Here is a 57,671-nt window from a genome sequence, read left to right as displayed (position 1 = left end):
TTTTAGTCGATCTATTCTTTTAATAAACCTATCCTCATTAAATATTTTCAGCTCTTCGATATAGCCTATGGTGTTATTTACTGTATCTTTCATAAAATCTTTTTTGATCTCTATGATCTGGTCTCTAGTGTTTTCTGCATGGATCTTATCGATATCTTCAATTTGGTTTATGAATATCGATGCAAAGGCGAGTGAAAATAAAATAAAAATGGCCAAGGCAATGCCCAGGTATTTCTTTCTTACCTGGTCCATAAGCCTGAAGGTTTGAAACATATTTTTAAACATTCTTACTGAATCTCCTGCAATGATATCTAATACATCGATTTTATCAGATATTTGATATAAATGAAACTTAAATACCACCAAATTCATTAATAATTTTAAGTATTAAAGCAACCAAATTTCGAAATACTATTTTATGCTGATTACCCCTGATTTTATTACAGCTTTCCTTATAAGTGGATCATACATCCCTGGGGACTTAATATTTTTGAGTAAGATGTTGAGTTTTATTTTCCAGGCTCTCCTGGAATACCTTTCAGCACACCCGGTAAATCCCTCAGCGATACTCTCATACGCCAGTTCTGCAGTTCTTAGGGCATAGCTTATACCCTCTGCCGAGCTCGGGCTTATGGCGCCTGCAGCTTCACCTATTAGCAATACCCCATCCCTTCCAAATATAGTCTCTCCCGGATTTGAAGGCCTGTTGATCAGTGTTCCCTCTGACTTTATTTTCTTTCCCAGGTCAAATCCCTTTGATCTCATCTTGTCCTTGAGTATCAAAAACCTTTCCTTTGGCTTGTCTTTAATTGCCAGAGCGGATCCTATGAGAAGTTTTCCTTCCTTAGGTATTATCCAGGAATAGAAATCGGTTACTTCTTTGTCAAAAATTGCTGTGTAATAAGGCATTTCGAAGTCAGCCTCGTACCAATCCTGTATGGCTGCGTATTTTTTTATTTTTGCCAAAGCACCAAATATTCTTGATCGTATTATAGACGCAGCTCCATCGGCACCCACTATAATCCTTGCCCTTATCTTTTCCTCCCCTGTCACTGAAGAACATATCAACTCATATCCATTATCAACTCTATGGATATCTCTGACCAGTGTGCCAAGCTTTATATCACATACTACGGACGCTCTCCTTAATAGCCATTTGTCAAACTCTTTCCTGTCAATATTCAAATAAAATCTTTGATACATGTTCTCGAGACCATTGTCGAAATCTATAGCCCTGACTGCAAACAATTGTGGTCCTACGAATATACTTTGTGGTACCACGAGCCCCGAGCTTGCTATAATCCTTTGGGCATCAGGTGCCAGCAAGCCTCCGCAGCATTTCCCTTCCCTGAATTGAATGCTGTTTTCTTCAGCCTCTCTTCTGTCTATGAGTGCAACCTTATATTTGTTCCCAATAAGCGAAGCAAGCGACGATCCCGCCGGACCTGCTCCAACTATCGCAATGTCATACATATCCAACACCTCTTGCATTTTTCCTATCAAATTTGATAATAGCACTATATTTATTGTTTATCAATAAATATTTATCTTTATTATCTTTAAAGCATTAAAAAACAGCGCCATCTGAATATCAAACAGCGCTGCTTAAGTATCTATACTTATTTATCGAGCTGGAGATTCATCCTTTCCTTGACTACTGCCTGTGCAGCTGCCAACCTGGCTATTGGAACTCTGTATGGCGAGCAGGATACATAATCCAGTCCTATCCTGTGACAGAATTCAACTGAGCTTGGTTCTCCCCCATGCTCACCACAAATCCCCAATTTGATGTCCGGTCTGGTCTTCCTTCCTAAATCAACTGCTATCTCCATCATTTTACCGATACCTCTTTGATCAAGGACCTCAAATGGGCTCTTGGCAAATATTCCCTTGTCAACATAGGCATTCAGGAACTTGCCTGAGTCATCTCTTGAGAAGCCAAAGCCCATCTGGGTAAGGTCATTGGTTCCAAAGCTGAAGAATTCGGCTTCCTTAGCTATATCATCCGCTGTTATGGCTGCTCTTGGGACCTCTATCATTGTTCCGATCATATACTCAATGGAGTCACTTCTTTCCCTGAAGACATCCTCTATCTCTGCGATGACCTCTTTCTTGACATATGTCAGCTCATCTGCATCACCAATCAGCGGGATCATTATTTCCGGTACTATCTCCACTCCATCATTGACCTTGTAGTCCAGTGCTGCCTCGATTATCGCCCTTGTCTGCATCCTGTAGATCTCAGGATAGGTTACGGCCAACCTGCACCCTCTGTGGCCAAGCATTGGATTTACCTCCTCAAGGGACTCAACAGTATCCTTGAGGTCTTCGGCAGCTATACCCATTGATTTTGCAAGCTCCTCGATATCCTTGGCATTACTTGGCAGAAATTCATGCAACGGAGGATCCAGCAGTCTAATTGTTACAGGTCTTTCCTCCATTATCTTATAGATTTCATAGAAATCCTTTCTTTGAAGCGGCAGCAGCTCTTCCAGGGCCTTTTTCCTTTGAGTTTCTGAATTCGATACGATCATTCTTCTGACAGCGGGTATCCTTGCCTCGTCAAAGAACATATGCTCTGTACGGCAAAGGCCTATACCCTCAGCACCAAACTTAACAGCTTGTGCTGAATCCTTAGGAGTGTCGGCATTTGTCCTTACCTTTAGTCTTCTCACCTCATCCACCCAGGACATGAATTCTCCAAAATGACCTGAAAGCTCCGGCTCAACCTTGGGTATATCGCCCAGATAGACTGTACCGATGCTTCCGTCAAGAGATATATAGTCTCCCTCCTTGAGAGTTATGGATCCGGATTTCATTGTTTTCTGAAGCTCATCAACTCTTACCTCACTGCAGCCAGCTACACAGCACTTGCCCATTCCCCTAGCTACTACAGCAGCGTGAGATGTCATGCCGCCTCTCGCTGTCAGGATTCCCTCGGCCATTATCATGCCTTCTATGTCCTCCGGTGAAGTCTCCTGCCTTACAAGAATTGCTTTTTCTCCCCTACCCTTTGCTTCCACAACGTCCTTTGCGTGGAAGTAAATCTTTCCTGAAGCAGCTCCTGGAGATGCAGGCAGACCCTTTGCAAGGACCTCGGACTCAGCAAGCTTTTTAGTGTCAAAAGCTGGGTGAAGAAGCTGATTAAGCTGATTCGGCTCTATCCTTAGTATAGCTTCATCCTTTGATATTTTACCTTCATTGACAAGATCAACTGCTATATTTATAGCTGCTTGAGTTGTTCTTTTTCCAGTTCTTGTCTGAAGCATGAACAGCTTGCCCTTTTCTATAGTAAACTCAATATCCTGCATATCTCTGTAATGTGACTCAAGGATATTGGTAACCTTTCTGAATTCTTCAAATACCTCAGGCATTACCTCTTCAAGCTCTGAGATAGATTTAGGTGTTCTGATTCCTGCTACAACATCCTCTCCCTGAGCATTCATAAGGAATTCGCCATATATTTTATTTTCGCCGTTTGCCGGATTCCTCGTAAAAGCAACTCCCGTACCTGAGGTGTCACCCATATTTCCGTACACCATCGATTGGACGTTTACGGCTGTACCGAGATTCCCAGGTATGTCATGAAGCTTTCTGTATATTACGGCCCTCGGATTGTTCCAGGAGGAGAAAACTGCCTCAATAGCCAACTGGAGCTGCTTCATTGGATCCTGTGGAAATTCAGTGCCCATGTCCTCATAGTATACATCCTTAAAACGCCTTACCAGTTCCTTGAGATCTTCAGCCTCCAGCTCAGTATCAAGATGAACTCCTTTGTCTTCCTTCATTTTCTCCATAACTTCATCAAATTTTCTCTTAGGGATCCCCATGGCTATATCAGAGAACATCTGGATGAATCTTCTGTAGCTGTCATATGCAAATCTTTCGTTTCCTGTAGAGGAAATAAGACCCTTTACTGCATCGTCATTAAGTCCCAGGTTAAGTATGGTGTCCATCATACCAGGCATTGAGAAAACTGCGCCGGACCTTACCGATACGAGAAGTGGATTGGATTGGTCAGAAAATCTCTTGCCGAGAGTTTTTTCAACCTCCGCAAGATTTAAGTATATCTCCTCCAATAATTCGGGCCACAGCTTTTGCCCTTCATCATAAAATCTGTTGCAAGCCTCTGTTGTTATTGTGAATCCTGGAGGCACCGGAAGTCCTATATTAGTCATCTCTGCAAGGTTGGAACCTTTACCTCCCAGGAGGGACTTCATCTCCTTGGAGCCTTCTTTGAAGCTGTAAACATACTTTTTCCCCATGTCATTACCCCCTAAATGTTTTTCAACCATCGATTTGTCTGCGGTCTCCGATATGAAAAATTATAGCACAGAAATATATTGTATGTCACATTAAAAATATAGCATGTACTATATTCCATGCTGCATTAAATCTATTGCTGTTATATTACCCTGCTTTTGCGGTATCAACACCTTACTATGGCAATTTTTAACCATTCCATAAAATTGTTGCAAAAAAAACTGCCTGGTTAGGCAGTTCTATATCAAAACATTTATTATTCCATAGCTTAAGCTAGTTATTATAACTGTAGCTATGATATTTCCCACCAATATGGAAGGAAATGCCCACTTCAGCCTCATATCAAGAAGAGCTGCAGCCAGGCTTCCACTCCAGACTCCGGTCCCGGGCAATGGTATTGCAACGAATATCAAAAGTCCCCAGGCACCATATTTTTGTATCCTGTGGCCGTTATTATTTATCGATTTATCAGTAAGATGAGAAACCAATTTCTTAAAGGCCTTTGTTTTTCTAAGGTAATTGAATATCGGTCTTATGGTAAGCAGTATAAACGGTACGGGAAGCATGCTCCCAGCCAGACTGACAATAGCAGCATGAAGCGGCGACATCCCAAGGGATACTCCAAGGGGTATAGCTCCTCTAACCTCCACAATAGGCATAGCTGCAGTCAAAAATACAGTCATTTCAACATTTAAAATATCAATTAGGCTCTTTGCCATCCCCAGCATTAGTCTTTCTCCAATCGATTTGATACAATACAAAGTCTCGTATCAGTATATTCAACATAATGTTCGATGTCAAATAGCTGGCTCATATTACCAATTTCATATTATATTAATCTCCTAAATGTGTCTATCAGACATTTTTATATTGACATTCCAAATGACAAAGACTGCGAATCACTTCGCAGTCTTAATAAATTTATATTTTACTCCAGTTGGGCTCTCTCTTTTCCAGAAACGCTTTGACCCCTTCAATAGCTTCATCTGTTGTGCATAGGGAAGCAAAATGATAATTTGTTAATTCCAATGCATCCTCAAATTTCATATCCTCCATCTGGTAAAAGGACCTCTTGCCAAACTGCATCGCCCTGGGACTTTTAGCGGCAAGCTTCTCAGCGAATTTCATCGTCTCTTCTTCCAGTTTATCAGCCGGTACTACCTTGTTTATCAAACCAATCCTTAGAGCTTCCTCAGCATCTATGAGATCACCGGTCATAATAAGCTCAAGAGTTTTCTTTCTTCCAAGGCTTTTATAGAGAGGAACAGCCGGGCCCATACAGAAAAGTCCCACATTGATAGCAGTCGCTCCAAACTTTGAATTATCTGATGCTATCGCCAGGTCACATGCCGCCACCAGACCAATCCCGTTTGCGACTGCAATTTTATGTACGGATGCAATAACTGGCTTTTTCATCCTTGCTATTGTTGTATTCATCTCCTCCATAAGCCTGACCCATTGGAGGTACTCGTCCATCGATTTTCCATCCACGAAATTCACATCTATCCCAGTGCAAAAATTCCTTCCACTGGCATTTATTACAATAACATTTACTTCGTTATCGTCATCCATCGACCGAAGAGCATCGTTCAATTCCCTGGCCATTGCAGGATCAAAGGTATTGTTTGCCTCTGGTCTGTTTAGCGTTATAATGCCCACCTTTCCCTTTTTACTATAGATTATTGTTTCCCAGCTCATTTTAGCCTCCTTTATTTATCAGGTTATTAAATTTATCGCCAATATTTATTTGTTCTAATCAAAGAATCTTGTTACAATCTTATTGTGAGGTGATCGTATGAGTGAAAAGACAAATGCAGCAAGATTGCTTGATATCGCAGGCATAGATTATAAGCTTTCATCCTATAACACAGATGACGGAGCTATTGACGGAAAATCGGTCGCAAAAAAGCTCGGTTTGTCAGAGGATGAAATCTTTAAAACACTTGTTGCTACAGGTACATCCTCTTCTGCTTATGTATTCGTAATACCTGTCTCAGGTGAATTAGATCTTAAAAAAGCCGCTAAGGCATCAGGTGAAAAGTATATAGAGATGCTTCCCTTAAAAGACCTTTCCAACGTAACAGGATATGTGAAGGGCGGGTGCTCCCCGCTTGGAATGAAGAAACACTTCCCTACATTTTTCGATGAAACCCTTATACTTTTAGATTCGGTGGTTTTTAACGCTGGCAGGGTCGGCTATCAGCTCCACGTTCCTGTTACGGAATTGGCCAAGGTACTTGACTATAAGCTTGCTGACCTTGTTACTGGTTGACATTATCTAACAAGTATTGAAGCTATAATGAATACGATCCCAAGTGCTGCAAAAATAAGCATAAGCCTCCACCTTGGATCAACATCGTACTTGTTGAATTTGCTCATCTTCTACCTCCACGACTATTATTATACTATTGATTATTATAGCATAACGATTATAAATAAGTGTAAAAAAAAGACGCCCGATGGTTTTATCACCCAGGCGTCAAAGCTTTTAGGGAATATGTATCGCTCTCCCAAATACACTTTCCGCTGCTTCATGTATTGCTTCACCAACTGTTGGGTGAGCATAAATAGTAGTTATCAGCTCCTGAACTGTAGCCTCAAGCCTCATTGCTACAGCTCCTGAGGCGATCAGCTCAGTTGCACTGTTGCCAGCAATGTGGATCCCCAACACTTCACCTGTATTCTCATCTGCTATGATTTTTACCATCCCTCTGACATTCCCAGTGATCACTGATTTCCCATTACCATACATCGGGAATTTGCCTACTTTTATCTTGTAGCCTTTCATTACTGCATCTCGTTCAGTCAGCCCCACAGAAGCAAGCTCAGGGTTTGTATATACGCAGTAGGGAATCGTTCTGAAATCCATCGCCATTCTTTCTCCCATAATTAATTCTGCGGCCATCAGTCCGGATGCTGAAGCGACATGTGCAAGCTGAACCCCGCCAGTACAATCTCCAATTGCATAAATATTATCAACGTCCGTTTTAAATAGTCTATCCACTTGGATAGCTCCTCTATCAACCTTGACTCCGATTTCCTCGAGTCCTAAGCCGTCTCCCGAAGGCTTCCTTCCTGTAGCCATAATAACCTTTTCAGCTATAACCTGAAATGGATCATCTCCCAACTGCGCAGTTACCTGGAGTTCTTTGCCCGATCGATCAATTCTAAGAACCTTAGCTGACTTATATACCTTAACTCCTTTGGTGAGCAATGCTTCCTCAAGGCTGTTTACTATCTCCTGATCCATATTCGCAACAAGTTCAGGAAGCATCTCAATAATAGTTATTTGAGTTCCTAAATTTGAGTAAATATTTGCAAACTCTACCCCTATTACCCCACCGCCAATAATACAAATGCTTTCAGGAATTTCCTCCAGGCTCATTGCTTCTCTACTTGTTATCACTCCCTCCAAATCATGACCGGGTACAGGAATGATTATGGATTTCGATCCAGTTGCAACTATTGCCTTATCAAAAGATATACTTCTTTTCCCGCCTGCAGTTAGTGAAACCTCGATAGTTTTAGTAGATGTAAATTTTGCATAACCTCTCACAACCTCTACATTCATGGTTCTGAGAATATTTTTCACTCCTTCAACAAGCTGTGTAGCAACAAGTTCTTTTCTTGTCAATAGATTTCTCCAGTTTACCTTAAGATCATTGATCTCAAGTCCCAGGTCTTCAGCCTCATTCCTTAATTGATGGTAAATCTCTGTGGAGTGAAGAAGTACTTTCGTTGGTATGCAGCCGGTATTTAAACAGGTTCCTCCGATGTATTCCTTTTCGATCAAAACTACCTCAGCACCCATCTGAGCAGCTTTTATTGCTGCGACATAACCACCTGGGCCGCCTCCGATTATTGCAATCTTCATTCTATCCCTCCTCGTCTAAAGCAGAATTCTCAGTGGATGCTCCAGAGATTCCTTTAGCTTTGCAAGGAATATGGCTGCAACTGCACCGTCAACTGTCCTGTGGTCAGCAGTCAGTGACAATTTCATTATCGGTCTAATGCAAACACAGCCATCAACAACAATTGGGGTATCAATGATCGCATTAACTCCAAGAATTGCTGATTCAGGCTGATTTATTATTGGTGTGAAGCTTTCTATACCAAACATTCCAATGTTTGTTATTGTGAAGGTGCCTCCTTCTATCTCATCTGTCGTCAGTTGATTTGTCTTTGCCCTGAAGGACAAGTCTTTGATTTCTCCGGATATCTCTTCAAGCGACTTAACGTGAGCATTTTTTATGACAGGAACTAAAAGACCATCCTCTAAAGCAACAGCAATCCCCATATTCACATAATTTCGCATAACTATATCTTCCCCATCCAGGGAGCAGTTGAGATATGGGTGCTCAAGCAGCAGCAGCGAAGTTATTTTAGCAATGAGGTCAGTATAGGTTACATTCCTTTCACCCTTTAGCTCCTCCCGTAATGCTTTGAGGTTTGTCATATCAATGGAAATGGTAAAGTTTACAGTTGGTGCTATCAACGAGCTCTCACTCATCCTCTTAGCTATGATTTTTCTCATAGTGGTCATAGGCATCCTGCTATCCTCTGGATGAGCCATCGAATAATATTTAGCTTGTTTTTCTGCTCTTATAACATCGTCCTTCATGATCCTCGAACCACTTGAGATGCCCGATATATCCACTCCCAGCTTTTCAGCTGCAATGTAAGCAGCAGGGCTCGCCTTTACTTTTCTTTTGTTTTCAATTGCATTTTTTACGTCGTCAAGAACTATCCTGCCTTGAGGACCTGTTCCATCGATCGATGCTATATCTATCCCTTCGTCCTCGGCAAGCTTTTTAGCCACTGGAGAAATTTTCACTTTCTCAGCTTTCTCGATTCTTTTGTCCTGCTCAATCATTTTTCCTGGCTCCAGTGTTTTATCCTCTGATTTGATACCGTAACCCTCAGTTACATCAGCCAATAAAGATGAAATATCCTCATCTGAACTACCCATTATACCAACTGGTGTCATGATTGGAACAATAGCGCCTGCTTTCACTAATATCTTTCTAAGTATCCCATCCTCTGTTGCTTCAGCATCATTGGTTATCTTGTCAGTCTCAATACTGAACAATTTATCCCCTGACTTTATTGAGTCCCCTTCTTCCTTATACCACTTGACAAGCTTTCCTTCCTTCATGGTAAGCCCTAACTTGGGCATGACTATTTTTTTTGCCATTTTACCTCCTCCTCTGGTGTTACCGATTAAAGAATCCATTTAATTGGGCAGATTCTATTGTTTTCTTTATATTGACCCTGTATGGTCCATCTCTGGTTATCTTAAATTCAAAAACATCTCCCTTTTTGAATGGAAGCTCCCTCTCGCCATCAAGAGCCATTATTCCCTTGTAGTCCATAGGCATAGAGAAAATCTCACCAAGTGGGTGGATCAATGGCTCATCAACGCGTATTTTCTTCATTGTGCCGGCTGCAATTGGAGCCACCAACTGAAATTCTCCAGCATTTACATTGATAGATGCTCCAAAATCATCATCCTCACCGATGATTTTCTTTACTCCCACAATGGTCGAGAAACCGATTGATGCAGGGTTAGCTCTGGATACTATGACCCTTTGGATATCTTCGGGATCCCAAATTGCTCTTGATCCTATGTAGGTCTGCTTCGATATAACACAGTCTACCAAGGCAATATCCAGCATCCTTCCATCCTTGTATATCTCTATTCTCTTGTCCCTCCGACAGGACTGTCCCAGATTACTCGTTCTTGTTGACACTGCCGCAGCAGCAATACCTACAACTGTTCCCTCAAGCATTTCAGGGTAAACATTGTTCGTCCCCGTAGAGATGCTTATCAGTGGAGTAGTGGTGATTGATTTGGCTACTGCTCTGCTGGTGCCATCACCTCCAAGTGCAATAATACATTGCACCTTATTTTCCTCCATAAGCCTGGCAGCTAAAATTGTATCCTCAACACTTCCTTTGACTATCATATCAAGTATTTCGACTGATATTTTAAGCTCCTTTGAACTCTTAAGGGCTTCGGATGCTTTGTACCCTATCAGGAATGTATCCGGCATGATCACGACACTCTTAACTCCTGCCCCCTGAGCAGCCAGAATTATTCTTTTAACGATATTGATCTTCTCATTATTGTCAACTACAGTAGCATGGGAGACAAGCCGCCTGATGTCTTTTCCCGATGCAGGATTAGCTATAATACCGATTGTACTCATCTTTTCACCCCTTGGGAGGAGGCAACAATTGTTGCCTCCATTTAGAATAGCTTTTTAACAGCCTTTACAATGTCATCTGCATCTGGAACATAGTACTTCTCAAGTACAGGCGAGAAAGGAACAGGAGTATCCATAGCACATACTCTGAGTACGGGTGCATCGAGATAATCAAAGCCTTCCTCTGCAATTATTGCCGATATCTCTCCAGCAAAACTTCCTCTTTTGTTTTCCTCTGTCACAATCACAATCTTATTCGTCTTCTCCAGTGATTTCAGAATGCCTTTCTTGTCAAGTGGGAAGAGTGTTCTTGGATCAAATACCTCAGCCTCAATACCCTCAGCTGAAAGCTTTTCGGCCGCTGCAAGAGCCTCATGAACCATCTTTCCGGTTGCGACTATGGTTACGTCACTTCCCTCTCTCTTGACGTCCCCTATCCCAAACTTTATTGGAGCCATATTCTCGTCCACTTCACCTTTAGCACCATAAAGCACCTTATGCTCAAGGAATATTACCGGATTATCGTCATCTATTGATTGAAGCAACAAACCATAGGCATCTGAAGGTGTTGAAGGATATACGACCTTTAGTCCCGGAATATGTGCCAACCAAGCTTCCAGAGACTGGGAGTGCTGAGCTGCTGCACTTATTCCAGCACCTAATGGCAATCTCACTACCATTGGCAGGTTGATCTTACCACCAAACATATATCTCATCTTTGCTGCCTGATTGACCAGTTGATCCGCTCCTACAGTTGCAAAATCTATGAACATAAGCTCAGCAATAGGTCTTAACCCAGTAGCTGCTGCTCCTACTGCAGTTCCAATTATTACGCCCTCTGAGATTGGAGTATCCATTACTCTCTCTTCTCCAAATTCGTCGAACATACCAGCTGAAACCCCAAAGCAGCCCCCAAATGCTCCAACGTCTTCGCCAAAAAGAATTACGTTCTTATCCTCTCTCATTCGCTTATTCATAGCCTCTCTGATGGCTTCCATCATACTCATGGTTTTCATCTATCTTACCTCCTCTACGATATCAGTATAAATATCCTGAACGATGGACTCTAAAGAAGGCACAGGGCTATCTTCTGCAAATTTAACTGCTGCTGCAATTTCCTTGAGGATTTCTTCATCTATTTTCTTAAGCTCTTCCTCTGTGACTATTTCATTATCCAATAAATAAGCTACAGCTTTTGGTAGAGGATCCTTCGCCATCCACTCCTGGACCTCATCTGATGGTCTGTAGGTTGTCGGATCGCCCTCAAAGTGGCCTTTATGCCTGTAGGTTTTACATTCGATCAGAGTAGGACCTTGACCGCTTCTTGCCCTGGCTACTGCTTCAGTAGCTGCTTCGTATACGGCAAATATATCATTACCATCTACCACTACTCCAGGGATATTGTAGGCTACCGCTCTATCAGCCACATCCTGAATAGCCTGATGTCTGGCTTGGGACATTGAAATCCCGTAAAGGTTGTTCTCGCAAACGAATACCACTGGAAGCTTCCATATGCTTGCAAGGTTTATCGATTCGTGGAATGTACCCTGGTTTGTTGAGCCATCACCAAAGAAACATGCACAAACCTGACCGGACTTTCTATATTTAGCGCTTAACCCTGCACCTACTGAAATATTTTGTCCAGCTCCTACAATCCCGTTTGCACCCAGAATCCCTTTTGTTGCATCAGCGATGTGCATTGAACCGCCCTTGCCTTTACAGTATCCTGTTTCTTTCCCAAAGAGCTCAGCCATCATGTACTTGGTTTCTCCACCCTTAGCAATTATATGCCCATGTCCTCTATGAGTGCTGGTGATGTAATCATCTTCATTCAAGCTTGAGCAAACTCCCGTCGCAACAGCCTCCTCTCCGAGATACAGGTGAACGAACCCAGGTATTATGCCTTCTGCAAATAACCTGCTTGCATTTGTTTCGAATTCTCTGATTCTCTTCATAACCTTGTACATCTCAACTATCTTTTCATTTGTCAGATCCAAGAAAATCCCTCCTTAAAGTATAAATACTTCGACACAAGCCAGGGCTGCTTCTATTGTATTATCATTATCTCCTAAAGCTGGTATATACAACCCTGGTATAGTCAAACCGCCTTTTACTGCCTCGACCTTGACACTGCCTATTGGCAGCTGCTCCTTTATCTTCCTATCATCCACCTCCTCCGGTCTTGAAACGGCGACTGTAACCTCGATCTCAACCGACGTATTCAAATCCTTGATTCCCAAAACTTCCTCCAGCCCACACAAGCATGATCTCGATACTGCATCCTTTACTGCTTTGGCTGCAGCCTTTGAGATGTCTTGTCCGTGTAAGTCCATGCCCATACCAAACTCGATAATAAATCTTTTTCTGGACTCTCCTTCCATATCTCTATGTATTCCCCCTCTCTTTTCTTTACGGTAACTACTGATATACTAAGCAATTATCATGCCAACCGATCTATTTGTGTATTATCAGCATTTATCAACGCTGCTAAGATTTTAAAAAAAATAAAATTCCCGATTATGGGAATTTTATTTTCCCAATTACGGGAATTTTCCTATGAACGATATTTTCTTGGTTCAATACTATACTCTTTTATTTTTCTGTATAGCGCAGATTTACTTACACCAAGTATGCTGCTGGCCTCAATCACCTGACCTCCAGTATGCTCAAGAACCTTCTCAATAGCTGTTTTCTCATGGTTCCTTATAGTCATATCGTTGGAAATGATAAAATCGGAATAATATATATCAGCCTGCTTCTTCTCAGCAGTTTCATTGATCAAATCACCCTCGGTAAGGTGAAATGCCCTTTCCACTATATTTTGGAGTTCTCTGACGTTTCCTTTCCAGTTATGCTCCATCAACCCATTTATGAACTCAAGTGAAAAATACTTCCTTGTTCCACTAACCATGTTTAATCGCTTTAAGAAGTATTCTGCTAATAGTTCAATATCCTCTATTCTATCTCTCAACGGTGGGATATTGACTTTAAACACATTGAGCCTGTAGTACAGATCCTCTCTGAAATTACGGTTTCTTACCTCCTCAAAAAGATTCCTGTTGGTGGCGACAATGACTCTAACATCGAGCTTCATCGGAATCTTTCCACCAATTCTGGTTATAGTGTAATCATCAAGAACTCTTAAAAGCTTGGCTTGAACGTCAAGAGGAAGCTCTCCAATTTCATCCATAAATAATGTTCCACCGTTAGCCAGCTCAAATTTTCCGATCTTACCTTCTTTTACAGCGCCAGTAAAAGCTCCCCTCTCATATCCAAACAGCTCGCTTTCAACCAGGTCTCTCGGCAGTGAAGCACAATTTATAGCAACGAAAGGGCCGTCATTCCTATTGCTTGAATTATGTATTGCATGAGCAAAAAGCTCTTTCCCTGTTCCGCTCTCTCCCTCTATGAGAACACATCCCCTGGTCTTGGCAAACTTGTACGCTTCTTTTATTGACGACTTCATTATAGGATTCTTGGTAAGGATACTGTCAAAAGTATACGTAGCCTTGTTCCCTGCAACAACATTTGCTGTTTTGTGAAGCTCCTTCATTTCCCTGAACATTACTATCATTCCTGTAAAGCTATCATGTATATTCATGGGTGCTATCCTTATGTTGCAAGGAATGCTCTTGCCTTTAATATAAAAGTTCCAATCCAATCTTCTCCGGTAATGATCGGGACTTAGGAAAATCTTATCCCCCAAAATTGTTCTGATATCCTTGGAATCCAGATCACCTCTGGAAATTCCCAGTATTTTTTCGCCTGTTTTATTTACCCTCGTTATATTGTAATCACCGTCTATTATCATGACCCCATCCCAAATCGACTCGATAGTCGTATCAATTAGCGCATATGACCTCCAAAGCGACAGTTGATTCTGAATGGAGTATGCAGCAGAAACGACGATACCTAATGTATGCTTATGAGCTCCATTGGAGTACCCTGACATGTCAAGAACTCCGATAAGTTTACCTTCAGAGTCGTGTATTGGCGCAGCTGAGCAAGTCCATGTGTGATGGCTTTTACAATAGTGCTCAGCTCCAATAGTTTGAATTGGTTTATCTTCAGCAATACAAGTACCGATTGCATTAGTGCCTACATACTCTTCAGACCATAAAGATCCTGTGCTGAACCTCAGCTTTTCTGCTTCAAGCTTGATTCCTTCTTCGCCAATGATATGCAGTATCAAGCCACTGCTGTCAGTTAATACCAGAACGAATTCAGTACCAAGTACTATGCTGTTTAAATTGTCCATTATTGGTTTTGCTATCTCCAGAAGCTCTCTGTTTTTTCTCAATGCTGCATTTAGAACTTCATCGGATACCTTAGTTCCATCTCCACCGTAAGGATCCACTCCATGGTCACGGCATCTTCGCCATGATCTTAATATAATAGGGTTAATATCACTGGGCTCAACATTGTTTTGGACAAAGTTTAGCCATGCATTTTCAAATTTCTCCATTAATATTTCGTTCAAGAGAACACGCCCCTTTTCATAACGGATACCACCATATATAAGGCTCAGCACCGTCAACCACTCCCAGAAGTATTTCATCTCTGACTTCGCTGAAGTAATGCTCAAGAGCTTTTCTGACAGCCGGGATCTCTATCCTTTCAACTGCCTGAGACCTTTCTATCCAATGTAAGGTCCCCTCATCACTATCGGTTACTTCTGTCAATGATGTTCTGCCAAAAAATATATGGTTTATGACTATTTCCTTACCCACATGATTATAAATGATGTACTTAAGGTCGAGGGTCTCGATGGTGTATCTGTCCAGCCCGGTTTCTTCTCTTATTTCTCTATAGATAGCGGTATAAGGATCATTTATCTCCTCAGGCTCGATGTGACCTCCAACACCAAACCACTTCCCAGGTCCTATCGCTTTGTGATCCCCTCTCTTTAGCATAAGCACCTTGTCTTCATTAAGCAAAAAAGCAGTAACAATGTTCCTGAACCTATGCACAATGATCACCTCAGATAGTAATTATTCCTCTAATACAATTCTGGTCTCCTATGCTTAAGGAGCGGCAGTTGATTCCGAACTTTTCTTATATGGTCCCTGTCAAGCTCACAATAGAGGATGCCTTCCTCAGAGCCGAGTTGATCAACTATATCTCCCCACGGACTTGTGACGATAGAATGTCCATAGGCTGTATAGGGACCTGAGAAATCTCTGGCTGGTGAGCAAAGCAGCATATAAAGCTGATTATCAAGAGCCCTTACCCTTGCTGAAATATGCCAATGTGCCGGTCCTGTGGTCATATTGAATGCAGCAGGCACCAAAATAGCCTCCGCACCCTCCAGTGCAAGTTTTCTTGAAAACTCCGGGAACCTTATATCATAGCAGATCATAAGCCCAATCCTCATGTCCTCTATAGCAAAAATAGTTGACCACTCGCCTGGTGTAAGTGTGTCGGACTCCTTAAATGTTATACCGCCCTCCACATCTACATCGAATAGATGGGCTTTCCTATGCTTGGCTATAAGCTTTCCTTCATCCGAGTAAACATACGCAGTATTATAAAGCTTATCTCCTTCTCTCTCAGGCACCGAGCCTCCGGCTATGTATATCTTAAGCTCTTTTGAGAGCTCCTCCATCCATCGATTGCTCCTTCCGGGATACTCCTCTGCATAAACGGGGAACCTGGAATTGTCATAAGGTGTATTGAACATCTCTGGAAGCAATACCAGCCTGACTCCATTTGATGCTGCCTCGCGTATCATTTTCTCTGCCACTTTAAGATTTTCTTCTTTGTCATCCACTACTTTTAACTGGATCAGTGCTGTTTTAAGTGTTTTCAATTTGATCATCAACTCCTATATAAAAGTACTTTCAACTATAAAATAAGCTGCCAAACCTCCTGGGCGATTTTGTTAACAAACTCTCTTCTACTCTGATTATACCAATTTTGGAACAACTTTACCCTGTTTGTGAAAATAATCATCAATCAGCTCAAAGTTCTGTTCATAGTTAAGATGGGTATATATTTTGCGGAAGGCAGGTGTTATTTATGGACCCATTTATGGGCGAGGCCATATCAGAGGCAAGGCTTGGAGTTGAGAATAGAGATGGTGGTCCATTTGGTGCGGTGATAGTATGTAACGGTGCCATTGTTGGAAGAGGCCACAATAAGGTCATTGGAACGAATGATCCTACTGCTCATGCAGAAATCAATGCAATACGTGAAGCCTGCAAAAATCTCGGGAAATTTGATCTGTCCGACTGCAGTCTGTATACCACATGCGAACCATGCCCAATGTGCTATGCGGCCATCCATTGGGCTCGAATAACTGACGTCTATTACGGCTGTGATAGATATGATGCCGCACACATTGGATTCGATGATAAGATACTCTATGATATACTGCCTCGTCAGGATGATTTAGCATCTGTAAAGCTTACTCAATTGGAAAGGGATTCCTGCCTTGAGGTCTTTAAGCTTTACGAAATGGATGAAAAAAGAACATTATACTGAGAAAGGATACTGGCTGTTTACCGGTATCCTTTTTTTTATATTGTATCCCGGCTATTGAGTTTTCTTAGCAGCTCAGCCTCATCCAAACCATACATTTTGCAAAATTCCTCAATTGTATCGAACAGATGACTACACATAACACATTTACCGATCAAATCGTCATATGGCTTGAAAATTACTTCCTTTTCAGGATGATCTGCAACGATATCCAATATCTTATCTGTTTTAGTAAACATCTATGCCTCCACTAACTCTTCTTGCAAATCTCTATAAAGCCTTCAAAAAACCTTAAGTATTTTGCATCAGTCTGGATCATCATCTCAGGATGCCACTGGACTGCTGCAAGAAACCTTTCGCCTTCCAGTTCAAATCCCTCTACCAGCCCATCCTTTGCATGCAATGTCGGGATCAAACCTTTTCCCAGGTCCTTAGCAGCCTGGTGGTGAAGACTATTGGTACCGATCTCGCCATCAAATATTCCGTGCATCCAGGAGCCTTCCTTTACCTTCAGGATATGCGCAGGATAGTATTTAGGGAAAATTCCAAGACTATGATTCATCCCCTCAGGTCTTTGAGTTTTCATGTCCTGATATAAAGTACCGCCAAAGGCTATATTGATCAGCTGGAATCCCCTGCAAATGCCAAGAACCGGTATAGAAGTTTCTCTGATGACCCGATTCAAAAGCTCAAACTCAAATCCGTCTCTCAGTGTATCGATAGTGCCAAGCCCGAATATTGGTTCCTCACCATAAAGGGCTGGATCTATATCTGCTCCGCCAGTAAATACTATTCCGTCCAGACCCTTTACCAGTTCCCAGATGGTATCCACGCTGTCTGTAATAGGTAGTATCACTGGTGCTCCTCCGGCTCTCTCAACAGCTCTTATATAATCTGATGCTATCAGCTGCCAGTCCTGAGTTTTCGCGCCTATGCCTTCATTTACCCCAAGCGTGTCTGTTGTTGTGTAGTTTAATGTTATACCTATTACCGGTCTCATTTTAATCTCCTCCCAATTATGTTTAATCATTGTCATTGTACCCGCTCTGATCCTTTCTAACCCTATCCTGTCATGAAATATTCCAGTTGTGGTAAAATGGGTATCTATGGCAAATAAAACCTTCGGAGATATATATGAGTACAGCTTGTAAAAAGAACACAGCATTCTTTTTAATAGGCCAGATGGTATCGCTCTTTGGATCTGGCCTTGTTCAGTATGCCATAATGTGACACATCACCCTGGAAACTCAATCAGGGGTCATAAAAAGCTAAGAGCTAAGAAAATGAAAAAAGAACATTGAACAATAAAAAATAGTAGGTAGCAGTTAGTTGTTAGCAAAAGAAAATACCCTCCATTTTCGTTCATTCAGATATAAAATGTCTTAAAATGAGCGTTTATGGAGGATATTTTTTGCTAATCACTATTCACTATTCGTTATTCACTGCGACCAAAGGTCGCCTCAACCGCTTCTTTTATCTGCTCCAACGCCTGCTTCAGCTGATATCTTGGGTGAGCAGCATTCATTCTCATATACCCGTCGAGACTTCTGCAGAAATCCTTTCCATTATTCAAACCAACCTTAGCCTTTTTGACAAAAAACTCATTCAGCTCCTTTGAATCCATCCCCAGTTCTCTGCAATCCAGCCACATCAGATATGTAGCCTGAGGAAGTGTCATCTTTATCTGCGGGATCTCCCTGTCGAGATATTCCTTGACAAACCTCATGTTTTCACCGACATACTCCAGCATTTGGTCCAGCCACTCATCTCCATGTCTCCAGGCTGCCTCCATGGCGACAAGACTGAAGCAGTTGTTTCTATGGATATCAAGACCACTCCAGAATCCGTCGAATCTCTTCTTCCAATCCGCCCTGTGGAATACGATAGAACATGCCTGCAGACCTGCGAGGTTAAAGGTTTTTGTAGCTGCAAAGCAGATGATAGTATTTTTCTTCAGCTCCTCAGACAATGTTCCAAAGGCTGTGTACTTATTCCCATAAAGTTCAAGGTCTCCGTGTATCTCATCAGATATTACAGGAACATTATACTTCAGGCAAAGCTCTCCCATTTTTACAAGTTCTTCCTTGGTCCATATTCTTCCTATTGGATTATGGGGATTGCATAGAATAAACAGCTTTACTCCGGATTTCAGCTTCTCCTCGAAATCCACAAAGTCGATAACATGCCAGCCATCCTTTTCCAGAAGCTTGTTTTCAACTACTTCTCTTCCTTCCCATACCTCGACCACGTTGTAAAACTCAGGGTAAACAGGGGTCTGTATTAAGACCTTTTCCCCTGGCTGAACAAATTCCCTTACCAGCTCAGCCATTGCAGGAACAATACCTACTGCAAAGCTCATCGTATCAGGATCCAACTTCCATCCGTGTCTTCTTAGTTGGAACTCTGAAGCCGCCTCCTTATAGCTCAGTGGTTTTGAAACATATCCAAATATACCATGCTCTGCTCGCTTGATCATAGCGTCTATGATTGGCTGAGCGGTTCTGAAGTCCATGTCTGCTATCCACAACGGAATAACATCATCTGTACCAAATTTCTTCATTCTCTCGTCGTATTTTACTGAATTAAAATCTCTTCTGTCTATCACTTCGTCAAAATTATACTTCACTCTAATCCCTCCCATAATTCCCTCATGTCCTCATCCAATACCTGACCTTCTGCCACCATGCAGGTAGGCCCGGTCAAATAGATCGAATAACTGTCATCTCTCTTTTCAAGCTCAATAAATAGAGTCCCCCCGGGCTTCTCGATTCTCACCCTGTCTTCTTTGATTATTCCCTTTAATCTCACTGCCAGAGCAATGGATCCTGCACCTGTTCCGCAGGCAAGTGTAAAATCCTCTACTCCTCGCTCGAAGGTTATTGCTTTTAATCCATCTTGACCATCCAACTGGCAGAAATTTATGTTTGCGCCCTTCGGAAATGAGCTGTGGTTTCTCAGAACCCTTCCAAGCTGTCGCAGCTCGTCTTGATCCATGTCTGACATACCCTCAAGGTATACAACTGCGTGAGGAAGCCCTGGATTCCCCAACTCAATATAGGAGCATTTATAACTGCTCCCTCCGATCTCGATATCATGATCGAGCTGGATATAGGTTGGGTCGTTAAGCTTGACCTTGTACTTCCTTTTATCTACTCTCCAGCCTGTAACCATTCCGGCTGTTGTTTCTATTTTTTGTACAGCCCCCGATAAACCCTTCTCAAATCCATATCTGGCAATGCATCTTGCGCCGTTTCCACACATTTCGCCTATCGTGCCGTCAGAATTAAAAAAGTGCATCCTGAAATCTCCGTCACCTTGAGCTTTGTCGATTATCATCATCCCGTCGGCACCTATGGACATCCTTCTTTGACAAAGGGCTTTTGCAACACTTGGAAACAGTTCTTCAGGTATTTTTTCCACTAAATTGTTTATGATGATGAAATCATTACCTGCACCGTGCATCTTAGTAAATAGCATATGATCCTCCTTACCTCATTGACTCAGGTATCAACTCATTTTTTATCATGTCATCATAGCTTTGACGTTTGACCATAAGCTCAGTTCTTCCATCCTTTACAAGTACAACTGCAGGTATAGGGTTCTTGTTGTAGTTGCTGGCCATAGAATAACCGTAGGCTCCTGTAGTAAAAACAGCCAGTACATCTCCTCGTTCCGCTTTTTGCAGGGCTACATCTCTCATAAGGACATCCCCTGACTCACAGCATTTCCCGCAAACAGTGACGATATCATTAGCCTCAACAGATGCCTTGTTGGCGATTATCCCTCTGTACTTGGCCTGATATAGAGCAGGTCTAATATTGTCAGGCATACCTCCATTTACTGCGACATATTTCCTGATCCCTTCGATTTCCTTTATATTGCCCACGGTATAAAGCGTCATCCCTGCTTCTCCCACAAGGCTTCTGCCTGGTTCAATGACAACTTCTGGTCGTATTCGCCCTTTATCCTTGAAATACTCTTCTATTCTCTCCATCATTGGCTCGAGGAAATAGCTGAAAGGCTTTCTGACCTCGGTTGTATACCTTATCCCAAAGCCTCCGCCAAGGTTGACCTCTTCAACTTCAAAACCGAATTTGTCCTTTGTTTTTTCTATTAGCTCCAAAAGTATTTCAACTGCCTGTAAATGTGAAGAATTATCGAACAGCTGGGAACCAAGATGAAAATGATATCCCTTGAAGTCCACAACCTCTGATTTAATTGCTGCATCAACAGCTGGCATAAGAATATGATCATCCAAAGGCATACCGAACTGTGAATCCTTCTTGCCAGTTACTATGTAATCATGTGAATCACTCCTGACCCCAGGGGTGATTCTGTATAGTATACTGATTTCCTTGCTTTTTTCCTTGCATATATCTTCTATCAGTGAAAGCTCCTCAATCCCGTCTACTATGATCCTTCCTATTCCATATTCAATAGCCATCTCAAGCTCATGGATCTGTTTGTTATTGCCATTGAATTCAATCCTCTCAGGTGGAAATCCAGCTTTTATAGCTGTATACAGCTCTCCGCCTGATACCACATCGATGCATAGACCTTCTCTTTCCATTAGTCTGAATATGCCCATCACACCAAAGGCTTTTGCAGCGTATGCAATTCTTGTCCTTTCATATTTGTCTGTAAAGCATTCCTTCATCTCATTGATCTTGTTTAGGATGTCAGTTTCTGAATAAACGTATAAGGGTGTCCCGAATTTCTCTGCCAGTTCAATCGTATTGCAGCCGTCGTAGTACAGAACCCCTTCTTTTACCTGCTCGATCATTTTTATACCTCCCTTTAATGTGATGCTGCGGTTATTCCTCTCGATTAAAGTATACACTTTGTAGAATAGTCTGGCAATTAACAACCTCAAATTAAGCGAGAAGCGTTAGAGGAAAGCTACAAGGGGAAAGGAGTCAGGCGATAAGCGTTATTCGATAGGCGGCAGCAGGGGCAGACGACCCTGCTGCCTATAATTGTCATCCTGAGCATTAGCGAAGGATCTTAGCTCTTGGCTCTAAACTCTTAGCTGTCTTTAATCTTTTTCTACCTTTTCTGATTGATACTTTATTTCTGAATTTCGCCACTATGTATCTTGATATATTCCAAACGTCCATTTTTACTTGTTGAATGAAAAATATGGATCCTATCTACCAAAGACTTTGGCATAGCCTGTGACATATTGCTCTCGATTTCCTTAATATCTGAAGATAGCCTTACCTTTCTCCCCAGTGTTATATGAGGGATATAGGGTCGTTCTTCGACCTTAAAGCCTGCAGCCATAAGAGTTTTATGAAGCTTATCCCAAAGCAATTGGAGCTCCTGGCTTTCCTCGATTCCGATCCACAATATATCCCCCTCTCGTCTTTTAAATGTGCCTAATCCGAATGGTCTTATGTAGAAAGGCTCAAACTTAATGCTTTTCATAAGCTCCTGAAGCTCAGTTAATCTCCCCGGTTCAACCTCTCCCAGGAATTCTACAGTTAAGTGTATGAGATCTGGTCTTACAAACCTTCCCTTATCGGCTATAACTTCAAGCTTTCTTATTGTGGATTCAATAAGCTTAATAGTTTCATCACTAAAATCGATACCTATAAAAAGCCTCATAGTAACCTCCGTTGATTATATTTACACTGATGTAATATACCCTATCCATTACGAATTGCCACTTTTGAACCACTCCATAAGAAAAATGTTATCCAGTCTATGATCATGGTGGTATACTATAGTAATAAAGAGGCATCTCGAAGGTTATTCAAATGACACGATAAAAATCTTGAAAGGGCGACTTTAAAAAATGAACACTTTGGTCCTGTCAGTATTGTTTTTTCTTTCCATCATATATCTTGAAACTGTTTTAAGACTATTTACATCAACTTTAAGTCATTCAAACGGCTTTTTGTACACTTCATTATTTGGCTCAGTTTTTGCAATATTCCTCGGAATATTGACATCACTGTCGGGGAGTGAGTTTGTTGCCGCAGCGCTATTGTTCATTTTGGGATTCCTCTATGCATCCCAGCTGGTCTACTATAAGATATTCAGAACCTTTTATATTGTCTATTCTGCAGGTCATGCCGGCAAGGTAATGGAATTTGCCAGGGAAGCGATTTATATGATACTGGAGAATATCCGTCTCATACTTCTAATGTTCCTTCCATTTGCTTTGTATATTACTATTGGAAAATCATTGGAGATAAAAGCCTTTGATTCTGGTCAAATAGTTATTCTGCTTGCATTTGCTGCTGTATTACACATTCTTGGCATAGTCGCAGTAAATCAGGGCAGCAGGAACGTGAACTCAGCATATAACCTATACTACAATATTCATCACCCTGAGATGTCAGTCAATAATCTAGGTCTTTTGACCTATATGAGGCTGGACCTTAAGAGGTCATTGCTGGGTTGGGAACCAAAGGAGCTTGGGAGCGGGAAAGCAATAGTTGTTATATCTAAAAATAATCCTGGTGACACTTCTGGATCAACTGAGGAGAAATCAGTAAAGGCGAAACCAAATACTATGGAAATCGACTTTGTCCATCTGGCACAGAATGAGAGGGATCCGCAGCTTAAAAAGCTTCATTCCTACTTCAGCACAATTGAACCGACTACAAAAAATCAATTCACAGGAATGTTCGAGGGTTATAATCTAATATTCATAACCGCTGAAGGGTTTTCTTACCTGGGCATCGATCCTGTGGTAACTCCTACACTTTATAAGATGTACAATGGGGGCTTCAGATTTGAAAACTTCTACACAGCACTTTGGGGAGTGAGTACCTCAGATGGAGAATACGTTGCAACTACCGGTCTCATTCCAAAGAGCGGCGTTTGGAGCTACATGCGATCCAAGGACAACCTGTTGCCCTTTACCATGGGTAATCAGCTGAAAAGACTTGGATATATTACAAAGGCATACCATAACCACTCCTATGACTATTATGACCGACATCTTTCACACCCAAATGCAGGTTATGAGTATAAGGGCTTGGGTAACGGGTTAAACGTAACAAAGACCTGGCCTGAATCCGATCTTGAAATGATGGAGCTTACTCTTCCAGAATACATCGGGAATCAGCCATTCCATGCCTATTATATGACTGTCAGCGGACATATGAGGTATACCTTCAAAGGCAATTTTATTGCTAATAAGAACAAGAAAGTAGTTAAAAATCTTTCATATCCAGATGGAGCAAAAGCTTACCTTGCAACACAGGTGGAGCTGGACAGGGCACTTGAGTATCTTTTGACAGAGCTGGAAAGGGCTGGACTGGCAGAAAAGACTCTTTTTGCGCTTAGTGCAGATCACTACCCTTATGCGCTTGAAAAAAGACAGCTTGATGCTCTTGCAGGTCATGAAATAGAAGAGACCTTTGAGCTCTATAAAAATGCTTTTCTTCTCTATGCTCCTGGGATGAAGCCTATAAGGATAGAAAAACCTGGTTCAAGCCTTGATATTCTTCCGACTATTTCAAATCTTATGGGGCTTGACTATGATTCACGACTCTTGATGGGCAGGGATCTTTTATCTGATTCCAAACCCCTTGTGATACTCTATGACAGGAGCTTTATTACAGACAAGGGAATATTTAACTCCAAATATTCCAAGTTTGAAGCCTTAGGTGAGTTTGCAGATGAAAGCCCCGAAACTAAGGAGGAATACCGAAGAGAGATCTCAGCTATTATTGAGGAGAAATTCTACTACTCAGCTAAGATCCTGGAGCTCGATTACTATAGAAAAATAATGGAGCAATGATCTTTACACGCATTATGAATATCTGGTCAATATTTATTGGGGGAGGCTGGTCAAATGAAAAAGGTGGTTATACAGGTCAATTACGTTGTAAAAGAGGACAAACTCGAGGAATTTATTCAGCTGTTAAGAAAGAATTCGGAAAACAGCCTGGCAGAGCCTGGGTGCTTGAATTATGAGGCAGCCGTAAATGGGAACAGGGTATTCCTGTATGAGAAGTACACAAGCATGGAGGCCTTTGAATATCACAAGTCGACGCCTCATTTCGCATTCTTCGGACCTGCAATTGCAGATCTTCTTGAAAGCAAGGAAATTATGATTTTCGAAGCAATTTGACCTTAAAAAGCTCAGGGATTTCTTCCTGAGCTTTTTTTATCCTCTTATTTAGGAATTCTTTGCCAGCTTAACATTTCTATAATAAATAGCAAGATCCGTTGCTACCATAAGAAGGTTCAGAATATACAGGTACATAATGATGTCGTTGCTATAAAGCAACTTATTGATTATGCCTGAAATATACCCGATAATTACTACTATCAGAAAATAAGGGCTTTTCCCTGCGACTGATCTTGATTTATAGGATTTTATTATCGAAAATGGCCATGCAGCCCCAAAGCAGAGCAGCATAATAGCCTCAAATATGCTCATTCTATCATTTCCTTCCTGTTATTTGTTTACTACGTTTATTGGAGAACCTTCAAGATATCTTTTCAGGTTTTCAAGAGCCAGATCCATAAGTCTGGTCCTGGCCTCCTTTGGAGCCCATGAAATATGCGGAGTGATTATACAATTCCTGGCTTGAAGCAATGGATTATCGGACTTTATCGGCTCGGATGAAACAACATCAAGGGCTGCTCCGGCAACCTTACCGCTATTTAGAGCATCCCTCAAGTCCTCCTCAACGATCAGCTGTCCCCTTGAATTATTAATAATCATGACTCCATCCTTCATTTTGGCTATTGTGTCCTTATTTATTATTCCTTGGGTGGATTCTGTAAGAGGGCAGTGAAGGCTTATCACATCAGACTCTCTAAGCAGTTCCTCGAGGTTTCCATATCGCATCATATCATCCTCAAGTGAAGGATCCGGTGAGTTTGCCATAGCAATAACCTTCATTCCAAGGGCCTTAGTTATTCCTCCCACTGTCCTTCCAATCCTTCCGTAGCCTATGATCCCCATTGTCTTACCCGCCAATTCGACCAACGGATATTTCCAGAATGACCAATCAGGGTTCGACTCCCATTCTCCATTGGCAACTGCATCACTATGAGACCCTACATGATGACAAAGCTCCAATAAAAGCGCGATTGCCATCTGTGCTACCGCATTTGTTCCATAAGTGGGAATATTTGTTACAGTGATCCCCTTTTCTCTTGCAGCTTCAACATCCACTATATTAAAGCCTGTAGCCAGAACTCCAACATACTTCAAATAAGGCATATGATCCATCATATCCCTGTTGAGCAGGGTCTTGTTTAGAAGTATAGCATCTGCATCCCTGCCTCTGTCGATTACGAGCTCACTATTTGAAAGATCATAGGCAGTCCTGTCATAAACCTTGAGATCACCAAGTTTTTCAAATCCTTCCCAGGAAAGGTCCCCGGGATTCAACGTATATCCGTCAAGAACCACTATTTTCATATAAATCCCTCCAGTGCATATCGATATGAACTATTACCTTCAGTGGCTCTGAGCTCTCTTAAAGGCTTCAAAATACGAGTCGCTGTCCATTATCCTGTCTCTGCTTAGTATCAGCTCCTTGCCTAAAGAAATACATAGCCTTTCTGCCATGGCACGCTCTCCTTCGTCCTTGATTGTGGTTATATCCTTAACCTTGGCAGCTCCGATAGTCCTTCGTATCAGCTCCAGCCCTGCGATACCTGTAGAATCCTTAAGCACTTCCTCAAGATACCACTCTCTGACATTTTCGTCCTCAGCAAAAGGCTCCCTGGCATTCACCTTTAGCTTAAGCAAGAATCCCAGCCTGAAGCTTTCAATAAACTCCCTGATAGTGTCCTGAACCCAATATATGAAAATCTCTTTGTTTTCATCGCCTGAGCGGTCTACTGTTGCCCTTATCAGCGGAAAGAACAGATTAGCTATTATATTCCCGACATCGTAGCCCATAGGTCCAAAGAAAGCAAACTCAGGGTCTATTACCTTTACAGACCCTTCCTTTATGAATATTGAACCGGTATGAAGATCCCCATGAATAAGTGATTGTGCCTTTGTAAGGAAATCCATCTTTAATTTTGCAGCCTCGAGATGAAGGGATTTATCAGAATAAAGCTCTCTGTCGGCGAACCCTTCATCCAGAGCTGTTAGGCTGTTTTTTCCTCTCCCATTTAAAAATGGCTCAGTAAAAACCAGCCTTTCTGTGATTTCACACAACTCAGGGTTGATATACTCCTTAACAAGACGCTTCTTTTCCAGTTGGTCCATAATCATATCAGTAGATGGCAAGAGAGTATCCACCAGGAATTCAGCTAAATCTCTGCCTAAATTGTCGAAGGTTCTATAATCAATAAGCTCATCCCTAAGGATTTTATGGTCAGATAGATCCTCCATAACAAGGCAGCACATGACTGGGTCAAAATGATATACCTTAGGGACCATCCCTGGAGAAAGGACGCCTTGATGGATCAAAGCATTGGCTTCTATCCTGTTTCTATCCACGGCAAGCGGGTCACCGCAGGATCTGTCAGCAATATCTGCATGCTTTACTATCAGGGATCTTGTTGAGTCCATGCTGGTTACTCTGAAAACATAGTTGATATTCCCATCACCTATTTCCTCACAACGAAGCAGCTCATTAGGTCCAAAAAAATCCAGCTTCTCCTTCACATATTCAACAATATCGTTCTCCCTCATTCTGAAATGCTCTTCAAATCTTGTCATTTAAGCCCCCTGGTCTATTCGATTGTATTCTTCAGTATCCCGATCCCCGGGATCTCGCATTCAACCACGTCTCCCCTTTTAAGGAATCTTTGAGGAGAAAATCCCATTCCAACACCTGCCGGAGTACCTGTAGCGATTATATCCCCCGGCTCGAGTGTTATCCCGTTGGAGAAGTCTGATATCAGCTCAGCTATATCATTTATAAGCATCCTTGTGTTAGAGCTTTGTCTTACCTCCCCATTCACCCTGGATATGACATCAGCCTCAACAGGGAATGGCATCATTGATTTGTGCAGTATAACTGGTCCCATTGCAGTATAAGTATCCAGACTCTTTCCCCTATACCATTGCATATGCAGCGTTTGGAGCTTCCTGGATGAAAAATCATTGAAAGCTGAGTATCCAAAGATATATTCCTCAACCTTATCCTTTGGAATGCAGGTTCCTTTCTTGCCTATTATCACCGCAAGCTCAACTTCATAATCCAAATTTTCATCAACCTCAAGCCATCCTTTTATTGGAGCATCAGATCCAACTATCATCTGAGTCCGCTTGCCAAAATATACTGGTTTGGTTACTGTATTAAATTTATCATCATTCATTGCATTTTTTGATTCGTTAAGATGATCCAGATAATTAACACCAACGCATATAATGTCATGGATAGGTTTTGTTATAGGAGCAAGGATTTTGACCTTATCTGAACTGACCCCTTCGAAATCAGGATCTTTTAGAAAAGCATCAACTCGCGCCAGCTCGGCATCTGAAATTCCAGCGATGCACTCAAGCATAGTTCCGTACTCTTCATGCCCCAGCACCTCAGATAAACTGTATATCATATTGTTATCATCCATAATGCCGACCTTCACAGCTTCAACTCTTTTGTAGGTTAAAAATTTCATATGACTGCCCCCTCTTTATAAGTGTTCACTCCCATTGTACATCACTTTTTTAAGTCAATGCAATCAATTAAACTCATATGCAGTATTATTTTAAGTAAGTAGTGAATTTAATTAAAATATTTTTGATTTTATAACATATTGTTTACATTTATTATGTAAAATTCTATAATATCCTTAAATAATATACAGAGGTGTTGTTTATATGGACAATTTGGACTTAAGTATACTTGAAATACTTAAAGAGAACGGCAGGGCCACTGCTTCTGATATAAGCAGGAGGGTCAAGCTGTCAGTGCCTGCAGTATCTGAGCGGATGAGAAAACTTGAGGAGTCAGGCATTATCCAGGAATATACCGTAAGGATCAATCGGGAAGAACTGGGCTACAGGCTTTTATCTATTATTTTTGTAAATATCGGTCAGACAGGTAATATTCAGGGCTTTAGGAGTGTAATTACGAAGTATCCTGAGGTAATAGAATGTCATCACATGGCGGGAGAATACGATTATATGCTTAAGGTCCTTCTAAGGGATACTTCAGAGCTCGAAGAATTTATAAGCCGTAAGCTCAAATCTATCAAGGGTGTGGAAAAGTCGAATACTCAAGTGGTGCTGTCAACTCTCAAGGAAACCATAAACAGGTAGGTGTTAAAATGTTGATCAAGGGCTTTAAATTTGGAATGCTTCTTCAAATTGCAGTAGGACCAGTATGTTTGTTTATATTTGGAACATCGGTTGAAAACGGCTTCTGGCAAGCGATGCAGGGTGTTGCTGCCGTTACTTTGGTTGACAGCCTCTTCATAATTGGTGCAATACTTGGAATGGCAGCTATACTGGAGAAAAAAGAAGGCGCCAAGACTTTTTTCAAGTACTTTGGCGCTTCCATTCTGATATTATTCGGACTGCAAACCCTTCTTGGAGTTTTCGGTTTATCTATACTCCCCGCTATAAATCTGTTTAGGAGTGTCAGCTCAGGATCTGCTTTCCCAAAGGTATTGCTCCTTACTCTGTCTAATCCTCTGACCATAATGTTTTGGGCAGGAGTGTTTTCATCGAAGATCGTCGAGGACGGCCTGGGAAGAAAGGAGATGTACCTGTTTGGTGTAGGAGCTGTACTTTCAACTCTCTTATTCATGACATTTGTTTCAGCACTTGGAAGTGTCGCTGGGATCTTTATTCCCGAAGCTGCTATGTCAGTTTTAAATGGCCTTGTAGGACTGATTCTAATAGGTTTTGGCCTTCGAACCGTCTATCGGAAATAGATAAGGAAGTCTCCATAGCCTTCCTTCTCAAGGTCATCCTCATGAATAAATCTCAATGCACCGCTGTTTATACAGTATCTAAGGCCTCCCTCCTCAACAGGACCATCATCAAAAACGTGTCCAAGGTGGGAGTCGCCGCTTCTGCTTCTAACCTCAGTCCTTGCCATCCCAAGACTCTCATCTATGTGGTAGGTAAGGACCTCTCTTTGCACCGGTCTGGTAAAGCTTGGCCAGCCGGAGCCTGAATCAAATTTGTCTAACGAGAGAAAAAGTGGCTCTCCGGTTACTATGTCTACATAAAGACCATGCTCCTCATTATTCCAATATGGGTTCTGGAATGGGGTCTCTGTGGCATTCTCCTGAGTTATGCTGTACTGAAGACTTGTAAGTTCAGACCTTATTTCGCTGTCGCCCGGCTTTGGATAGGCGTTCGTATATACTGCTGGTCTTTCTCTGGGTATATTTGAAAGATCAACATGACAGTATCCACCAGGATTTTTTACAAGATAGTCCTGATGATACTCTTCAGCGAGTATATAGTTCTGTAAAAGCTCTATTTCTGTTACTATTGGTTCGTCATGCTTTTCTTGCTCCTGTTCAGTGACTCTTTTTATGGTTTCAAAGTCCTCAGGGTCAACATAGTATATTCCGGTCCTGTACTGGGTCCCAATGTCATTGCCCTGCCTGTTCAATACAGTCGGCTCAATTATTCCATAGAAATATCCTAAAAGCTCCTCAAGACTTAATATATCAGGATCAAACACCACATAAATAGCTTCAGCATGACCAGTCTCACCTATTGAATAGTAATCAGTATCCTCACTTTCCCCGTTGGCATAGCCAACGTTTGTGTAAACCACACCAAGCATTCTGTCAAAATAGGCCTGAACTCCCCAGAAGCAGCCTCCTGCCAGGTATATCTCCTTATATCTGCTGTTGGAGTAGTCAGGCATAGGCTCAGCCCTCACTGCATCCTCAGTACTGTACTTTTCCGTATCTCTGGTGAAGTATGAAAAAGCGATCAGGATCATCAAACCCAGAATGGCATATATAATAATCTTCTTGGTACTCGGTTTCATAGCAATCCCTCCTGTGGTTAATATTTATACCCCAGGAGGGTTCCGTCATTCATGCGGTTATTTTTACTTCCTATTTTATCATTAAGTTAAAGCCCTGCGATTTGATTACATTCAAAATATCCTGCCTTCCAGGGATAACATTTACCAGCTTTGATACCACCTGGTCGCTGAAGCTGTCGACTCTCTTGTTTGCATTTCTCAAATCATAATAAGTCTGCATTTCCTGGTCGTATTCAGCGATTGCAGCGAGATAATCGTCCAATGTCGAGTAGCTGTTCTCGAAAACCCTCAGGCTCATATCCATCCTTGGTTTGAGCTGTGGAGTCTGGTTCGGGTACCCAAGACCTACTCCTACCACTGGAAATGTCAATTCCGGAAGCTTCAAAAGCTCGATCATCTTTGCAGAGTCATTCAGTATGCAACCGAGATAATTTGCTCCAAGTCCTAATGATTCAGCAGCCAGGACGACATTTTGAGCAGCAAGGCAGGCATCAGTCCATCCCTGGAAGAATCTGTCCATGTCCTTGTGCGCTTCCCCATTATATCCTTTCTCCAGGGCTATCCTGCCATTTCGATAGCTGTCAACTATAAATATGAGCAGTTCTGGCTCTCTGGCGATATATGCCTGATTTCCGACCCTGGCAATAGCTTCTTTAAGCTCAGGATCAGTCACCCTTATTATTGAATAGCTTTGCATCCCGTTTGAAGTCGCGGTCCTCTGAGCTACCCGTAATATAGTATCCATGATCTCCTTAGCCACAGGCTCATCAGTAAATTCCCGAATGGTGCGGTGCTCCTGTTGCAAAGCGATCGTTTCGTTTATCATATCCATCCTATAACCTCCATTCAATCGTGTGTTAGGATGTCTATACCCAGAGACCAACCGATATACTCATTACTCCATACCAAGAGCCTTTTCAGGTGTTACCCATGGTCTGTTCTGCTTTCTTCCTGTTTCCTCAAGTGTCAGCAAGCCTTTATATGTCGTAAGCCCTCTCCTCAGATACTTGTCATCGATTAGAGCCTGTTTTACGCCCTTTTCTGCTATTTTAAGAACATAAGGCACTGTAACGTTGCAAAGAGTTGTAGTTGCCGTCTGTGAAAAAGCCGAGGGTATGTTGTCCACACAATAGTGGGTCACTCCATCAACCTCGTAAACAGGATCGTCATGAGAGGTTGAATGTGTCGTTTGTATCGCGCCCTCGTCATCGCATGCCACATCCACTATCATCGCTCCTGGCTTCATCATCTTCAGCATATCTCTGTCCACCAGATGGTCCTTTCTCCACTTAGGCCAAAGGATGCAATTTATAAGGACATCAGTCCTCTTCAGGCACGTCTCCAGATTGGCTCTGTTGGATATAAGCAGCTCGACATTTGAAGGCAGCTCCTTTCTTGCCTTCTCAAGCTTATCAATATTTATATCGAGAATTGTCACCTTGTTCCCTAATGCTGCAGCAAGTTCAGCTGCAGCTACTCCTGAGTTGCCTGCACCAATGATGGTTATCTCCGGGGTTCTTACTCCATCTATCCTGGATAAAAGTATCCCATTTCCCCCATGGACTCTTTGCATAAAGTGAAGTGCCGCCAGAAAGCCCCCTTTGCCTGCAATGATGCTCATTGGCTTAAGTAACGGAAACTCGCCGTCCTTGTCGTCTACATCCTCATAGGCTATCCCTGTAACCTTTTTCTCAAGTAAGGCATCAGTTTGCTCGGCGTAGGCGTTAGAGTGGATATAGGTAAATACTATGTGGTCCTCCCTAAGATATTGAAATTCCTGAGGGAATATCTCCTTCACCTTGTAAATTAGCTCGGCTTCCTCATATACCTCCCTGGGAGTATCCTTAAGGATCGCACCACTATTGATATAGTCCTCATCCGAATAGCCGCTTCCGATTCCTGCACCTCTTTCGACAAGAACAGTGTGGCCTTTGCTTGTGATCTCCTTAACTCCGTCAGGATTGCATGCCACCCTGTATTCATTTTTTTTGATCTCCTTTGGGATTCCAATTATCACTGTAAAACCTCCTTCGACATTTTAACTTCTATTCTACATCAACAGTCAGCATTTCCAATGCTTCATCTACTATCCTGTTTCTTATTTCACTTTCCTTCTCGCTGGTATCCATTGGATTGCCCACCGGGAAGGGGATTGCAAATGCAGGTACTATCCTCACAGCTCCAACAGTTTTCGATATAGGCGTAACCGTACAAATGTGTGATGAAGGTATTCCAACTGCCTCCAGCTCCTTGACTATCGTCGCTCCGCAACGAGTGCATGTGCCTCAGGTCGATGTCATAATCGCTCCGTCGACTCCAGCTTGTAACAGCTCCTGTGCGATTTCCTTTCCCATTGCCGTGGCATCTGCAACAGATGTGGAATTCCCTGTGGTTACATAATAATACTCATAAAGCTCACCAAATGTTCCATCCTTTTCCTTTGCCTTCATAAGATCTATGGGAAGCACTACATTTGGATTTTTATTTGCATATACAGGATCATAGCCTGCATGGACCGACTCATAGCTTCCTTCCTCAAGCTTCTCTATGTCTTTGATACTGTATTTTTTGTAGAACTTAGCCGTAGCAGCAGGCAGGTGATCGGGATTCCCTATTGGAACGATGCCTCCCGATGTCAATATTGCGATCTTGGCTTTCTTCAGGTCCCTAAGTCCTTTAGCCGGCTTTACTTTATTATATGATGGTATAGGTATCTCCGTTTGGAACTCCTCCCCCTTTAGCTTTTTTACAAGCATGTCAAGGGCTCTTTCAGCTCCAGTTCTATCCTTGAATATATTGACTCTTATCCCTCTTGGGATATAACCCTCCTCGGAAGGCAGGCCAAGCTCTTCTCCGGAAAGGAGCTTGTTTGCTATTTTCTTCATTGAGGCTACCGCTTTTTTCATACCTGCTGCCGAGTTGGCAGTCTCTGCTATTATAGTTTTATCTTTGTAAATTGCAACTGCTGGATTTTCCACATACATTCCTGTTACTGTCTTTACCCCAAGCATTTTATCAAGATAAACGCAAAGGTCTCCACAGGCCATCCCAAAGCGGCCGGCGTTGAAGGCAGGCCCAGCTATTAAGAGATCTGTATCAAGTCCCTTGACCATTTCAAAAATCTCTTCTCTTGCAGCTTCCATATTTTCAGCATAGTAATTGTCACCACATACTACTGTTGCAACGATCTCAGCGCCCAGTCCCTCAATAAAAAGATTTGCCGAGCCGGCAGCACCCTCCAGGAGTAAGGGCTTCATTGAAGCCTTATCTTCGCCGCCAATCTGTCCAAAGAATTGATTAGTATAAAACAACACTTTCTTCATGTCTTCCCCCTCCTAAACAGTAGTAGCGCTAAGATAACTGTATCCCTGAAGATTATGGCTTCCGATGATCCCGTGGATCTCTACTATCAGGCTTCCATCCTCCTGCCTCGAGCCGACGAACCCACCGGTTATATGTTCAAGGGCATCCAGATCCCCGATGATCCTATCCATCCTTGGGATCCTTATCCTTGCATTGCTGTTTCCGGTTGATACTATTGCATCTGCTTCGTCTACGCCGTCCGGAAGTGATTCAGACTTACCATCCACTCCTGCGTCCTCGTTGCTTATCATGACGGTCTTTATGCCCTTATTCTCAAGCCTCTTGCATATCATCATCAAATCGGTAGTTGGATTTCCAAAGCCCTCCTGAGACTGTATAGCTCCATCCGCACCCATCAGTTCTACGATTTTTGCTGTTAACATTGAATTTCTGTACTTGTCCTGAAGAACCGTTGTCATCGGGCTGACAACTGCTCCGATAAAATTTATCTCCTTGCCATGTCTTTTGAAGCACTCCTTAATGACAGCATTATTCTGGTGATGGTATGTAGTAGTCTTTGATCCTGCAGATACGCAGTGCCCGCTGACAAGTGCGCCATCGAACGCCTCCAGCGGATTTATAGGTGTAGGAAGCATAAGCTTGGAATCCTTGCCGTAGAAGTAGGTATCATGAAGAAGCCCTTGGCCAACGCACTGATATACATAAGCTACCTTTGGAAGGTCCTTGTATTCATGATTTTTATCATCAAGTGATCCCCACTTAATGGTCTCTGAATCCTCATAACCAAAGGGGATACATGCTTTGGCAAGGTAATTTGCAGCCTTCACTCCGGCCAGTCTTACCACTTCCTCGTGCTCATGAGGGGTAACACCCGTTTTCTTAATAACGTTTATAACAAGATTGAACAGCTTGGAAAACGGTGTATAGTAAGACAGAGGACCCGACATATCGATGATCCCCTCCTGGAATCCTACTATAGGCCCGGTAGTTACAACTGCAGCATTCTTCAAAACGCAGGTCGTACCCCTTCCAGCTTCATAAATCTCACCAACTAACCCCGGGAAGCCATCTCCATCGATCTTGCATCTGGGTTCTACTACATCCTTTACAGGCAATATCCTCACGCTATCTCCAGGCTTTGCAACATCAAAGCCAACATCCTCTATCCTGTCATCCTCCATTAGAAGCATCCCGAGCTCCTCAGTGTCCACGGACAGTATACCGTTTTCGATTTTCGTCGTATCTGACAGAACAATATCCTTTACATAGTTATAACGCAATTCAAGCTCCATCGTGTCAACAATACCCCTCTCTTTTAATGATTGACTTACTGATTTACGCACTAATACTCTACAACAATATATTAGCATACTTCGTAATTTTTCAAAAATATTTGTGACAACAAAATCATTTTCCCATTCCATAACTGATATAATTCCAAAATTTGGGTAAATATGGACGGAATCAATCAAATCAGCCATATAACAACGTCTGAAAGGGGTCCATACCATGAATATTATTAAGAAAAAATCCTTCAGGATCTTTGGATTGCTTGCTGTCGCTGCTATAGCAGCCTTCTATCTTTTTGGAAGTGGAGGAGGCGGAGTCGAGGTCAAAGCAATGACTGCATCAAAAACTGACATTACCAAAACTGTATCCATGTCTGGAACCGTAGAGCCTGTATCAAGTGAAGTCATAGCCGTTCAGCAGGGCTTAAAGGTGCTTAAGGTACATGTAAAGGAAAATGAAGAGGTCGAACCTGGTCAGATAATAGCAGAGCTTGATTCCACAGATCTAAGGCTTTCATTGGAGAAGACATCCTTATCGCTTGAGCAAGTCGAGGATGAGTTTGGAACACTTAAAAACACCTCCATATCCAGTGATCAGGCTATACTTAAAAATGCCATGGACAGAGCAAAGGAGGATTACAATAAAGCTGTAGCAGACGCATCAAAGGGTGCTCAGGATCTTGCAGCATACTGGGTACTCTTAGAAGAAGGAGCGATAAGTAAAGCAGAGTACGACAACAGGGCATCAGCCCAAATGTCCCTTGAAGCTTATAGAAATACCGCCTTGTTGAACTATGAGGACGCTACTCTCCGGTACTCTCAATTCGTTAACAGTTCATCCGATGGAGTCCAGGGCCTTGACAGGCAAAGACAATCCATACTTCTGGACATGGAGCTGCTTCAGAATTCTATTAACGACACGATCATAAAATCCAATATTTCAGGCACTGTGGTTGATCTTCCTCTTGACGAGGGCAAAGATGTTCCAGCAGGGGCTGAGGTCATCATACATGGCAGTGAAGGCCTTGAATTCGTTGCATTTGTCAGTCAGGAGGAATCCTTGTTGATAGCTGAAGATCAAAAAGCAATTGTTCAGGTTCCAGGTTCTGGAAGATCCTATGAGGGTAGAGTATCCTTTGTTGGAAAACTTGCCAAGGTGGAGCCATCGAGCGGGAGCAGGACGCCGAGGGTCGAGGTGAGGATACTTCTTGGCGGCACAGATGATAAAATTATTCCTGGCTTTGATGCAGATGCCGTGGTTTCGACGGATTCAAAAGCAGGAGTGCTTTCAGTAAAAACCGAGGCTGTCAGGTATGATGAGTCAGGCTCAGCCTACGTTTATGTCGTTAAAGCTGGTAAGGCTGTAAAAACTCCTGTTGAGCTAGGAATATCCGACGGATATGCAGTAGAAATTAAGTCAGGGCTAAACGAGAACGATCAGGTCATTCTTAATCCTCAAATGGAAATATCTGACGGTACTGAAGTAAGTATTTTAGAATGAGGTGACAGGAATGAATCGACATTATTTTAGCTTTATGGAGCATTTTGAAAAAAAGGATAAGGACGCCTGCGTGCAATTTGCTGTCAAGGGCCTTTCTGGCGGTTTGTTTACACTTCCAGAGCTATATGAGGAAATACTAACCCCTGCCCTGTTTACAATAGATGAGTGTCAGGATGAGGATAAAGGCTGCATCTGGGATGAGCATGTAAAGACTGGTATAGTAAAGACAATTATAGAATCAGTATATCCTCTTGTAATAGAGATGAAAAATAACAAAAAACCACTTGGGATAAAGGTGCTTCTTGCCTGCCCGGAGCGGGAGCTTCACGACGTTGGGCTCAGAATGATAGCGGATATGTTTGCAATCGAGGGATATGAGATAGTCTTCGTAGGCGCCAATACTCCACGGGATCAGGTATCCATCGCAATCAATATTGAAAAACCAAAATACGTCGCCATAAGCGTCACTGACCATTATCACATCTCAGAAGCCAAAAAGCTTATTGAGGAGATCCGGAACGATCATGGAGATGGAATTAAAGTGATACTTGGAGGCAGAGCCATAAAAAATAATATGGAGCTATTCAGCGCATTAGGTGGAGATCTGTTTATGGACAGCTACTCAGACATAAAAAGGCTCAGGGAGGGTGACGCCTCATGAAACTATCTTTTTCAATCGCCCTAAGATTTTTACGTTCTGGCAGAGGTCAAACCGCACTTATTGCAATCGGCATAGCTGTTGGTGTTTCTGTTCAGATTTTTATCGGTTTACTCATCCAGGGTCTTCAGATAGACCTTGTAGATACGACTATCGGCAGCTCATCTCAAATTACCATAACCTCGACCAATGAGGAAAAACTTATTAAGGACTGGGAAAGGACCGTCTACGAGGCTAAGCTTTTTGAGCCAGAGATAATAAATGTTTCACCGGCAGTGGATGGACCTGCAAGCATTGATTATGAAACCGACATCGATCCAGTTGTTATAAGAGGCTTCAATCTATCCGATTCAGATCCTATCTATGGTTTCACTGATGGATTGTATGAGGGCTCTCTGCCGACGCAAAGGGATGAAGCAATCATTGGAAGGGAGCTTGCTGTAAAAACAGGTACAAAACCCGGCGACAGGATAACGCTCCTGACCCCGGACGGTGGATTCACAAGGCTAACAGTAACAGGTCTTTTTGACCTTGGGGTATCTTCTCTAAACGAAAACTGGGTTGTAACTACACTTGATACAGCCCAAGGAATACTTGGAGCAGGTAACAGCGTCACATCTGTGGAGATGCAGGTCTCTGAGGTGTTCGACGCAGATATTCTTGCAGAGAAACTTGAATATTCCATTTCGGGCAAGGACCTTAGAATTGACAACTGGAAGGACCAGAATGCATCGCTTTTAAGCGGTCTGAACGGCCAAAGCGTTTCAAGCTATATGATCCAGGTATTCGTCCTTGTGGCAGTGCTTTTAGGCATATCAAGCGTGCTGGCTATATCAGTAGTGCAGAGATCAAAACAGCTGGGAATACTGAAGGCAATGGGCATATTAGACAGCGACGCAAGCCTCATATTCGTGTTCCAGGGTCTGATGCTTGGTCTATTAGGCGCAGTGCTGGGTATAGCACTTGGCTTCGGTCTTTTGTGGTCCTTTACAAAGTTTGCTTTAAATCCTGATGGAACGCCGGTTCTTCCAATATATATAAATTATGGCTTCATAGCCTTATCAGGATCGTTTGCAGTGATTTCCGCAATGATCGCTTCACTTATTCCAGCGAGACTATCATCAAGGCTTAATCCTATCGAGGTGATCAAGAATGGCTAATATAATACAGCTTGAGGAAATAAATAAGATATATGGAGAAAAGATAAAGACCCAGGTCTTGTTTGATCTAAACCTCTCGTTTGAGGAGAACAGCTTCAACTCAATAATAGGTGCATCGGGAAGTGGAAAGAGTACCCTTCTAAACATAATCGGTACCCTTGACAAACCGACCTCAGGCAGGGTCTTTATAGATGGGAATCGTACGGACACCCTGAACAAGGAGGAGCTTGCCGTATTGAGGAATAAAACCATAGGCTTCATATTCCAGTTTCACTATCTTCTTCCGGAGTTCACCGCACGGGAGAACGTCCTTATACCCTATAGGATAGGAAACTACAAGGTTCCAAGGGAAATAGAGGAGTGGGCTGACGAACTGCTTGACCTTGTTGGACTCACTAAAGTAAAGAACAACCTGGCCACCGATATGTCAGGCGGACAGCAGCAGAGAACAGCTATCGCAAGGGCCCTTATAAACAGACCCAAGCTGATACTCGCCGATGAACCCACCGGTAATCTGGATTCGGATTCAACCAAGACAATCTACTCTACACTTAGAGATATAAATGAAAAATTCAAGACCACCTTCGTAATAATCACCCATGATCAGAGGATAGCTGAGCAGGCTGACAGGATCGTGGAAATCAAGGATGGCAGGATCAATTTGGATATCAGGAAATAGCTACGACACTTTACGGTGAGGATTTCTTATGAAAATTGCAAGGGCAATTGCATGGTTAGGGGTTGCAGCAATGTCTGCAGCATTGTTCTTTGGATTCACCAAAGGCGACTTTTTTGCAGACGGCAGCATTATATTAAACAATCCATGGGGAATAGTCTCCATGGTGGACCTGTACGTAGGATTTACGATTTTCTCCATGTGGGTTTTCTTCAGAGAGAAAAGTAAAGTTATCTCGATACTATGGATAGCAGCCATAATGATATTAGGATCCTTTGCGGGAGCTCTCTATACAGCTATCCATCTGGAAATCAATAAGGGTGAGTGGGCAAGGTTCTTCCTTGCGTGGAGGGCCAAGGAGATCATGCCGAAAGGGGAACGCTAAAAATGTCACCTCTTCTTAATGATATCAGGGACGAGGTCAAAAGCTTTATAGGAGGCAAGACTCTCGGAGCCATACTTCCCCCGCTTGTCTTTGTTATAGCAAACAATCTATTCGGGTTATCATGGGGGATTATTTCTGCAGTATTGACCGCTTTACTTTTAGGTGCTGTGAGATATCTCAAGGGAGAGACAGTTAAATATGCGGCTGGCGGGCTGTTGGGAGTATTGCTTGCATCTGCATTTGCATCTTTCGCAGGCAATGCCGCAAATTACTTTCTTCCAAAAATAATCTCAAGCGGCTTTCTATTTATCGCTGCAATAGTGAGCCTTCTGATAGGAAGACCTATGGCTGCAATAGCAAGTCACCATTCAAGAGGCTGGGAAATATCCTGGTTTCTAAGAGGGGATATCAAACCAGCATATACAGAGGTAACAGTAATTTGGGCTGTTCTATTCCTTACGAGAATGATCCTTCAGCTTCGACTATACCAGGGAGGAGATCTGATCAAGCAAGCCTGGATGAACACACTTCTTGGTACCCCTGCAACCCTTTCAGTCCTTGTATTAAGCTATATATACGGCATCTGGAGGCTTAAGAGGCTCGGAGGTCCGGGGGTTGATGAGTTCAGAGAAAATAAGGAGCCTCCATTCAGAGGTCAAGTGAAAGGATTCTAAAAAAATCAGGCAGAGATCGTTGGTAGCTTATACAACCGTCTCTGCCTGTTGTTTACTTATATTGCCTTGGTATCAGCCTGTCCCTGATCCTTAAAAACTCACCAAACATTTTCATATATATTTGGTTTTTATCAGGATCAGGAAAAAATCTATCCGAATGAAAGCTAATTTCCTCCCAATTCCCAGTGATGACCTTATATATCCCATAAAGGCCCAACTCTTCCCTGTTGGATCTGATAACCACTTCCCCGGTCACGTCACTTATGATCTGACAAAGAAGGTCGCTTCTTGAACCTCCTCCAGCAATAAATCTGCCTGTATTTCCCTTTGGCATATAGGTGAGACAGTCATACATGGAGTACACAAGCCCTTCATAAACCGCTCTGATCATATGTGCCCGGGTATGATTGAACCTCAACCCGTAAAACACAGCTGATGCATCTGGTGCCTTGAACGGCGCTCTCTCCCCAAATAAATACGGAAGGAAGATCACACCATCAGAGCCTGGTGGAACCGATTTGATTTCTGATTCCAAATAAGACATATCGTTTGCAGCTACTCCCAGCTCTTTCCTGCACCAATCAAGAACCACAGCACCACTCAATGCCGACATCTGCCGTAAGTACGATCCATCCTTCACATGACAAAGGATGCTCCCCTCTTCGACATTCATCTCTTCGACCTCATCCTTTCCCATTATCACAATATTGCCTAAGGTTGTTCCTATTATGCTTCCCGAATCTCCCGGTGCTACGGCACCAAGGCCTGCTGAAGTGGCAGAGATATCTATGCACCCCGCGATTACAGGAGTTCCCACGGGTATCCCGGTATCAGATGATCCCTTTGCAGAAACTTTCCCCATGACCTCACCCGATTGTAGTATCCTTGGAAATTTTTTAATCATTTCCTCAATTCCAAGTATTTTAAATACCTCATTTACCCTGGTCTTTTTTGTAACATTTATTGCAGTTGTCGATGCATCTGTCCAGTCAGTTGATATTTTACCTGTAAGTCTGAAATTCAGCCAATCCTTGCAATAAACGACATGCTCGATCCTGCTGTAGCTGTGAGGTTCGTGATCCTTCAGCCAATTCAGGATAGCAAGAGGAGACCCGACGCATAGGGGCACCATATGGTTACGAGAGCTGCACAGGTTGCTTTCCTCCCAGACACGCATTGGAATTTGGTCGTTTCTGCTGTCATTCCATAGGATCGCATTCCTCACGGGTTTACCCTCATTGTCAAGAAGCCACGCTCCTTCACCCTGTGCGGTAATTCCGACAGCCTCAAGAGTCTTCCATTGCTCAGAAAATAACATGCTAAGCTCGCTGATCGCGCCAGAAACAAGCTGCCACAGCTCATCCATATCCATCTCACACCAGCCTCTGCCTGGCATGGAAATCTTTACAAACCTTGAAGTCATGCCGATCATACTTCCCTCTTCGTTGAAGAGCCCAGCCTTTATTCTTGTTGTTCCCGCATCGACGGCAAGGTAATGCTTCATTAGATCAACTCCAATGCGCTTTCGAAATCCTTTATTATATCCTTAACATTTTCCACTCCGAGAGAAACTCTGATCAATCCATCCTCAATACCCATCTTCTCTCTATCCTCTTTAGGTACCTTCCTATGTGTCATGGTTGCAGGAATTTGTACAAGAGTATCAAGATCACCCAGACTAACCGCAAAATAGCAGAGCTTAAGCTTGAAAATAAGCTCCTGAGCCTTCTTCTGGTCTCCATCTATAACTATGCCAACCATTCCACCGAAATCATCAAAATACTTTTTTGCCCTCTCATGGTTTTTATCATCCTCAAGACCAGGGTAAATGACAGCCTTTATCTTGGGATGATCCTTCATGGCTCTTGCAAACTCCATCGCATTTTCGCAATGCCTTTCCATCCTTAGGTGAAGAGTCTTAAGTCCCCTCATCATCAAATAGCAGCTGTCAGGAGCAAGGACGGGACCCATATCCATGTATTGCTTGCTTCTAAGCCCTTCGCAAAATTCTTTTGTGCCTACAACTGCCCCAGCAACTACATCTCCATGACCATTTATGTACTTTGTGCAGCTGTGGATCGCAGTATCTATACCCCAGTCCAGCGGTCTGAAAAGGTAAGGTGATGTAAAGGTGCTGTCGACCACGGTATTGATCCCATTTTCCTTTGACCATTCAACGATCTCTTCTATCTCTGGTATATCAAGGGTTGGATTTGATATTGTCTCAAAATATACCAGCTTGGTATTATCTCTCTTAGCTTTATCCAAGTTTTCTTTATTCAATTCTTCCAGAAAGGTCACTTCTATGCCCAGATCCTTTAAAACGTGATCAAACAGATTAAAAGTTCCCCCATATACAGTTTGAGCTGATATAAAATGATCACCGGATTTACAGTAACCGAGTACTGCCATGGTAATTGCGGCCATTCCAGATGATGTCACTAAGGATGCTTCAGCATGCTCAAGAGCGGCAATTTTTTGCTGCAGAGAAACCTGAGTAGGATTTCTGGACCTGCCATAGGTGTAAATTATCTCATCATCAAGTGGCGCTCCGGCAAGCCATCTTTCCATTCTGTCCTCTGTAAAAACAAAAGTACTGGTTTTATATATTGGAGATACCAATGCACCTGTCTCGTGATCCGGGTGCTGCCCTGCGTGGACTGCAAGAGTTTCGAACCCTAATCCTTGAAAATCCTTATCCTTTCCCAAAGTACCCCTCCTTACTTATACTCAAATTCAAGTTCTTCACCATTAATGAAATGCAGCACATCCCTTACCAGCTGATCAGTATGGTTATCTATGGCGTCATAAGTAGCCCCGGCAAGATGAGGTGTAACCACACAGTTTTCCAGCTCGCTGAGAAATGGATGGTCTCTTCTTATTGGTTCGGTCTCAAATACATCAAGCGCTGCACCCATTATCCTTCCCTCTCTCAAAGCTTCCACAAGTGCGGCTTCATCGACCAGAGCACCTCTCGATGTATTTATAAAGAAGGATCCTGTCTTCATATTGTCCAGAAATTCCTTGTCTATGATATGATATGTGCTGGGTGAATCCTTGCTGTGAACGGAAACGACATCAGCTTTATTTGCAAGCTCTAATAGGGTGTCTGTAAAGTAGACATCCTCAAACGCATTCTTATCCAAATATGGATCGAATACAATTATTTTCATCCCAAAGCTTCTGCAGATCGAAGCAACCCTCCTGCCTATGCTTCCATAACCAACCACTCCCAGGGTCCTTCCCTTCATTTGATAGCCCTTGTACTGAATATAAGGGGTGCCCTTTCCCAGAGCCCAGGTTACATCTCGCTTCAATCCTTCCCTTATTTCGTTTTCTCTTGCTTCCTCTACAGTATGCAACCCCTTCTTAAGGTCGTGATAAGCCATCGGGATCCTTCTCATTATTGAAAGCATCATGGCTACTGTGTATTCCGCAGTACAATCAGAGTTTCTCTCCGGTGAATAGCTTAGAGGTATTCCTTTTTCCTTTAAATATCCAGTATCCACATTCACAGGATTCGCTCTTGTGCAAATGACAAGCTTTAAGTTCTTGGAGCTGTCGATTGCTTTTCTCGTAACCGGATCATAGCTTGTTATAAGTATATCCGGCTGGTAAGCTTCCATAAGACTGCAAAGCTCCTCTTCTGTGAGTATTCTTTGCTCTTCAGCCCAGCCTTTGAACTCAATTTTAGCGAAATCGTCCAATGTCCTGATCAAGTCCCCGGTTTCAGCGGTGCAAAGGATACTTGGTTTGTTATTTGCTGTCATATCTCGTCATGTTCCTCCCCACGCTTGCCATAGTTCTTGAACCTTTCCATCATCCTGGCCATTTCATCCTCAGGAAGTATTACTGGATTTCCAATTGACTTGGCCCTATAGTAAAGCTCGCAGCAGAACTCGATCTCTTCTGTGATATTATATGCTTCAGCCAGGCTGCCACCTCCAGCCAACATACCATGATTTGCCAAAAGACATGCCTTCCTGTCCTTCATGGCCTCATATGCGTTTTTGGCGAGTGCAACAGTACCATAGGTAGCATATTCCGCACACCTTACATCAGGCCCTGCCAGCGCCACCAGATAATGCACGGCAGGAAGATCTATGTTTAAGCATGCTATCGTGGCAGCAAATGTAGTGTGCGTGTGTATGATCGCATCGATGTCAGTTCTGTACTTATAGAAGATCCTGTGCATGTCTCTTTCACTGGATGGCATGGCATCGCCTTCGACTATGCTCCCGGTTTCAACATCCAACAGTACGATCTCCTCAGGCTTAATTAGAAAGTAATCTATGCCGCTTGGCGTTATCGCCATAAGTCCCGATTCACGGTCACATACGCTGAGATTTCCGCCTGTGCCCTTGGTAAGTCCGTTTTCAACCAGCTTCTTACCATATTCTATTATCTCATTTCTTTTTTCCAGCAACCTCATCTGATCATCTCCCGGTTATATTTTTATCACTTTACTTTATGATAACATCAATAATATATAGATGCAAAGGGATAAATGGGTATACAGAAATATATAAACAATTGTTATACGAGGAGGTATACTAATGAAGCTTCAGTATTTGGGACACTCATCATTTATGCTGGAAGGTTCTGGATTTAAAGCTGTATTTGACCCATTTCTTTCAGGGAATCCGTCCGCTGCAATAAAGCCAAATCAAATCAAGGACCTGACTCACATCTTTGTTACTCATGGACACGGTGATCATATTGGAGACACCATAGATCTTGCAAGGGAAAATAAAGCCCTTGTTATAAGCAACGCGGAAATTTCGAGCTACCTCTCCGAGCACGGGCTTAGAACACATGGGATGCATATAGGCGGCAGATATACTTTTGATTTTGGGAAGGTAAAAATGACTCCTGCCCTCCATGGCTCATCTATTCCAACGAGCAAAGGACCGAGAGACGGTGGAAATCCATGTGGCTTTGTAGTTGAGGTCGAGGGTAAAAAGCTCTACCACGCAGGTGATACGGGACTTACAATGGACATGAAGCTTCTCGAGATCGAGAACATCGACGTTGCACTCCTTCCTATCGGCGGCAACTATACAATGGACATCCAGGATGCCTTGAGGGCTGTGGAGTTCATTAAACCAAGGCTCACGGTGCCAATGCACTACAACACCTTCCCGCTCATCAAGGCCGATCCTGAGGAATTCAAGGCCAAAAATAAATGGAGTGAGACGAGGATCCTGAAAATTGGAGAAACGATGGAGTACTGATGAATATAAATACTCCGGGAAAAGCAAATGGTGTACCTTGAATGGGTACACCATTTGCTTTAATATCTCCCAATTGGAGGTTTTACATATTCAGGTAATGGGCATTGATATGCTCCGCCATTTTGATTACGGACTATGTTCTTTGCTTCTTCGATCATGTCAGGTCTCTCAGCGGTCCTTAAGGCCGATAGTGCCATAGCCTTTGCAGCTGTAAGCATTCCCTTCAAGGCGATCCTGCTTCCGGATTGCCCTGTCATCTGCCACGTATGCCCCACATTGCCGATAAATGCCGTAGCAACGTTAAAATTCAGGGTGGGGACTGTATAGCAAACATCCCCTACATCGGTAGACCCTGAAACATAGTTTTGATTTCCTCTGAGATATGGAGTGATCGATGCATCCAAAGGTCTTTGATATACTTCGTCGAGTCGATCCATGCCAAACCTATTCATGATCTTCTCCTTTACCATATCCCTTGTGGTTTCATTAAAGCTTTCCAAATACTCTTTAGCTAGCTTAAAATCATCTTCATCCCAATCTGGCGCTCCAACATCTCTTAAAGCCCGATCCGCTATCTCTGCAAGCGCATCGTTAGTTATATAATCCGAGAAGGCCATGGTTACCTCATACTCCATCCTCGTATCTGTCATAAGCGCTGCTCCTTTTGCAACATTTACTACTCTTTCTAATAGCTCATTCACCTGACCCACTTTAGGTGACCTGACCTCATATTTAACTGTTGCCCGGTCCTGCACCACATTGGGAGCAGTGCCACCTGTATCAGAGTATGCATAATGGATCCTCGCCTGATCTATCATGTGCTCTCTTAAATAGTTTACTCCCACACTCATCAGCTCAGCAGCATCAAGCGCACTCCTCCCAAGATGAGGTGTACTTCCGGCATGAGCTGTTGTTCCTGCAAATCTGAAATTTGCCCCCATAATGGCAACCGTTCTGTCAGACTGGACCTGTGTTATATCGGAAGGATGCCATGTGTAAACAAAGTCTACGTCATCGAAAACTCCTGCCCTGGCCATAAACTGCTTGGAGCCTGCCCCTTCCTCAGCTGGACATCCAAAATACATTAGTGTGCCTTTTCCCCCTGTTTCAATCATATGATCCTTGACAGCAAGTGCGGCTCCCAGTGAGCCAGCACCCAGGACGTTGTGCCCGCAGCCATGTCCAGGAGCACCTTCACGGATCGGAGACTTACTAGCCACCTCCCTTTTCTGGCTCAATGAATCAAGTGCGTCAAATTCTCCCAGAAATCCAAATACAGGCTTACCTTCTCCCCATCTGGCCGTAAAAGCTGTCGGTATATCCGCTGCCCCTTCCTCAACATCAAATCCCTCGGCCTTAAGCTTATCTATCAATAGCCTGGATGAATTAAATTCCTCATAAGGCAATTCAGCGAACTCCCATATTTTTATAGCTATTTCAGAGAGTTCATCGACTCTCTTATCGATGGCATTTGAAACATACTCAATGTCTTTCATTTAGTCTCTCCTTTGATCATAGAACTTTGCTAAGAAAATCCTTCGTCCTGTCATTCTTTGGGTCAAAAAACAAGACATCGGGACTTCCCTGCTCAACTATCTCTCCATCTGCCATAAACAGAACCCTGTCGCTAACTTCTCTTGCAAATGCCATCTCATGTGTCACTATGACGATAGTCATACCGGCTACGACAAGCGACTTGATGACATCGAGCACCTCCTTGACCATTTCCGGATCCAGAGCGCTGGTTGGCTCGTCGAACAGCATTACATCAGGTTCCATTGCCATGGCTCTCACGATGGCAAGCCTTTGTTTTTGTCCTCCGGACAGTCTGGTTGGATACTCATCCTTTTTATCCAGAAGACCTACTCTTTTAAGAAGTTCAACCGCCTGATCTTCGGCCTGAGTCTTTGAAATCTTTCTTTCCAGCATTGGAGCAAGAGTTATATTTTCAAGAACTGTCATGTGTGGGAAAACATTGAAAAGCTGGAAGACCATGCCTATCTTTTGTCTGTGCTTGTCCACATCGATGTTTTTATCTGCAAGGTCTACCCCCTTGAAAATCACCTTGCCGCTGGTCGGTTTTTCCAGCAAATTAAGACATCTCAAAAATGTGCTCTTTCCGCTCCCGGATGGTCCAATTATTGATACGACCTCTCCCTCGTGTATGGTCTCAGTAATATTTTTAAGAACCTTCAGTTCACCAAACTGCTTGCACAAATCGACTACATGGATCAGCTCCTTACTTTCACTCATTTCTCTGGAGCCTCCTTTCAAATAGATCAAGTCCTTTTGACAGGATCGTAGTTACCACCAGGTAAATCACCCCAACTATTACCAGCGAAGGGATCGCAAGAAAGGTGGCTGATTGTACAGTCCTGTACGAAGTCATAAGCTCCTGAACGAAAAATACTGAAGCCAATGATGTTTGTTTGACCATAGTAATGTATTCGTTGCCGAGTGCCGGAAGTATATTCTTAATGGCTTGGGGGAACACAATATATCTGAATGTGTTTCTGTCACTTAAACCCAGGCTCTTGGCAGCCTCTTTCTGCCCTTTGTCCACAGCCTGGATACCAGCTCGTATGACCTCAGCAACATATGCACTGGCATTCACGATCAAAGCTATGACTATACACGCAGTATCTGACAAAGTTATAGGTGATATTTTTGGCAGTGTCAGCCAGAAAAAATAAAGCTGAAGAAGGATAGGCGTGCCTCTGAGAACACAAATATAAAGCCCGGCGAACCTATCCAATAGTCTGACCCCTGAAAGCCTCATCAGTGCTATAATGGTCCCGACTGCGGTGGCTGCCATAACAGTTACCGCCGCCAGCCAGAGAGTTCCCAACAAGCCGTCAATATATACATAATCATATTTGCTCCATAGCTTTATAATTGTGTCGATCATTCACAGCTTCTCCTTCACTGATAGCATTTTATAAATATTGGATCACTACAGACCCAAGCTCTTTGCATACTCTGTATACTCAATATGCCAATCCTCAAAGATTCCTGATTCAAGTACTTCATCTATTATTGAGTTGATTTTTTCAGTCAGCTCATCCTCGCCCTTTGGGATCCCGATCCTGGTTCCGGCGGTTTCCTCGTCCATCACGAATTCAAACCCCTCGACAACCATCAAATTTGCATCCGGATTTGCCTCGACATAAAGCTGTGCCATGGGAATTGATGCGGCACAGGCATCCGCCTTACCTTCCTGTACCATTAGAAAGCCATCTGTTGTTGCCGATACCCTCTTGAATTCCTTGAACTTAGGAACCTGTTCGTTGACAAACAATTCTTGCAGCGATCCACTTTGTGCAACTACTATTTTATCTGAGAGATCGTCAGGACCGTTTATGATGCCCTTATCCGCTTTTCTTATAAGTAGGCCATGACCTGGGGCATTCTCAGCGAAATAATAACCCTTGGACATATTCATTGCTTCTGCTCTTGCAGGTGTATATGATAGAGCGGATATGGCAAGGTCGTACTTGCCTTCAGTAATACTCCCAAGAACTGCTGAAAACTCTAAAGGCACAATTCTAAGCTCAACTCCTAATTCCTCTGCTATATACTTCGCCAGCTCCATATCACTGCCGACATATTGCTCGTCACCCTTCTTGCTTGGATCGATGAATTCATATGGTGCAAAATAAGGCTCTGTGGCGACCTCAATATATCCTCTCTCCATAATTGCCTCAAGTCTGTTAGCTGGTGCCTCAGAGCTTTCTTTGCTGCCTTGATTGCAAGCTGTTGCTGTTAAGGTGATCATTGCTGCCGTTAATAAAATCATTAGGTTCTTTTTATTGATTTTTCCCATTTTACCTCTCCTCCTGGTCTTGAAAAATAAATAGCTCCCATTCTCCGGCATTTGCCAGAGGACGGGAGCTAATCTCCGTGGTTCCACCTCTATTCAGCGATGTCTCACAACACCGCCCTCATGGGGTACAAAAAAATCTATACCCTTGCCCAATAACGGGAGCTCCCGAACCCGGCTACTATCATTTCTGATTTCACCAGCTCGCTCAGAGATGTGTTCATCATACCTTTGCTGCCTGCTTCCACCAACCGCCGGCTCTCTCTTTGCTCGGGACATGATTACTCTTTCTCGTCATTGCGTTATCATACTAAATTAATATTATAAAGAATACCACCTTTTAGATGATTTGTAAACCCCAGATTGAAAAATTATTATACTTTCTTCAGGTATCTCATTGCTCCATAAGCATAAATCGCGGCTCCCTTATGAAGAACCTCTTCGTTTACAACCATTGATGGATTATGCATGGAGTAGGTATAGCCTTCGTCTATGCTTCCCATACCCAGGTTGAGCATTACTGAAGGAACCCTTGACGCTATGGAAGTAAAGTCCTCAGTACCCACGGCTAAAGGTATTCTAAGGGTAGTGCCTTCTCCAAGCAGTTCCTCACAATATCCTGCCATATCTTCGCTCAATGCAGGATCATTGTACAATGGTCCCATGCCATACTGGTGCTCAACAATTGCTTCTCCCCTAAAGGTTCCTGCAACACTTTCTGCTATCTCCCTTATCCTTTGGATCAGAAATTCCCTGTTATCCTGGGTCGTAGCTCGCACAGAAACCTCAAGAACAGCGTTCCCTGCAAGTGTATTGACAGTATCTCCACCGTATATCTTTCCCACAAGGACAACTGAGTTATCCATGCACGAGGTTTCCCTTGCTATTATCTCCTGCAGTGCTATTACCGTATGTGCTGCTATATTGATTGCATCAATACCCTTTTCCGGTGTGCTGCCATGGGCATTCTGCCCTTTGATGGTTATCTTAATGGCATCTCCGGAGAACAGCGCAGGCCCTTTAGCGTATGCAACAGTGCCGCTTTTGGAAAGCTCATTTCCAACGTATATATGGATCGCCAATGCAGCGTCAACCTTTGGGTCCTCCAGGATCCCTGCCCCGATCATATCGACCGCTCCGGCAAGAAGCTCTTCAGCCGGCTGAAACATTAGTTTTACTGTACCATCAAGCTCATCCTCGTTATCCTTGAGTAGCTTTGCTGCTCCCAATAACATGGCTGTGTGACAGTCATGACCGCAGGAATGGCAATTTCCTGTCTCAGATGCAAATTCCAGCCCGGTTTCCTCCTTCATAGGCAATGCATCCATGTCAGCTCTTAAAAGGATCGTATTCCCAGGTTTTCCGACCAATGCTGTTACTCCTGCCTTGCCTGATCTTTTGGGCTCGAGCCCGTATTCCTTAAGCTTTGCTTCGACATATTCGACAGTCTTATCCAGCTGGAATCCGATCTCAGCAAATGTGTGTATAGTCCTTCTATTGGCAATTATTTCACTCTCTATGTTTTTAGCCTGCTTTAGATAATCGGTCATATAAGCCTCCCAAAAGATATTGTATTTATGCTCAGGAACCCTTCAATATTTTTCTGAATTTCTCCCTTACCCCATTAACTCTCTTTCCTGAATAAAGTTCATTATATGTATGACCCCGATATTGCCATTTTCTTGAACTTCTGCTAATTTTCTTAAAAGCATGCATGAAATTATTCCTGTCGACTATGGATTCAAAATTGAGTCTTTTCCTTTCCAGCTCAGAAAGGATGCTCTTTATGTCGAACCCAAGCTGGCAGTCCATCATAAGTAACTCAACTAATTGCTTATGTGTAGATGGTTCTAGTTCAAAGCAATCATGGAGACAGCTTTCAAAGTCTTTGAACTCCTTCAAAGACTGGAAGTAAAACTCATCCTCGTATCGAAGTATCTCCTCCGGTCCTGGAATATAGAAGTCTATATCTCCCTGTTCCTCCAGAAGCTCCAGATACCTGTCCCCAAAGATCAAATAATCCTTGATGAAGTAGCCTGCCTTCCTTGTTACAAGATGAGCAGCCAGGTTCATTCTCGACGCTGACATCTCCAGATCTCCCAGATTGGCTCTTGGGATATTATAAAGATTGTATACTTCAACTACCTTTTTATCAGGGACAATCCCATATAAATTAGTGAGAGCGATGATGTATCTGCTTAATAGATCTGCATCCATATCATATCTCCTTTCAAGGCAGCTATAAGAAACGATTTCGTTCGTTACTATTGTAACACATTAAGATGCCAAAATGTGGATCCCGTAATAAATGTCACCGTTCATTATTGTCATAACAGGCTTGATCCTTCTGATCTCCTGTTCATAAGACTCAAATGGGTCATCTGAAAGCACTACGATATCAGCTAACTTGCCTGGTTCTATGGATCCCTTTATATCCTCCTCGAAGCTTGCGTAAGCTGAACCCATAGTAAAGCAATACACAGCCTGATCCATAGTTAGTTTTTCCTCAGGGTACCATCCATCCTCAGGGTATCCGCTGTAATCCTTTCTTGTAGTGGCCACATACAGACTGTCCATAGGGTCAAGTGAATCGACAGGGCAGTCTGATGATATGCACATCCTTACCCCTTTATCAAGCAATGTCCTGTATTTATAGCTGTTTATTATCCTCTCATGACCTACCCTGCTCTCGGCCATGTGAAGATCATTGTTTACGCATATTGGCTCAGCAAATGCTATTACACTTTGTTCCCTGAAATTCCTGAGCAGCTCCTCGTCAGTGATTTGCAAGTGGACTATGCCAAACCTTGGATCATCCTTAGGCATGGATTCGAGAGCTCTTTCAAAGCTTCTAAAGCACATCTCCATTGCCCCGTCCCCTATAGCGTGCGTCAAGATCTGCATCCCGCCCTTATGAGCGGTAGTGACCAAATGATCCAGCTCTTCCTGGGTGAATACGCTTATTCCTTTTGTGTCAGGCTCGTCGGAATAAGGCTCCTTCAAGTAAGCTGTTCCAGCTCCAAGTGATCCATCAGTTAGAAGCTTAAGGGGTCCGATACGGTAGAATGAATCGCCCTGCCCCGTTTTATAGCCCTTTTCAAGAAAAGTCACCAGTCTCTCGGGCTCAGGCAAAATACACTGCTGGTAAACTCTAACCGGCAGCTCACCTTCTTTTGCCAGCTCTCTATAAGCCTGGATTATCGTGTCGTAATCTCTGTTTGCAAACGTATCAAAATCATCGGTCTGGACCGATGTGATCCCAAGTGAGGAAGCTTTTTCCATGACCTTCCTCAGCATCGTTTTTATGTCTTCCTTATTTACATCAGGAATATTTTTATAAATCATATATCTGGCAGCTTCCCTGAATATTCCAGTAGGTTCACCCTTCTCATCTACATCAAATTGGCCGCCAACAGGCTGAGGAGTACCGGACGATATTTTGCATAGCTCAAGGGCTTTGCTGTTTGCAACTGTGATATGCTCACAAATTCTCGTAAAAGAGATCGGGTGGTCTGGAGAAATCCTGTCCAGATCATATCTGTTAAGCTCTCTTTTCTCCTTAAACATTATGTCGTTCCAGCCTCTTCCAAGGACCCACTCACCAGATTTGATACTCTTTTCTGATATGAACGTCTTACCTCTCTCCACGACCTCATCTATGGATATTGCCCCGCTGCAGTCTACCTTTGTCAGGCTGTAGCCATAGTTCAGTAAATGAACATGACTGTCGTTAAAGCCCGGAAGTACTGTTTTGAGGTTTAAATCTAATACCTTTGTATTCTCTTTTTTTAATTTAAGCATTTCATCAATAGAGCCGACAGCTGAAATCTTTCCGTCAGCAATCGCCACTGCCTCTACAATGCTTCGCTTGTTGTCCATTGTCCTTATTTTGCCGTTTATCAGTATGATATCCATTTTTGTCTTCCTTTCAAGACTAAGCCTTCAGTTTTTCCACTGCTGCCTTGATCCTCTTCATGGCTTCTTCAATGATCTCAAAGGAATTCGAATAAGCGATCCTTACAAAATTGGCGCCCTCTTCTGGTCTGAAGGCATCTCCCGGTACAATGGATACTCCTGCTTCGTTGAGGATATAGTCGCAGAACTCGTCAGCCTTTGCCCCAAGGCCATCGATGCAGGCAAAGACATAGAAAGCTCCCTCAGGGGTTATGTAATCTATTCCCTCGATCTCGTCGTAATACTTAAGTACCAGATCTCTTCTTTTTCTGAATTCAGCCACCATCATATCAGTCCAGGGTTTCCCCTCCCTATAGGCTGCGACAGCTCCATACTGTGCAAAGGTTGTAGGGCAGGTAGTTATGTTCTGGTGCGATTTATTCAGATATTTTGCTATTTCAGGTGAGGAAGCCATGTAGCCGATTCTCCAACCTGTCATAGAGTATGCCTTTGATGTTGTATTCACAACGACAGTCCGCTCCTTCATTTCAGGCAGCTTAGCTATGGATATGTGTTCACCGTCATATATAAACGAGCTGTAGGTTTCATCAGAAACCACATAAAGGTCGTATTCCTTCGCGATATCTGCTAATATATCCAGATCTTCCTTAGTGAATACCATTCCGGTTGGATTATTCGGAGTGTTTATCATTATCATCCTGGTTTTGTCAGTTATGCTGTTTTTTATATCATCCGGGTCTATCTTGAATCCATTACTGAATTTCAATGGGACTGCAACAGGGACTACACCTGCAAGATAAGCCTGGTCAAAATAGGCCGGAAAGCATGGCGTAAGCATTATTATCTCGTCACCGACGTCCAATAGACTGATCATTGCAACGTACAGACCCTCCACTGAGCCTACGCCTACAACTATCTCCTTATATGGATCGTAATCCAAGCCCATATTCGCCTTCATATCCTCGGAGATCGCAACTCTAAGCTCCTCAACTCCGGCGATGTCGCTGTAATGTACCTGCCCCTTTCTAAGCGACTGTATGGCAGCTTCGATTGCAACATCAGGAGATGAGAAGTCAGGCCTTCCCATTTCCAGATGGATGATATCCTTCCCACTCTTTTCCAGTTCAGATGCTTTTTTAAGTATCTCGATTATTCCTCCGCTGAAGCTGATATTTTTCATTCTGTTGACAGGCAATTTCATCGCTCTACCTCCCTATAGTTCATTTTATATTATTATTAGCACTTCTTTCCGTATTTGTCCAGCGGTAGACGAATCTTGCGATTATCCTTACTGCAGCGATGAGCTCATCGATATCAAGGTGCTCATCAAAGGAATGAGCCTGATTGATGCTTCCCGGTCCAAAGTTTGCTCCCAAGCCCTTGCCATCCTCTATAAAATACCTGAGATCACTGACGGCAGTAAATGCCCTGGGTTTTGTGCTGTGTCCAAGCACTTCTTTCTGGCATTTTTCACCTAATCCAAGAAAATCGTGATCAAGTCTGCTAACAGAGGGTTCAAACTGCATGATATCTGCCCATGTCAGCTTCGGGGGATTCTCCTTAAGCCAGTTGTCCTTCTCTGAGGCCTCTTTTATGGTTTCATCGACCCAACGATAAACATCCTCCAGAGTCTCTCCAGCTATACATCCTGCTAAACCTGATATCCTGCATCTTGAAGGTACTTTGCTTGGTGATTCGCCGCCTTCAATAAGTGCAATATTTGCTACGTGGGCGATAGGATAATTCTCCCAGAGAACGTGCATATGCTCCTTGTCCAGCCTGTACTGCATGCTCTGGAGAGCTTCAATAATAGGTATGGCCTTTAGTATTGCGTTCTCACCCTCATATGCGACACCTGAGTGTGTCGTCCTTCCATAGACATCGATAATAAACTGACCTGCACCCCTCGTTGCCGGGCAAAAATCAAGGTTTGTAGGTTCACCGACCAGAACTGCATCTGCGGTGTACCCTACCTTTACAAGCTTTTCTGATCCCTTACCAAGGATCTCCTCGTCGCCGACTGATTGAAAGATGATATCCCCTTTAAATGATACTCCTGAATCTATCAGTGCTTTTAAAGCAAAGAGATATGCTGTAAGGCACCCTCTGGCATCGACGACACCCCTTCCATATATCTTGCCGTCGACTATTTCACAGCCTCTTGGGTCATGCTTCCATCTGTCGATATCTCCAACCCCAACTACGTCAGCATGCGAGTTGATGGCAATGGATTTCCCATCGCCCTTTCCCTTCAGTAAACCCACTACACTATACCTGGATCCATAGTTCAATCCGTCATCCTCGGTGATTTCAATCGGCTCGTCCCTGGTAACTGAAAAACCAAGATCTTTAAGAAAGCTCTCGACAATTTGCTGAGCGTTATCCCCTTCAGATTCATCCGTCGAAGGAAGCCTGCAAGCAACAAGCTTTCTTAAAAACCCGATCATCTCTCCAGTCTGGTCTGTGATCAACTTGTCAATTTCTGAAAACAACACTCCAAACACCTCCTATCCTTCCACCTTATACATCCTGGACATTCCATAGCCTATCCGAACCTTGTAATAACCGGACAGCTCTTTATCCAGACCTTCATCTCCAGTATAGACTCTGAGTGGATTGCCGTTAAGCTGTATAAGCTTTCCCTCTGTCGCAATAATGGTAATATTTCTCTTTCCAATTTTGCCCAGGACCTTCGGGCTTAGCTGCTGATTCCCCCTTCCCAGAAGATATCCTTGCCCGCCGGTGGGAGTTATAATAAGCTCCGTCTCAGAGTCTCCAATTATCCGGAGTATCTCATCTTCGTTGCAGTCTGCCTTTACCAGCTCCCTGTTCCTTATGATATCTACTCCAAGAAGCGTCTTTTTAAGTTTCAAGACATCCATCAGAGCTTTCGTAGTACTTCCGGGGCCTATCAAATAAAATATATCCTTCACTATATTATCTGCAATATCCAATGCTATAGACATTTGAGATGCTTTGTCCGAAAGAGGTGTGGGAGCCTTTTTATTCTGTATCCACTTGTCGATCACCGGTACCTTCAAGTAACCATATAGCTGAGTCATGACGACATCATTTCTATAGGCCTCCTCATCGATATCTATGACCTCCTCATCGACAAGCTGGACCTGCCTGCCGCTTAAGAACTCAGCAGCCAGCTTTCCAGCGGCTTTTGGTGTGTTCCCATAGACAGGTGAATGGATCTTGACTCCTGCAGGGATGCCTATGACTGGCACTTCCTGACCTATAGCCCTATAAATATCCCTGGCAGTCCCATCTCCTCCCGCAAATATCAACAAGGATATTCCCAGCTCCTTCATACTTGAAGCAGCGAGAACTGTATCATCGGATGTCGTATTCCTATCACTTATGTAAACAACTTCATAATGCAGGCCAGCTTGCACTGTTTCATTTTCACCCATATCGCCTGAGCAGGTAAACACCAGCAGCTGCTCCTTTAATGGAAGCAGCTGTTGTAATGCCTTTATAGTCTTTTCGGGAGCCTCGGATATTGCACCCATCTGGATAGCCCTAATAAGTGTGTCTTCACCGTCTGTTCCCTTAAGCCCTACTCTGCCACCCATACCGGCGATCGGGTTAACTATAAGCCCTATCTTCATCATAGGATCACTTCCGTTTATTCTACTTTGGTTTTTTCCTGGTAGACCCTCCAGGTAGGACACCACTGATCAGGGTCGTCCATACTGGATTCATCCACCATATGGATAGTGCTATTGTTTGGTGCACTCTTGATTATTTCAGGATTATTGTAAGCTTCGCCTAATATATGGTGCAGGGTCTCGACATACTCCTCAAGGTCCTCCATGGATGGAGTTTCTGTAGGCTCAAGTGTCAATGGGTCAGGAATATAGAATGGATGGTGGCTTGACCATATGTGCATACCGAAATCCATTACTCGTCTTGCAATATCTCCGGAGCTGAATCCAGTATCCTTCGCAATCTTTTCCATGGTATACCTTGCCTGCTCGATCCTCTGGACATCCTCTCTGTATGGAAGCTCCAGCCCTTTGTATTCAAGCAGCCTCTTTATGAGGTATACGTTATTTAAGGAAGCAACCTTCGCCACCTCGTAAAGGCCCTCGGCTCCAAGACTCATTATCCAGCTGTAAGCCTTGAGGACGACCTGAGGAGTCCCTATGAAGGCTCTAACCTTTCCAATGCTGTTTTTTATGTCAT

Annotated in this window: 57 protein-coding genes and 1 other annotated feature (2 of these 58 only partly in view); of the genes, 13 read left to right on the top strand and 44 right to left on the bottom strand. The window is 43.1% G+C overall.

Going from position 1 to position 57,671, the window contains the following annotated elements; translation table 11 throughout:
* The 5 genes from EC328_RS03675 to EC328_RS03655 form a co-directional block, all read right to left on the bottom strand.
* Positions 1 to 285, bottom strand: partial view of a sensor domain-containing diguanylate cyclase gene (locus tag EC328_RS03675; protein WP_164906018.1) — the 5' portion only. The gene continues 1,257 nt to the left of window position 1, outside the view; the window shows 285 of its 1,542 coding nt (coding positions 1-285); it begins with the start codon at positions 283 to 285; its stop codon lies beyond the left edge, outside the window.
* A 126-nt stretch (positions 286 to 411) separates the two neighbouring features.
* Positions 412 to 1,473: an FAD-binding protein gene (locus tag EC328_RS03670; protein WP_128425549.1), complete on the bottom strand. Its 1,062-nt coding sequence runs from the start codon at positions 1,471 to 1,473 to the stop codon at positions 412 to 414.
* Between the two features lie 146 nt (positions 1,474 to 1,619).
* The gene (ppdK, locus tag EC328_RS03665; RefSeq protein ID WP_128425548.1) at positions 1,620 to 4,265 is read right to left on the bottom strand and encodes a pyruvate, phosphate dikinase; all 2,646 of its coding nucleotides are present in this window, start codon (positions 4,263 to 4,265) and stop codon (positions 1,620 to 1,622) included.
* Positions 4,266 to 4,502: 237 nt separating this feature from the next.
* Complete coding sequence (locus EC328_RS03660; RefSeq protein ID WP_128425547.1) at positions 4,503 to 4,991, bottom strand: COG2426 family protein; 489 nt, start codon at positions 4,989 to 4,991, stop codon at positions 4,503 to 4,505.
* Between the two features lie 193 nt (positions 4,992 to 5,184).
* On the bottom strand, positions 5,185 to 5,961 hold the full coding sequence (locus tag EC328_RS03655) for an enoyl-CoA hydratase/isomerase family protein (protein ID WP_128425546.1): 777 nt from the start codon (positions 5,959 to 5,961) through the stop codon (positions 5,185 to 5,187).
* Positions 5,962 to 6,058: 97 nt separating this feature from the next.
* Here EC328_RS03655 and ybaK point away from each other — a divergent pair, with 97 nt between their 5' ends.
* Entirely contained in the window at positions 6,059 to 6,535 is a 477-nt protein-coding gene (gene ybaK, locus EC328_RS03650) for a Cys-tRNA(Pro) deacylase (protein ID WP_128425545.1), read from the top strand.
* A 216-nt stretch (positions 6,536 to 6,751) separates the two neighbouring features.
* Here ybaK and lpdA read toward each other — a convergent pair whose 3' ends face one another.
* From lpdA to EC328_RS03605, 9 genes are all read right to left on the bottom strand, one after another.
* Entirely contained in the window at positions 6,752 to 8,137 is a 1,386-nt protein-coding gene (lpdA, locus tag EC328_RS03645) for a dihydrolipoyl dehydrogenase (protein WP_128425544.1), read from the bottom strand.
* A gap of 15 nt (positions 8,138 to 8,152) precedes the next feature.
* Positions 8,153 to 9,457 carry a dihydrolipoamide acetyltransferase family protein gene (locus EC328_RS03640; RefSeq protein ID WP_128425543.1) on the bottom strand — a complete coding sequence of 435 codons (1,305 nt, stop codon included), beginning with the start codon at positions 9,455 to 9,457 and terminating at the stop codon, positions 8,153 to 8,155.
* Positions 9,458 to 9,476: 19 nt separating this feature from the next.
* Entirely contained in the window at positions 9,477 to 10,472 is a 996-nt protein-coding gene (locus EC328_RS03635) for an ATP-NAD kinase family protein (RefSeq protein ID WP_128425542.1), read from the bottom strand.
* A 41-nt stretch (positions 10,473 to 10,513) separates the two neighbouring features.
* A complete protein-coding gene (locus tag EC328_RS03630; protein WP_128425541.1) occupies positions 10,514 to 11,485 on the bottom strand; it encodes an alpha-ketoacid dehydrogenase subunit beta in 972 nt (323 codons plus the stop codon).
* Positions 11,486 to 12,466 (bottom strand): pyruvate dehydrogenase (acetyl-transferring) E1 component subunit alpha, encoded by a 981-nt coding sequence (gene pdhA, locus EC328_RS03625; protein ID WP_276318544.1) that lies wholly within the window; start codon positions 12,464 to 12,466, stop codon positions 11,486 to 11,488. It lies immediately after the preceding gene.
* 12 nt (positions 12,467 to 12,478) lie between these two features.
* Positions 12,479 to 12,850 carry a Lin0512 family protein gene (locus EC328_RS03620; protein WP_128425540.1) on the bottom strand — a complete coding sequence of 124 codons (372 nt, stop codon included), beginning with the start codon at positions 12,848 to 12,850 and terminating at the stop codon, positions 12,479 to 12,481.
* 173 nt (positions 12,851 to 13,023) lie between these two features.
* The gene (locus tag EC328_RS03615) at positions 13,024 to 14,949 is read right to left on the bottom strand and encodes a sigma-54-dependent Fis family transcriptional regulator (RefSeq protein WP_206363911.1); all 1,926 of its coding nucleotides are present in this window, start codon (positions 14,947 to 14,949) and stop codon (positions 13,024 to 13,026) included.
* 16 nt (positions 14,950 to 14,965) lie between these two features.
* Complete coding sequence (locus EC328_RS03610) at positions 14,966 to 15,439, bottom strand: NUDIX domain-containing protein (RefSeq protein WP_128425539.1); 474 nt, start codon at positions 15,437 to 15,439, stop codon at positions 14,966 to 14,968.
* 29 nt (positions 15,440 to 15,468) lie between these two features.
* Positions 15,469 to 16,287 (bottom strand): carbon-nitrogen hydrolase family protein, encoded by an 819-nt coding sequence (locus EC328_RS03605; RefSeq protein WP_164906017.1) that lies wholly within the window; start codon positions 16,285 to 16,287, stop codon positions 15,469 to 15,471.
* A 200-nt stretch (positions 16,288 to 16,487) separates the two neighbouring features.
* Between EC328_RS03605 and EC328_RS03600 the strand changes: the two genes are divergently transcribed.
* The gene (locus EC328_RS03600) at positions 16,488 to 16,952 is read left to right on the top strand and encodes a nucleoside deaminase (RefSeq protein ID WP_128425538.1); all 465 of its coding nucleotides are present in this window, start codon (positions 16,488 to 16,490) and stop codon (positions 16,950 to 16,952) included.
* A 35-nt stretch (positions 16,953 to 16,987) separates the two neighbouring features.
* On the opposite strand, the gene EC328_RS03595 is transcribed toward EC328_RS03600, so the two are convergent.
* The 6 genes from EC328_RS03595 to thpR all read right to left on the bottom strand — a co-directional run bounded on the left by EC328_RS03595 (position 16,988) and on the right by thpR (position 22,556).
* Entirely contained in the window at positions 16,988 to 17,188 is a 201-nt protein-coding gene (locus EC328_RS03595; RefSeq protein ID WP_128425537.1) for a hypothetical protein, read from the bottom strand.
* Between the two features lie 11 nt (positions 17,189 to 17,199).
* The gene (locus EC328_RS03590) at positions 17,200 to 17,949 is read right to left on the bottom strand and encodes a gamma-glutamyl-gamma-aminobutyrate hydrolase family protein (RefSeq protein ID WP_164906016.1); all 750 of its coding nucleotides are present in this window, start codon (positions 17,947 to 17,949) and stop codon (positions 17,200 to 17,202) included.
* Between the two features lie 435 nt (positions 17,950 to 18,384).
* Positions 18,385 to 19,575 carry a MalY/PatB family protein gene (locus EC328_RS03585; protein ID WP_128425535.1) on the bottom strand — a complete coding sequence of 397 codons (1,191 nt, stop codon included), beginning with the start codon at positions 19,573 to 19,575 and terminating at the stop codon, positions 18,385 to 18,387.
* Positions 19,572 to 20,426, bottom strand: coding sequence for a diaminopimelate epimerase (dapF, locus tag EC328_RS03580; RefSeq protein ID WP_128425534.1), 855 nt, complete (start codon positions 20,424 to 20,426; stop codon positions 19,572 to 19,574). Before dapF ends, EC328_RS03585 begins: the two co-directional genes overlap by 4 nt.
* A gap of 10 nt (positions 20,427 to 20,436) precedes the next feature.
* Positions 20,437 to 21,732: a diaminopimelate decarboxylase gene (gene lysA / locus EC328_RS03575; RefSeq protein WP_128425533.1), complete on the bottom strand. Its 1,296-nt coding sequence runs from the start codon at positions 21,730 to 21,732 to the stop codon at positions 20,437 to 20,439.
* Between the two features lie 284 nt (positions 21,733 to 22,016).
* Positions 22,017 to 22,556, bottom strand: a complete 540-nt coding sequence (gene thpR / locus EC328_RS03570) for an RNA 2',3'-cyclic phosphodiesterase (RefSeq protein WP_128425532.1) — start codon at positions 22,554 to 22,556, stop codon at positions 22,017 to 22,019.
* A gap of 190 nt (positions 22,557 to 22,746) precedes the next feature.
* Between thpR and EC328_RS03565 the strand changes: the two genes are divergently transcribed.
* Entirely contained in the window at positions 22,747 to 24,705 is a 1,959-nt protein-coding gene (locus tag EC328_RS03565) for an LTA synthase family protein (RefSeq protein ID WP_128425531.1), read from the top strand.
* A gap of 54 nt (positions 24,706 to 24,759) precedes the next feature.
* Positions 24,760 to 25,038, top strand: a complete 279-nt coding sequence (locus EC328_RS03560; RefSeq protein ID WP_128425530.1) for a putative quinol monooxygenase — start codon at positions 24,760 to 24,762, stop codon at positions 25,036 to 25,038.
* Positions 25,039 to 25,086: 48 nt separating this feature from the next.
* Here EC328_RS03560 and EC328_RS03555 read toward each other — a convergent pair whose 3' ends face one another.
* The 4 genes from EC328_RS03555 to EC328_RS03540 are packed head-to-tail and all read right to left on the bottom strand — an operon-like array spanning position 25,087 to position 28,502.
* A complete protein-coding gene (locus EC328_RS03555) occupies positions 25,087 to 25,350 on the bottom strand; it encodes a hypothetical protein (protein WP_128425529.1) in 264 nt (87 codons plus the stop codon).
* Between the two features lie 18 nt (positions 25,351 to 25,368).
* On the bottom strand, positions 25,369 to 26,343 hold the full coding sequence (locus tag EC328_RS03550) for a D-2-hydroxyacid dehydrogenase (protein ID WP_128425528.1): 975 nt from the start codon (positions 26,341 to 26,343) through the stop codon (positions 25,369 to 25,371).
* Between the two features lie 39 nt (positions 26,344 to 26,382).
* A complete protein-coding gene (gene mtnK / locus EC328_RS03545; RefSeq protein WP_128425527.1) occupies positions 26,383 to 27,600 on the bottom strand; it encodes an S-methyl-5-thioribose kinase in 1,218 nt (405 codons plus the stop codon).
* A 14-nt stretch (positions 27,601 to 27,614) separates the two neighbouring features.
* A complete protein-coding gene (locus tag EC328_RS03540; RefSeq protein WP_128425526.1) occupies positions 27,615 to 28,502 on the bottom strand; it encodes a fumarylacetoacetate hydrolase family protein in 888 nt (295 codons plus the stop codon).
* A 202-nt stretch (positions 28,503 to 28,704) separates the two neighbouring features.
* On the opposite strand from EC328_RS03540, the gene EC328_RS03535 reads away from it, so the two are divergent.
* Together EC328_RS03535 and EC328_RS03530 are read left to right on the top strand one after the other, a co-directional pair.
* Positions 28,705 to 29,145, top strand: coding sequence for an Lrp/AsnC family transcriptional regulator (locus EC328_RS03535; protein WP_128425525.1), 441 nt, complete (start codon positions 28,705 to 28,707; stop codon positions 29,143 to 29,145).
* 11 nt (positions 29,146 to 29,156) lie between these two features.
* Positions 29,157 to 29,762, top strand: coding sequence for a LysE family translocator (locus tag EC328_RS03530; RefSeq protein WP_164906015.1), 606 nt, complete (start codon positions 29,157 to 29,159; stop codon positions 29,760 to 29,762).
* Here the strand turns inward: EC328_RS03530 and msrB are convergent.
* The 5 genes from msrB to EC328_RS03505 all read right to left on the bottom strand — a co-directional run bounded on the left by msrB (position 29,750) and on the right by EC328_RS03505 (position 35,457).
* Positions 29,750 to 30,841 carry a peptide-methionine (R)-S-oxide reductase MsrB gene (gene msrB / locus EC328_RS03525; protein WP_128425523.1) on the bottom strand — a complete coding sequence of 364 codons (1,092 nt, stop codon included), beginning with the start codon at positions 30,839 to 30,841 and terminating at the stop codon, positions 29,750 to 29,752. The genes EC328_RS03530 and msrB overlap by 13 nt on opposite strands.
* 70 nt (positions 30,842 to 30,911) lie before the next feature.
* A complete protein-coding gene (locus EC328_RS03520) occupies positions 30,912 to 31,673 on the bottom strand; it encodes an NADPH-dependent oxidoreductase (RefSeq protein WP_240671515.1) in 762 nt (253 codons plus the stop codon).
* A 63-nt stretch (positions 31,674 to 31,736) separates the two neighbouring features.
* Positions 31,737 to 32,858: an alanine dehydrogenase gene (gene ald / locus EC328_RS03515; RefSeq protein WP_128425522.1), complete on the bottom strand. Its 1,122-nt coding sequence runs from the start codon at positions 32,856 to 32,858 to the stop codon at positions 31,737 to 31,739.
* A 28-nt stretch (positions 32,859 to 32,886) separates the two neighbouring features.
* The gene (locus EC328_RS03510; protein WP_128425521.1) at positions 32,887 to 34,164 is read right to left on the bottom strand and encodes a glycine/betaine/sarcosine/D-proline family reductase selenoprotein B; all 1,278 of its coding nucleotides are present in this window, start codon (positions 34,162 to 34,164) and stop codon (positions 32,887 to 32,889) included.
* Positions 34,165 to 34,176: 12 nt separating this feature from the next.
* Entirely contained in the window at positions 34,177 to 35,457 is a 1,281-nt protein-coding gene (locus EC328_RS03505; protein WP_128425520.1) for a glycine/sarcosine/betaine reductase component B subunit, read from the bottom strand.
* A 217-nt stretch (positions 35,458 to 35,674) separates the two neighbouring features.
* On the opposite strand from EC328_RS03505, the gene EC328_RS03500 reads away from it, so the two are divergent.
* From EC328_RS03500 to EC328_RS03475, 6 genes are read left to right on the top strand one after another with little or no spacing between them, the layout of a single operon-like run.
* Positions 35,675 to 36,955: an efflux RND transporter periplasmic adaptor subunit gene (locus EC328_RS03500; RefSeq protein WP_128425519.1), complete on the top strand. Its 1,281-nt coding sequence runs from the start codon at positions 35,675 to 35,677 to the stop codon at positions 36,953 to 36,955.
* 10 nt (positions 36,956 to 36,965) lie between these two features.
* On the top strand, positions 36,966 to 37,616 hold the full coding sequence (locus tag EC328_RS03495) for a cobalamin B12-binding domain-containing protein (protein ID WP_128425518.1): 651 nt from the start codon (positions 36,966 to 36,968) through the stop codon (positions 37,614 to 37,616).
* Complete coding sequence (locus tag EC328_RS03490) at positions 37,613 to 38,773, top strand: ABC transporter permease (RefSeq protein WP_128425517.1); 1,161 nt, start codon at positions 37,613 to 37,615, stop codon at positions 38,771 to 38,773. The genes EC328_RS03495 and EC328_RS03490 overlap by 4 nt, the downstream gene beginning before the upstream one ends.
* Positions 38,766 to 39,452: an ABC transporter ATP-binding protein gene (locus tag EC328_RS03485; RefSeq protein WP_128425516.1), complete on the top strand. Its 687-nt coding sequence runs from the start codon at positions 38,766 to 38,768 to the stop codon at positions 39,450 to 39,452. Before EC328_RS03490 ends, EC328_RS03485 begins: the two co-directional genes overlap by 8 nt.
* A gap of 28 nt (positions 39,453 to 39,480) precedes the next feature.
* Positions 39,481 to 39,834, top strand: a complete 354-nt coding sequence (locus EC328_RS03480) for a DUF1475 family protein (protein ID WP_128425515.1) — start codon at positions 39,481 to 39,483, stop codon at positions 39,832 to 39,834.
* 2 nt (positions 39,835 to 39,836) lie between these two features.
* Positions 39,837 to 40,508: a DUF3159 domain-containing protein gene (locus EC328_RS03475; RefSeq protein ID WP_128425514.1), complete on the top strand. Its 672-nt coding sequence runs from the start codon at positions 39,837 to 39,839 to the stop codon at positions 40,506 to 40,508.
* A gap of 52 nt (positions 40,509 to 40,560) precedes the next feature.
* Here the strand turns inward: EC328_RS03475 and EC328_RS03470 are convergent, their stop codons facing one another.
* From EC328_RS03470 to EC328_RS03455, 4 genes are read right to left on the bottom strand one after another with little or no spacing between them, the layout of a single operon-like run.
* Positions 40,561 to 42,012, bottom strand: coding sequence for an FGGY-family carbohydrate kinase (locus EC328_RS03470; RefSeq protein ID WP_128425513.1), 1,452 nt, complete (start codon positions 42,010 to 42,012; stop codon positions 40,561 to 40,563).
* A complete protein-coding gene (locus EC328_RS03465; RefSeq protein ID WP_128425512.1) occupies positions 42,012 to 43,217 on the bottom strand; it encodes a trans-sulfuration enzyme family protein in 1,206 nt (401 codons plus the stop codon). Before EC328_RS03465 ends, EC328_RS03470 begins: the two co-directional genes overlap by 1 nt.
* 11 nt (positions 43,218 to 43,228) lie before the next feature.
* A complete protein-coding gene (locus EC328_RS03460) occupies positions 43,229 to 44,278 on the bottom strand; it encodes an NAD(P)-dependent oxidoreductase (protein ID WP_128425511.1) in 1,050 nt (349 codons plus the stop codon).
* The gene (locus EC328_RS03455) at positions 44,275 to 44,940 is read right to left on the bottom strand and encodes an L-fuculose-phosphate aldolase (protein ID WP_128425510.1); all 666 of its coding nucleotides are present in this window, start codon (positions 44,938 to 44,940) and stop codon (positions 44,275 to 44,277) included. Before EC328_RS03455 ends, EC328_RS03460 begins: the two co-directional genes overlap by 4 nt.
* 124 nt (positions 44,941 to 45,064) lie before the next feature.
* On the opposite strand from EC328_RS03455, the gene EC328_RS03450 reads away from it, so the two are divergent.
* On the top strand, positions 45,065 to 45,742 hold the full coding sequence (locus EC328_RS03450; RefSeq protein ID WP_128425509.1) for a metal-dependent hydrolase: 678 nt from the start codon (positions 45,065 to 45,067) through the stop codon (positions 45,740 to 45,742).
* 59 nt (positions 45,743 to 45,801) lie between these two features.
* Here EC328_RS03450 and EC328_RS03445 read toward each other — a convergent pair whose 3' ends face one another.
* The 11 genes from EC328_RS03445 to gcvPB all read right to left on the bottom strand — a co-directional run.
* A complete protein-coding gene (locus EC328_RS03445; protein WP_128425508.1) occupies positions 45,802 to 47,238 on the bottom strand; it encodes an amidohydrolase in 1,437 nt (478 codons plus the stop codon).
* A 16-nt stretch (positions 47,239 to 47,254) separates the two neighbouring features.
* Positions 47,255 to 47,977 (bottom strand): amino acid ABC transporter ATP-binding protein, encoded by a 723-nt coding sequence (locus EC328_RS03440; RefSeq protein ID WP_164906125.1) that lies wholly within the window; start codon positions 47,975 to 47,977, stop codon positions 47,255 to 47,257.
* A gap of 10 nt (positions 47,978 to 47,987) precedes the next feature.
* Complete coding sequence (locus tag EC328_RS03435) at positions 47,988 to 48,650, bottom strand: amino acid ABC transporter permease (RefSeq protein ID WP_128425506.1); 663 nt, start codon at positions 48,648 to 48,650, stop codon at positions 47,988 to 47,990.
* Positions 48,651 to 48,695: 45 nt separating this feature from the next.
* Positions 48,696 to 49,565, bottom strand: a complete 870-nt coding sequence (locus tag EC328_RS03430; protein WP_128425505.1) for a transporter substrate-binding domain-containing protein — start codon at positions 49,563 to 49,565, stop codon at positions 48,696 to 48,698.
* Positions 49,566 to 49,619: 54 nt separating this feature from the next.
* Positions 49,620 to 49,869: a binding site (T-box leader), on the bottom strand.
* Positions 49,870 to 49,936: 67 nt separating this feature from the next.
* Positions 49,937 to 51,112 (bottom strand): M20 metallopeptidase family protein, encoded by a 1,176-nt coding sequence (locus EC328_RS03425; protein WP_128425504.1) that lies wholly within the window; start codon positions 51,110 to 51,112, stop codon positions 49,937 to 49,939.
* 31 nt (positions 51,113 to 51,143) lie between these two features.
* Positions 51,144 to 51,779, bottom strand: a complete 636-nt coding sequence (locus tag EC328_RS03420; RefSeq protein WP_128425503.1) for a hypothetical protein — start codon at positions 51,777 to 51,779, stop codon at positions 51,144 to 51,146.
* Positions 51,780 to 51,839: 60 nt separating this feature from the next.
* Positions 51,840 to 53,477 carry an amidohydrolase gene (locus EC328_RS03415; RefSeq protein WP_128425502.1) on the bottom strand — a complete coding sequence of 546 codons (1,638 nt, stop codon included), beginning with the start codon at positions 53,475 to 53,477 and terminating at the stop codon, positions 51,840 to 51,842.
* Positions 53,478 to 53,496: 19 nt separating this feature from the next.
* Positions 53,497 to 54,678, bottom strand: coding sequence for a pyridoxal phosphate-dependent aminotransferase (locus tag EC328_RS03410; protein ID WP_128425501.1), 1,182 nt, complete (start codon positions 54,676 to 54,678; stop codon positions 53,497 to 53,499).
* Between the two features lie 19 nt (positions 54,679 to 54,697).
* Entirely contained in the window at positions 54,698 to 55,972 is a 1,275-nt protein-coding gene (locus EC328_RS03405) for an ArgE/DapE family deacylase (protein WP_128425500.1), read from the bottom strand.
* A 12-nt stretch (positions 55,973 to 55,984) separates the two neighbouring features.
* Positions 55,985 to 57,094 (bottom strand): ATP-NAD kinase family protein, encoded by a 1,110-nt coding sequence (locus EC328_RS03400; protein ID WP_240671514.1) that lies wholly within the window; start codon positions 57,092 to 57,094, stop codon positions 55,985 to 55,987.
* Positions 57,095 to 57,111: 17 nt separating this feature from the next.
* Positions 57,112 to 57,671: the 3' end of an aminomethyl-transferring glycine dehydrogenase subunit GcvPB gene (gcvPB, locus tag EC328_RS03395; RefSeq protein WP_206363909.1), read on the bottom strand. It continues 1,003 nt past the right edge of the window; 560 of the gene's 1,563 nt are visible here — the last part of the coding sequence; its start codon lies off the right edge, out of view; the stop codon is at positions 57,112 to 57,114.

The organism is Gudongella oleilytica (assembly GCF_004101785.1).
Classification (GTDB): Bacteria; Bacillota; Clostridia; order Tissierellales; family Tissierellaceae; genus Gudongella; species Gudongella oleilytica.
Note: the sequence above shows the minus strand (reverse complement) of the source record. Positions and strands in the feature narration are given on the sequence as shown.

Bases quoted from the DNA above. Each gene is read 5' to 3' on its own strand.
- EC328_RS03475 (WP_128425514.1), top strand. From the start codon at position 39,837: ATGTCACCTCTTCTTAATGATATCAGGGACGAGGTCAAAAGCTTTATA.
- ppdK (WP_128425548.1), bottom strand. From the start codon at position 4,265: ATGGGGAAAAAGTATGTTTACAGCTTCAAAGAAGGCTCCAAGGAGATG.
- EC328_RS03520 (WP_240671515.1), bottom strand. From the start codon at position 31,673: ATGGATATGATAAACGAAACGATCGCTTTGCAACAGGAGCACCGCACC.
- EC328_RS03435 (WP_128425506.1), bottom strand. From the start codon at position 48,650: ATGATCGACACAATTATAAAGCTATGGAGCAAATATGATTATGTATAT.
- ybaK (WP_128425545.1), top strand. From the start codon at position 6,059: ATGAGTGAAAAGACAAATGCAGCAAGATTGCTTGATATCGCAGGCATA.
- EC328_RS03620 (WP_128425540.1), bottom strand. From the start codon at position 12,850: ATGGAAGGAGAGTCCAGAAAAAGATTTATTATCGAGTTTGGTATGGGC.
- EC328_RS03555 (WP_128425529.1), bottom strand. From the start codon at position 25,350: ATGAGCATATTTGAGGCTATTATGCTGCTCTGCTTTGGGGCTGCATGG.
- EC328_RS03470 (WP_128425513.1), bottom strand. From the start codon at position 42,012: ATGAAGCATTACCTTGCCGTCGATGCGGGAACAACAAGAATAAAGGCT.
- EC328_RS03655 (WP_128425546.1), bottom strand. From the start codon at position 5,961: ATGAGCTGGGAAACAATAATCTATAGTAAAAAGGGAAAGGTGGGCATT.
- EC328_RS03480 (WP_128425515.1), top strand. From the start codon at position 39,481: ATGAAAATTGCAAGGGCAATTGCATGGTTAGGGGTTGCAGCAATGTCT.
- lpdA (WP_128425544.1), bottom strand. From the start codon at position 8,137: ATGAAGATTGCAATAATCGGAGGCGGCCCAGGTGGTTATGTCGCAGCA.
- EC328_RS03605 (WP_164906017.1), bottom strand. From the start codon at position 16,287: ATGATCAAATTGAAAACACTTAAAACAGCACTGATCCAGTTAAAAGTA.
- EC328_RS03490 (WP_128425517.1), top strand. From the start codon at position 37,613: ATGAAACTATCTTTTTCAATCGCCCTAAGATTTTTACGTTCTGGCAGA.
- mtnK (WP_128425527.1), bottom strand. From the start codon at position 27,600: ATGACAAGATTTGAAGAGCATTTCAGAATGAGGGAGAACGATATTGTT.
- thpR (WP_128425532.1), bottom strand. From the start codon at position 22,556: ATGAGGCTTTTTATAGGTATCGATTTTAGTGATGAAACTATTAAGCTT.
- EC328_RS03600 (WP_128425538.1), top strand. From the start codon at position 16,488: ATGGACCCATTTATGGGCGAGGCCATATCAGAGGCAAGGCTTGGAGTT.
- EC328_RS03540 (WP_128425526.1), bottom strand. From the start codon at position 28,502: ATGAAATTTTTAACCTACAAAAGAGTTGAAGCTGTGAAGGTCGGCATT.
- EC328_RS03505 (WP_128425520.1), bottom strand. From the start codon at position 35,457: ATGGAGCTTGAATTGCGTTATAACTATGTAAAGGATATTGTTCTGTCA.
- EC328_RS03640 (WP_128425543.1), bottom strand. From the start codon at position 9,457: ATGGCAAAAAAAATAGTCATGCCCAAGTTAGGGCTTACCATGAAGGAA.
- EC328_RS03595 (WP_128425537.1), bottom strand. From the start codon at position 17,188: ATGTTTACTAAAACAGATAAGATATTGGATATCGTTGCAGATCATCCT.
- EC328_RS03550 (WP_128425528.1), bottom strand. From the start codon at position 26,343: ATGAAAATAGTGGTTCTTGACGGATATACGTTGAATCCCGGGGACCTT.
- EC328_RS03460 (WP_128425511.1), bottom strand. From the start codon at position 44,278: ATGACAGCAAATAACAAACCAAGTATCCTTTGCACCGCTGAAACCGGG.
- EC328_RS03450 (WP_128425509.1), top strand. From the start codon at position 45,065: ATGAAGCTTCAGTATTTGGGACACTCATCATTTATGCTGGAAGGTTCT.
- EC328_RS03420 (WP_128425503.1), bottom strand. From the start codon at position 51,779: ATGGATGCAGATCTATTAAGCAGATACATCATCGCTCTCACTAATTTA.
- EC328_RS03630 (WP_128425541.1), bottom strand. From the start codon at position 11,485: ATGAAAACCATGAGTATGATGGAAGCCATCAGAGAGGCTATGAATAAG.
- lysA (WP_128425533.1), bottom strand. From the start codon at position 21,732: ATGATCGAGCAGGTAAAAGAAGGGGTTCTGTACTACGACGGCTGCAAT.
- EC328_RS03400 (WP_240671514.1), bottom strand. From the start codon at position 57,094: ATGAAGATAGGGCTTATAGTTAACCCGATCGCCGGTATGGGTGGCAGA.
- EC328_RS03485 (WP_128425516.1), top strand. From the start codon at position 38,766: ATGGCTAATATAATACAGCTTGAGGAAATAAATAAGATATATGGAGAA.
- EC328_RS03455 (WP_128425510.1), bottom strand. From the start codon at position 44,940: ATGAGGTTGCTGGAAAAAAGAAATGAGATAATAGAATATGGTAAGAAG.
- EC328_RS03590 (WP_164906016.1), bottom strand. From the start codon at position 17,949: ATGAGACCGGTAATAGGTATAACATTAAACTACACAACAACAGACACG.
- EC328_RS03410 (WP_128425501.1), bottom strand. From the start codon at position 54,678: ATGAAATTGCCTGTCAACAGAATGAAAAATATCAGCTTCAGCGGAGGA.
- EC328_RS03635 (WP_128425542.1), bottom strand. From the start codon at position 10,472: ATGAGTACAATCGGTATTATAGCTAATCCTGCATCGGGAAAAGACATC.
- EC328_RS03445 (WP_128425508.1), bottom strand. From the start codon at position 47,238: ATGAAAGACATTGAGTATGTTTCAAATGCCATCGATAAGAGAGTCGAT.
- EC328_RS03670 (WP_128425549.1), bottom strand. From the start codon at position 1,473: ATGTATGACATTGCGATAGTTGGAGCAGGTCCGGCGGGATCGTCGCTT.
- EC328_RS03660 (WP_128425547.1), bottom strand. From the start codon at position 4,991: ATGCTGGGGATGGCAAAGAGCCTAATTGATATTTTAAATGTTGAAATG.
- EC328_RS03535 (WP_128425525.1), top strand. From the start codon at position 28,705: ATGGACAATTTGGACTTAAGTATACTTGAAATACTTAAAGAGAACGGC.
- dapF (WP_128425534.1), bottom strand. From the start codon at position 20,426: ATGCTATTTACTAAGATGCACGGTGCAGGTAATGATTTCATCATCATA.
- EC328_RS03495 (WP_128425518.1), top strand. From the start codon at position 36,966: ATGAATCGACATTATTTTAGCTTTATGGAGCATTTTGAAAAAAAGGAT.
- msrB (WP_128425523.1), bottom strand. From the start codon at position 30,841: ATGAAACCGAGTACCAAGAAGATTATTATATATGCCATTCTGGGTTTG.
- EC328_RS03500 (WP_128425519.1), top strand. From the start codon at position 35,675: ATGAATATTATTAAGAAAAAATCCTTCAGGATCTTTGGATTGCTTGCT.
- EC328_RS03430 (WP_128425505.1), bottom strand. From the start codon at position 49,565: ATGGGAAAAATCAATAAAAAGAACCTAATGATTTTATTAACGGCAGCA.
- EC328_RS03565 (WP_128425531.1), top strand. From the start codon at position 22,747: ATGAACACTTTGGTCCTGTCAGTATTGTTTTTTCTTTCCATCATATAT.
- EC328_RS03415 (WP_128425502.1), bottom strand. From the start codon at position 53,477: ATGGATATCATACTGATAAACGGCAAAATAAGGACAATGGACAACAAG.
- EC328_RS03560 (WP_128425530.1), top strand. From the start codon at position 24,760: ATGAAAAAGGTGGTTATACAGGTCAATTACGTTGTAAAAGAGGACAAA.
- EC328_RS03425 (WP_128425504.1), bottom strand. From the start codon at position 51,112: ATGACCGATTATCTAAAGCAGGCTAAAAACATAGAGAGTGAAATAATT.